Origin of the sequence: Pseudomonas sp. 20P_3.2_Bac5 (assembly GCF_025466035.1) — a bacterium.
Lineage (GTDB): Bacteria > Pseudomonadota > Gammaproteobacteria > Pseudomonadales > Pseudomonadaceae > Aquipseudomonas.
The window spans coordinates 1-57,671 of the sequence record NZ_JANLOA010000061.1 but is presented as its reverse complement, the minus strand read 5'-3'; the positions used below and the strand labels follow the sequence as shown (position 1 = coordinate 57,671).

General features: G+C 63.7%; 41 protein-coding genes (1 of these 41 running past the window's edge). 33 read left to right on the top strand and 8 right to left on the bottom strand.

The features are described from left to right. On the bottom strand, positions 1 to 108 hold the start of the coding sequence (locus NTD88_RS10065; protein WP_262154902.1) for a GNAT family N-acetyltransferase. It extends 372 nt beyond the left edge of the window; the window shows 108 of its 480 coding nt (coding positions 1–108); it begins with the start codon at positions 106 to 108; its stop codon lies off the left edge, out of view. A gap of 197 nt (positions 109 to 305) precedes the next feature. Between NTD88_RS10065 and NTD88_RS10060 the strand changes: the two genes are divergently transcribed. The 4 genes from NTD88_RS10060 to NTD88_RS10045 all read left to right on the top strand — a co-directional run bounded on the left by NTD88_RS10060 (position 306) and on the right by NTD88_RS10045 (position 3,304). Then, complete coding sequence (locus tag NTD88_RS10060; protein ID WP_262154901.1) at positions 306 to 929, top strand: LysE family translocator; 624 nt, start codon at positions 306 to 308, stop codon at positions 927 to 929. Between the two features lie 18 nt (positions 930 to 947). Beyond that, positions 948 to 1,850, top strand: a complete 903-nt coding sequence (locus tag NTD88_RS10055) for an alpha/beta fold hydrolase (protein ID WP_095155016.1) — start codon at positions 948 to 950, stop codon at positions 1,848 to 1,850. 96 nt (positions 1,851 to 1,946) lie between these two features. Continuing rightward, on the top strand, positions 1,947 to 2,819 hold the full coding sequence (locus NTD88_RS10050; RefSeq protein ID WP_262154900.1) for a pirin family protein: 873 nt from the start codon (positions 1,947 to 1,949) through the stop codon (positions 2,817 to 2,819). Between the two features lie 206 nt (positions 2,820 to 3,025). Then, positions 3,026 to 3,304, top strand: a complete 279-nt coding sequence (locus NTD88_RS10045) for a DUF1652 domain-containing protein (protein ID WP_315975149.1) — start codon at positions 3,026 to 3,028, stop codon at positions 3,302 to 3,304. A 126-nt stretch (positions 3,305 to 3,430) separates the two neighbouring features. Here the strand turns inward: NTD88_RS10045 and alkB are convergent, their stop codons facing one another. Both alkB and NTD88_RS10035 read right to left on the bottom strand, forming a co-directional pair. Continuing rightward, positions 3,431 to 4,084, bottom strand: coding sequence for a DNA oxidative demethylase AlkB (alkB, locus tag NTD88_RS10040; RefSeq protein WP_262154899.1), 654 nt, complete (start codon positions 4,082 to 4,084; stop codon positions 3,431 to 3,433). Between the two features lie 64 nt (positions 4,085 to 4,148). Further along, positions 4,149 to 5,075 (bottom strand): LysR substrate-binding domain-containing protein, encoded by a 927-nt coding sequence (locus NTD88_RS10035; RefSeq protein WP_262154898.1) that lies wholly within the window; start codon positions 5,073 to 5,075, stop codon positions 4,149 to 4,151. A 109-nt stretch (positions 5,076 to 5,184) separates the two neighbouring features. On the opposite strand from NTD88_RS10035, the gene NTD88_RS10030 reads away from it, so the two are divergent. Further along, positions 5,185 to 5,793, top strand: a complete 609-nt coding sequence (locus NTD88_RS10030) for a LysE family translocator (RefSeq protein WP_262154897.1) — start codon at positions 5,185 to 5,187, stop codon at positions 5,791 to 5,793. Between the two features lie 40 nt (positions 5,794 to 5,833). Here the strand turns inward: NTD88_RS10030 and NTD88_RS10025 are convergent, their stop codons facing one another. After that, positions 5,834 to 5,998 carry a DUF6026 family protein gene (locus NTD88_RS10025; RefSeq protein ID WP_175650522.1) on the bottom strand — a complete coding sequence of 55 codons (165 nt, stop codon included), beginning with the start codon at positions 5,996 to 5,998 and terminating at the stop codon, positions 5,834 to 5,836. 199 nt (positions 5,999 to 6,197) lie between these two features. Here NTD88_RS10025 and gnd point away from each other — a divergent pair, with 199 nt between their 5' ends. The 4 genes from gnd to NTD88_RS10005 all read left to right on the top strand — a co-directional run bounded on the left by gnd (position 6,198) and on the right by NTD88_RS10005 (position 11,401). After that, positions 6,198 to 7,178 carry a phosphogluconate dehydrogenase (NAD(+)-dependent, decarboxylating) gene (gene gnd / locus NTD88_RS10020; protein ID WP_262154896.1) on the top strand — a complete coding sequence of 327 codons (981 nt, stop codon included), beginning with the start codon at positions 6,198 to 6,200 and terminating at the stop codon, positions 7,176 to 7,178. Beyond that, complete coding sequence (zwf, locus tag NTD88_RS10015) at positions 7,175 to 8,677, top strand: glucose-6-phosphate dehydrogenase (RefSeq protein WP_262154895.1); 1,503 nt, start codon at positions 7,175 to 7,177, stop codon at positions 8,675 to 8,677. Before gnd ends, zwf begins: the two co-directional genes overlap by 4 nt. 700 nt (positions 8,678 to 9,377) lie before the next feature. Then, on the top strand, positions 9,378 to 10,955 hold the full coding sequence (locus NTD88_RS10010) for a class I adenylate-forming enzyme family protein (protein WP_262154894.1): 1,578 nt from the start codon (positions 9,378 to 9,380) through the stop codon (positions 10,953 to 10,955). Further along, the gene (locus NTD88_RS10005) at positions 10,952 to 11,401 is read left to right on the top strand and encodes a MarR family winged helix-turn-helix transcriptional regulator (RefSeq protein WP_095155008.1); all 450 of its coding nucleotides are present in this window, start codon (positions 10,952 to 10,954) and stop codon (positions 11,399 to 11,401) included. The genes NTD88_RS10010 and NTD88_RS10005 overlap by 4 nt, the downstream gene beginning before the upstream one ends. On the opposite strand, the gene mobA is transcribed toward NTD88_RS10005, so the two are convergent. The 3 genes from mobA to NTD88_RS09990 all read right to left on the bottom strand — a co-directional run bounded on the left by mobA (position 11,387) and on the right by NTD88_RS09990 (position 16,363). Continuing rightward, positions 11,387 to 11,983: a molybdenum cofactor guanylyltransferase MobA gene (gene mobA / locus NTD88_RS10000; protein WP_262154893.1), complete on the bottom strand. Its 597-nt coding sequence runs from the start codon at positions 11,981 to 11,983 to the stop codon at positions 11,387 to 11,389. The genes NTD88_RS10005 and mobA overlap by 15 nt on opposite strands. Positions 11,984 to 12,044: 61 nt before the next feature. Next, positions 12,045 to 15,173: an efflux RND transporter permease subunit gene (locus NTD88_RS09995; protein ID WP_262154892.1), complete on the bottom strand. Its 3,129-nt coding sequence runs from the start codon at positions 15,171 to 15,173 to the stop codon at positions 12,045 to 12,047. Between the two features lie 11 nt (positions 15,174 to 15,184). After that, complete coding sequence (locus NTD88_RS09990; RefSeq protein WP_262154891.1) at positions 15,185 to 16,363, bottom strand: efflux RND transporter periplasmic adaptor subunit; 1,179 nt, start codon at positions 16,361 to 16,363, stop codon at positions 15,185 to 15,187. A 157-nt stretch (positions 16,364 to 16,520) separates the two neighbouring features. Between NTD88_RS09990 and NTD88_RS09985 the strand changes: the two genes are divergently transcribed. The 13 genes from NTD88_RS09985 (at position 16,521) to NTD88_RS09925 (ending at position 32,441) form a co-directional block, all read left to right on the top strand. Then, positions 16,521 to 17,222 carry a response regulator transcription factor gene (locus tag NTD88_RS09985; protein ID WP_262129382.1) on the top strand — a complete coding sequence of 234 codons (702 nt, stop codon included), beginning with the start codon at positions 16,521 to 16,523 and terminating at the stop codon, positions 17,220 to 17,222. Between the two features lie 9 nt (positions 17,223 to 17,231). After that, complete coding sequence (locus NTD88_RS09980) at positions 17,232 to 18,530, top strand: ATP-binding protein (protein WP_262129383.1); 1,299 nt, start codon at positions 17,232 to 17,234, stop codon at positions 18,528 to 18,530. 282 nt (positions 18,531 to 18,812) lie between these two features. Continuing rightward, on the top strand, positions 18,813 to 19,295 hold the full coding sequence (locus NTD88_RS09975) for a fimbrial protein (protein WP_262154890.1): 483 nt from the start codon (positions 18,813 to 18,815) through the stop codon (positions 19,293 to 19,295). Positions 19,296 to 19,345: 50 nt separating this feature from the next. Beyond that, a complete protein-coding gene (locus NTD88_RS09970) occupies positions 19,346 to 19,828 on the top strand; it encodes a CS1 type fimbrial major subunit (protein WP_095155001.1) in 483 nt (160 codons plus the stop codon). 327 nt (positions 19,829 to 20,155) lie between these two features. After that, the gene (locus tag NTD88_RS09965) at positions 20,156 to 20,638 is read left to right on the top strand and encodes a fimbrial protein (protein ID WP_262154889.1); all 483 of its coding nucleotides are present in this window, start codon (positions 20,156 to 20,158) and stop codon (positions 20,636 to 20,638) included. A 107-nt stretch (positions 20,639 to 20,745) separates the two neighbouring features. Then, positions 20,746 to 23,247 carry a TcfC E-set like domain-containing protein gene (locus NTD88_RS09960; protein ID WP_262154888.1) on the top strand — a complete coding sequence of 834 codons (2,502 nt, stop codon included), beginning with the start codon at positions 20,746 to 20,748 and terminating at the stop codon, positions 23,245 to 23,247. Next, positions 23,244 to 24,416 carry a hypothetical protein gene (locus tag NTD88_RS09955; protein WP_262154887.1) on the top strand — a complete coding sequence of 391 codons (1,173 nt, stop codon included), beginning with the start codon at positions 23,244 to 23,246 and terminating at the stop codon, positions 24,414 to 24,416. Before NTD88_RS09960 ends, NTD88_RS09955 begins: the two co-directional genes overlap by 4 nt. Positions 24,417 to 24,455: 39 nt before the next feature. After that, positions 24,456 to 25,184, top strand: a complete 729-nt coding sequence (locus NTD88_RS09950) for a molecular chaperone (RefSeq protein ID WP_095154999.1) — start codon at positions 24,456 to 24,458, stop codon at positions 25,182 to 25,184. Positions 25,185 to 25,365: 181 nt separating this feature from the next. Next, the gene (locus NTD88_RS09945; protein ID WP_095154998.1) at positions 25,366 to 25,992 is read left to right on the top strand and encodes a response regulator transcription factor; all 627 of its coding nucleotides are present in this window, start codon (positions 25,366 to 25,368) and stop codon (positions 25,990 to 25,992) included. Between the two features lie 25 nt (positions 25,993 to 26,017). Next, entirely contained in the window at positions 26,018 to 29,638 is a 3,621-nt protein-coding gene (locus tag NTD88_RS09940) for a transporter substrate-binding domain-containing protein (RefSeq protein WP_262154886.1), read from the top strand. Between the two features lie 97 nt (positions 29,639 to 29,735). Further along, the gene (locus tag NTD88_RS09935; protein ID WP_095154996.1) at positions 29,736 to 30,932 is read left to right on the top strand and encodes an EAL domain-containing protein; all 1,197 of its coding nucleotides are present in this window, start codon (positions 29,736 to 29,738) and stop codon (positions 30,930 to 30,932) included. 112 nt (positions 30,933 to 31,044) lie between these two features. Continuing rightward, positions 31,045 to 31,503 carry a YbjN domain-containing protein gene (locus NTD88_RS09930; protein WP_095154995.1) on the top strand — a complete coding sequence of 153 codons (459 nt, stop codon included), beginning with the start codon at positions 31,045 to 31,047 and terminating at the stop codon, positions 31,501 to 31,503. Continuing rightward, a complete protein-coding gene (locus NTD88_RS09925) occupies positions 31,500 to 32,441 on the top strand; it encodes a peptidylprolyl isomerase (protein ID WP_095154994.1) in 942 nt (313 codons plus the stop codon). The genes NTD88_RS09930 and NTD88_RS09925 overlap by 4 nt, the downstream gene beginning before the upstream one ends. Positions 32,442 to 32,807: 366 nt before the next feature. On the opposite strand, the gene NTD88_RS09920 is transcribed toward NTD88_RS09925, so the two are convergent. Then, a complete protein-coding gene (locus tag NTD88_RS09920) occupies positions 32,808 to 34,130 on the bottom strand; it encodes a spinster family MFS transporter (protein ID WP_262154885.1) in 1,323 nt (440 codons plus the stop codon). A 250-nt stretch (positions 34,131 to 34,380) separates the two neighbouring features. Here NTD88_RS09920 and NTD88_RS09915 point away from each other — a divergent pair, with 250 nt between their 5' ends. The 11 genes from NTD88_RS09915 to NTD88_RS09865 all read left to right on the top strand — a co-directional run bounded on the left by NTD88_RS09915 (position 34,381) and on the right by NTD88_RS09865 (position 57,544). Next, complete coding sequence (locus NTD88_RS09915) at positions 34,381 to 35,463, top strand: alkene reductase (RefSeq protein WP_262154884.1); 1,083 nt, start codon at positions 34,381 to 34,383, stop codon at positions 35,461 to 35,463. Further along, on the top strand, positions 35,460 to 37,310 hold the full coding sequence (locus tag NTD88_RS09910; RefSeq protein WP_262154883.1) for a long-chain-acyl-CoA synthetase: 1,851 nt from the start codon (positions 35,460 to 35,462) through the stop codon (positions 37,308 to 37,310). The genes NTD88_RS09915 and NTD88_RS09910 overlap by 4 nt, the downstream gene beginning before the upstream one ends. Continuing rightward, positions 37,303 to 38,388 carry an MBL fold metallo-hydrolase gene (locus NTD88_RS09905; protein WP_262154882.1) on the top strand — a complete coding sequence of 362 codons (1,086 nt, stop codon included), beginning with the start codon at positions 37,303 to 37,305 and terminating at the stop codon, positions 38,386 to 38,388. The genes NTD88_RS09910 and NTD88_RS09905 overlap by 8 nt, the downstream gene beginning before the upstream one ends. Before the next feature lie 67 nt (positions 38,389 to 38,455). Then, entirely contained in the window at positions 38,456 to 40,123 is a 1,668-nt protein-coding gene (locus tag NTD88_RS09900; protein ID WP_095154989.1) for a DUF1302 domain-containing protein, read from the top strand. Positions 40,124 to 40,213: 90 nt separating this feature from the next. Beyond that, positions 40,214 to 41,425, top strand: a complete 1,212-nt coding sequence (locus NTD88_RS09895) for a thiolase family protein (protein WP_095154988.1) — start codon at positions 40,214 to 40,216, stop codon at positions 41,423 to 41,425. A gap of 4 nt (positions 41,426 to 41,429) precedes the next feature. Then, on the top strand, positions 41,430 to 42,377 hold the full coding sequence (locus tag NTD88_RS09890) for an OB-fold domain-containing protein (protein ID WP_095154987.1): 948 nt from the start codon (positions 41,430 to 41,432) through the stop codon (positions 42,375 to 42,377). 257 nt (positions 42,378 to 42,634) lie between these two features. Next, positions 42,635 to 47,770: an RHS repeat domain-containing protein gene (locus NTD88_RS09885; protein WP_262154880.1), complete on the top strand. Its 5,136-nt coding sequence runs from the start codon at positions 42,635 to 42,637 to the stop codon at positions 47,768 to 47,770. Between the two features lie 114 nt (positions 47,771 to 47,884). Further along, entirely contained in the window at positions 47,885 to 53,125 is a 5,241-nt protein-coding gene (locus tag NTD88_RS09880; protein ID WP_262154879.1) for an RHS repeat-associated core domain-containing protein, read from the top strand. Positions 53,126 to 53,326: 201 nt separating this feature from the next. Then, the gene (locus NTD88_RS09875; RefSeq protein WP_095154984.1) at positions 53,327 to 55,750 is read left to right on the top strand and encodes an efflux RND transporter permease subunit; all 2,424 of its coding nucleotides are present in this window, start codon (positions 53,327 to 53,329) and stop codon (positions 55,748 to 55,750) included. Between the two features lie 198 nt (positions 55,751 to 55,948). Beyond that, positions 55,949 to 57,184 carry a helix-turn-helix transcriptional regulator gene (locus NTD88_RS09870; RefSeq protein ID WP_095154983.1) on the top strand — a complete coding sequence of 412 codons (1,236 nt, stop codon included), beginning with the start codon at positions 55,949 to 55,951 and terminating at the stop codon, positions 57,182 to 57,184. A 144-nt stretch (positions 57,185 to 57,328) separates the two neighbouring features. After that, positions 57,329 to 57,544 (top strand): hypothetical protein, encoded by a 216-nt coding sequence (locus tag NTD88_RS09865; protein WP_262129400.1) that lies wholly within the window; start codon positions 57,329 to 57,331, stop codon positions 57,542 to 57,544. Positions 57,545 to 57,671: the final 127 nt, after the last annotated feature.

Here is a 57,671-nt window from a genome sequence, read left to right as displayed (position 1 = left end):
GCTGGCGATCACTTCATGGCGGGCGCGCTCGTATTCGGCGAGTTCAGTGATGAAGGTGAGGATTTGTGCGGCGTCTTCGGGCCGGGCGGGACGGATGTGCAACGACATGAAAGGCATTCCGATGAAAAAGGTGCCGACATCGTAGTCCACTTTACTGGCGCTCGTCAGAGGGTAAGTGAGAGCGGAACAGTAAAGTGTATGTGCGCAATAGTGCGGAACTGTATCGCTGTGCGGAGAAGGTTTCCCGGTAGGGTTTTACCTACAACGCCAAAGGGCGCGACGCCCCGATAATCAGGAACACCGCCATGCTGCTGACCTCCCTCAATCTGCTTTCAGCCTTCGTGCTGTTTGCATTCGTTTCTTCGATCACCCCGGGGCCAAACAACACCATGTTGATGGCCTCGGGGGTGAACTTCGGCGTGCGTCGAAGCATTCCGCATGCGCTGGGGGTGAGTATCGGCTTCATGCTGATGGTGCTCGGGGTGGGGCTCGGCCTGGGCGAGCTGTTCAAGCTCTACCCGATGGCCTACACCGTGCTGCGCTATGCCGGTGCCGCGTACCTGTTGTACCTGGCGTGGAAGATCGCCACGTCCGGGCCGATGTCCGTCAGCGATGGGCAAAACCGCAAGCCGCTGGGCTTCTGGGGCGCGGCGGCGTTCCAGTGGGTCAACCCCAAGGCCTGGGTGATGGCGGTCGGCGCAATCACCACCTACACGCCGGCCCAGGGCTACCTGTTCAACGTCGTGGTCATCGCCGCGGTGTTCTGTCTGGTCAACCTGCCGGCGGTGTGTGTCTGGGTCATGTTTGGCAGCGCATTGCGGCGCTTCTTGCAGGATCCGCGTTGGCTTCGGCTGTTTAACCTGCTAATGGCAGCGCTGTTGGTGCTATCTCTGTATCCGTTGCTGTTTGTAGAATCGGGCTTTTCCTGATTCCTGCTGCGAGTCCCGATGGAACTGATCCCCTGGTCGCATGATTGCGCCGAACACTTCACCCTGCGCGGCTGGCGTTCACCCGCCAGCGGCAGGCCGCTGCTGCACTTCATTCATGGCAACGGCTTCTGCACCCTGGCGTACCAGCCGCTGCTGGAACGCCTCGCGGTGCACTTCGACCTCTGGCTCAGCGATGTTCAGGGCCACGGCGACAGCGATCACGGTGGCACCTTCGTCGGCTGGAACCGCAGCGCCGAACTGGCGCTGGAAGCCTTTCACGCCGGGCGCGGTGTCTACGGCGATGTGCCGATGTTCGCGGTGGGCCACAGTTTCGGCGGCGTGCTTACCGGGTTGATGCTGGCCCGCGAGCCGCAGCTGTTCCGCCGCGCGGTGCTGCTCGACCCGGTGGTGTTCAGCCGCTCGATGATCGGCGTGATGGGCGTGGCCAGCCTGTTCGGCATGCACCGCCGTCACGGCCTGGCCCGCAAGGCTGCGACCCGCCGCAATTTCTGGCCGGACCGCCAGACCGCCCACGACTCGCTGCAAGGCCGCGGCATCTTCAAGGGCTGGAACGAAGCGGCCCTGCAGGCCTATGTCGATCACGCCATTGGCGACTGCGGCGAAGGCGTGGTGCTCAAGTGCCGGCCCAGCCGCGAGGTGGAAATCTTCAGCTCCTTCCCGCAACGGATGTGGGCCTCGCTGACCAGCATCGAGGTTCCGACCCTGGTGCTCTACGGCGAGCAGACCTATCCCTTCGTGCCCTTGTCATTGGCGCGCTGGGCACGCCTGAACCGCAAGGTCGAACCGCGCAAGGTGGCGGGCGGGCATTGCTTCATGCAGGAAGATCCGCAAGAAAGCGCCGCGCAGATCGAGGCCTGGGTGCTGGAAGCGCTGACCACCGCGCAAGTGAAATCTGCCTGATTGTTCCACTAATGGAACAGTGCGGGCGTTTTTAGCCCTCTACCGCCTTTTTCGTTGCATGGGTATTGTTGGTCCCATGCAACGAGGAGGTTCTCAATGAAAAAGATTCAAGGCGTTTACCAAAGCCCGGCGGCCCATTGGGTCGGTGACGGTTTTCCGGTGCGCAGTCTGTTTAGCTACGACAACCTGGCCCGCCATATCAGCCCGTTCCTGCTGCTGGATTACGCGGGGCCCCATCATTTCAGCCCGACCAACGCGCGCCGTGGCGTCGGCCAGCACCCGCACCGCGGCTTCGAAACCGTGACCATCGTCTACCAAGGCGAACTGGAGCACCGTGACTCCACCGGTGCCGGTGGCCTGATCGGGCCGGGTGACGTGCAGTGGATGACCGCCGCGGGCGGGATCATCCATGAGGAATTCCACGCGCCGTCGTTCGCCCGCACTGGCGGCATGATGGAAATGGTGCAGTTGTGGGTGAACCTGCCGGCACGGGACAAATCCGCGCCCGCCGGCTACCAGACCCTGCTCGCCGCCGACATTCCGCGGGTCCCGTTGCCTTCCGAGGCCGGCAGCCTGCGCGTGATCGCCGGTGATTACCTCGGCCACAAAGGGCCGGCGCGGACCTTCACGCCCATGGACGTCTGGGACCTGCAACTGCAGGCGGGCAAGTCCGTCAGTTTGTCCACCCAGGACGGGCACAACGCGGCGCTGGTGGTCCTGGCCGGCAGTGTCAGGGTCAATGGCCAGAAGGACGTGGGCAAGGCGCAACTGGTGTTGTTCGAGCGCGACGGTGCAGCGGTGCAGTTGGACGCCAGTAGCGACAGCAAATTGCTCTGGCTCAGCGGCGAACCGCTGGACGAGCCCATCGTCGGCTACGGGCCGTTCGTGATGAACAGCCAGGCAGAAATCGCCGAGGCGTTCGATGATTTTCACGCCGGCCGTTTTGGCCAGATGGGCGCGGAGGGGTGATCCGACAACCTTTCGTCCGATGGGCCATCACTTTGCCTGAACCCGCTAGCGGGCGCGCCGCTCCCTAAATCAGGGCCTACGGGGTTGGCTGGTGACGGCCATGCGCGGGTTCAATGAGGGAAGCGCTGACCAATGGCTTTTTGCAATTTGAACCTGCTGCCGGGCAGGCCTAACGTGGGCGACAGCCTTGATGACCAGAGGGTTGAATGATGCCAATGCATGGAGTGTGCGATCTCGAGTTGCGGCAATTGATAGAGGGTGCGTTCCTTCCGGACCGCTGCGAGGTGCGTTGTGGTGACGGGATGTCGCTGACCCTGTATTTCCCTGCCGATGCTACACGCCAGGCGATGGTGGTCGGCGATATCCAGCTCAACAGCCTGCCCGATTGCCGGGCACTGGCTGACCTGGTGATGAAAGTGCGTCAGCAGCGTGAACTGCACAGCCATGGGCGGGTGGACGTGCCGCATCTGATGACGGGGCGCTGAGTTTTTAGCGCGTTCGCAATCGAGCGCCGCTAACGCGGCGCATCGCTGGCAAGCCAGCGCCCACAGGGCCCCCGGTGCACACAGACCTTGTGGGCGCTGGCTTGCCAGCGATGAGCCGCCCCCAATTCACCCCGCCTTGCGCAACGTAAAATTGATCCGCCGCGCCCCCAGCAGCGGATGCACGCCGTCCTTGAGCGGCAGAATCCCGTGAAAGCGCAATCGATCCTCGCCACCCCAGACCATCACATCCCCATGCTGCAGCCCGATCTTTTGGGTGCGGTCGGCGCGCGCGTGCCCGCCGAACAGAAAGGTCGCCGGCAAGCCCAGTGACACCGACACGATCGGCTGGCTGAAGTCGCGTTCGTTGCGGTCCTGGTGCAGGGTCAGGCGATTGCCGAGCAGGTAGCTGTTGACCAGGCAGGCATCCGGGGTGAAGTCGGCGAAGCCGGCCTGGCTCGCGGCCTCCCGCGCCAGTTCGAGAAAGACCGGCGGTAACGCCGGCCACGGTTCTCCGCTCAGCGGATCAAGCGGGCTGTAGCGATAGCCGCGCTGGTCGCTGATCCAGCCCAGTTCGCCGCAGTTGGTCACCCGCACCGCGATGGTTCGCCCGCCGGGCGTGGTCATGTTGCGAAACGGCGCGGCATGCACCACCCGGCGCAAGGCTGGCAGCACCTGTTCCACCCGCTCGAGGGCGAAGCCGGGCAGCAGCACCGTCTGTTGGCCGACCCACTGCGGTTCGCGGCGCTGCGGTGAATCGAACAGCGCAAGTTCTGTCTGCATGCTCAAAGAAGTTCCCGGATAAATCAGGTCGCCAGTATGAACCGGCGCGTGCAGGGTTGCCGGCTCACGCGACCGAACGGCGCTCAACGCCAGGCGGATCAGTATCGGGACACTGCTGGAGCAGGAAGTCGCGCAGCGTGGCTAGGCTGTCCTGCCAGGCGCTGCCTGTCGGCCAAACCAGGTAATAGGCATCGCCGGTCGCCACCGCCTGAGGAAACGGCAACGCGAGCCGGCCATCACGCAAATGGGCGCCGATCAGCGCCAGGTCGCCGACGGATAGCCCATGTCCGGCCATGGCTGCGGCCATGCCCTGGTCGAGGGTGTCGAAGCAGATGCCGCGCGTCAGGTCGATGTCCGTCGCCAGCCCGCTGCCGCGCAGCCAGCGCTGCCAGTCGCGGCGGTCGCTGGACGGATGCACCAGCGCGGCACTGCTCAGGCGCTGGGCATCCCACGGCGAATCGCCCAGCAGCGCCGGCGCGCAGATCGGGATCAGCCACTCCTCGAACAGCTTGCAACTCTGCACCTGCTCGCCGAAATGGCCATTGCCGAGCAGCACTGCGCAATCGTAGGGCTCACTGGAAAAATCCACGGCGTCCTGGTCCATCCACACGCTGGCCAGTTGCACGGCGACGTTTCGCGGGTCGTGCCTGAAACGCTCCAGGCAGCCGAGCAGCCAGTGCATGGTCAGGGTCGACGGGGCTTTCAGGCGCAGTTGCCGGCCGGCGCCGCGAAATGGCTGGCACGCTTGCTCGATCAGGCTGAAGCCGGCGTTGAGCTGGCGGGCGAGGCGTTGCCCGGCGTCGGTCAGGCGCAGGCGCGGGCCATGACGTTCGAACAGGCGGCAGCCCAGGTGGCTTTCCAGGCTGCGGATGTGCCGGCTGATGGCGCTTTGGGTCAGGGCCAGTTCGTCGGCGGCGCGGGTGAAGGAGCAGGAGCGGGCGGCGACCTCGAAGGCGCGCAGGGCATACAGCGGGGGCAGGCGGTCAGCCATGGCGAAGGCTCATGATGAGTTTGAGTCATAGTAGGCCAGCGCTTTTTGCGTTTTTCAAGGCAGCACTCTCTGCCCAGAATGCGCGGATTCACCGCTACGAGAGCCAGACATGAACACACCGCTGCTGATTGCCTACCTGGGCACTGTCATCCTGTTGATCGCGACGCCGGGCCCGGTGGTCCTGCTGGTGGTGGAGGCCAGTAGCCGCGCCGGCACCGCCACGGCGGTGAAAACCGCGCTGGGCGCCAACGCCGCATCGTTGATTCTGGTCGCGGCTGCTGCGGCGGTGCTGGCGGGCAGCCTGGCGATCAGCCCGCACTTGCTGCAATGGGGCGGTCTGCTGGGTTGCCTGTTTATCGGCTGGCTGGGTTTCAGCGGCTTGCGCGATTGCGCCAGCACCGAGACGGGCGTGGCCCCGCGCGCCAGCGGCTGGTGGCAAGGCTTCGTGATCGGTATCTCCAACCCCAAGGACATTCTGTTTTTCGTGGCCCTGTTCCCGCAGTTCATCCCGGTGACCGAATCGTTCGGCACCAGCATCGGGTTGTTGGCACTGCTGTGGCTGATCGTGGACCTGAGCATTCTGGCGCTGTACATCGGCCTGATGCGGCACAGCCTGGCGCAGCGTTACCGGGCGTCGGTATCACGGGTATCGGCGGGATTGCTGTTGCTGGTGGCGACGGCGGGCGCGGGGTACTGGCTGACGGTGTTGCTGGGCTAACGGGGCGCAATGCAGGGTGATTGCGCCCGGAGGGAGGAAATCAGGCGCTGGCCCGGCTGGGCGACTGGGCCTGTTGTAGCATCAGGTTCAGGCGGGCTACCTGCTCCTTGAGCTGGTCACGTTCCTGCTTCAGACGTTGCAGTTCGTCACGGCGAACCTGGACGTAGAGCGTCTGGGGTGGGCTTGCCGGCATCAGGGTTTGCATTGCGCACCTCGCAAATGGGTTGTCACAGAACTGAAGCGTAGACGCTTGACGGGGCGCGATTCTGAATTCTTTTTCCGCCGGGTGGAACTTTTTTGTTTGTCGCTGTCGTGCCGTTCGTCGTGAAACCATCCTCCGGTCGTCTGGACTAACCTTGTGCACCTGATGAGGCATTTCTTCCTTTCGAACGGAGCGTCGGCACATGCAACTGGGAATCGTGGGGCTGGGCCGCATGGGCGGTAATATCGCAAGGCGCCTGATGCGCAATGGCCATCAACTGGTGGTGAACGACCGCAATCAGGCGGCAATCGACACCTTGGTGGCGGAGGGCGCACTAGGCGCGCCGGACCTGCCGGCGCTGGTGGCGCAACTGGGCAAGCCGCGGGCGGTGTGGGTGATGTTGCCGGCAGGCGCCCCGACCGAAGAGACCATCGCGCAACTGGCCGACCTGCTGGAGGCGGGCGACGCGATCATCGATGGCGGCAACACCTTCTACAAGGACGATATCCGCCGCGCCGGCGAGCTGAGCGCGCGTGGCCTGCACTATGTGGATGTCGGCACCTCGGGCGGCGTCTGGGGGCTGGAGCGCGGCTACTGCATGATGATCGGCGGTGAACAGGCGGTCATCGATCACCTCGACCCGCTGTTCGCCAGCCTTGCTCCGGGCGTTGGCGACATCCCGCGTACTCGCGGACGCAGCGGCCCGACCGGCCGTGCCGAACAGGGCTACATCCATGCGGGGCCGGCCGGCTCCGGGCATTTCGTCAAGATGGTCCACAACGGCATCGAGTACGGCCTGATGCAGGCTTACGCCGAAGGCTTCGACATCCTGCGCGGCAAGGCCGGCGAGGAGTTGCCGCCCGAACAGCGCTATCAACTGGACCTGGCCGAGATCGCCGAGGTCTGGCGGCGCGGCAGCGTGGTCACCTCCTGGCTGCTCGACCTGACCGCTGATGCGCTGGCGGCCGATCCGCAGTTGAGCCATTACAGCGGCGCGGTGGACGACAGCGGCGAAGGCCGCTGGACCATCGATGCGGCGGTGGAGCAGGCGGTGCCGGTGCCGGTGTTGTCCAGCGCGCTGTTCGCCCGCTTCCGTTCGCGACAGCAGCAGGGCACCTATGGCGATCGCCTGCTATCGGCGATGCGCTTCGGGTTTGGCGGGCATGTCGAGCGTTCCGAATGAATGAATACAACGTCGAAACCGCTCCACCTTGCACCCTGTTCCTGTTTGGCGCCAATGGCGATCTGGTCAAGCGCCTGTTGATGCCGGCCCTGTACAACCTGAGCCGCGACGGCCTGCTGGACCGCAATCTGCGAATCGTCGGCGTCGATCACAACACCGCCAGCGGCCCTGAATTCGCCGCCCGCCTGGAAGCCTTCATGCACGAACGCGACAAGGCGGCGGGCGAGGGCGCGCAGTGCCTGGACCCGAAGCGCTGGGCCAAACTGGCAAAGCGTATCGATTACCTGACCGGGGACTTTCTCGACGACGCCACCTACCAGGGCATCGGCAAGCACATCGACAAATCCCGCAACGGCAACGCGATCTTTTACCTGGCGACCTCGCCGCGCTTCTTCGCCGATGTGGTGCAGCGCCTCGGCGCCGCCGGGCTGCTGGACGAGCGCGACGGCTTTCGCCGGGTGGTGATCGAAAAACCGTTCGGCTCGGACCTCGCCAGCGCGGAACTGCTCAATGCCCGCCTGCTCAGCGTCATGAGCGAAAAGCAGATCTACCGAATCGACCATTACCTGGGCAAGGAGACGGTGCAGAACATCCTCGTCAGCCGTTTTTCCAACGGCCTGTTCGAAGCGTTCTGGAACAACCACTACATCGACCATGTGCAGATCACCGCGGCGGAAACCGTCGGCGTGGAAGAGCGCGGCGGTTTCTATGACGGCACCGGCGCCTTGCGCGACATGGTGCCGAATCACCTGTTCCAGTTGCTGGCGATGGTCGCGATGGAGCCGCCGGCCGCGTTTGGCGCGGATGCGGTGCGCAGCGAAAAGGCCAAGGTCATCGGCGCGATCCGGCCCTGGTCGAAAGCCATGGCCCTGAAGAACTCGGTGCGCGGGCAATACAGCGCGGGCAAGCTCGGGCGCAAGAAGCTCAAGGGCTATCGCCAGGAACCGCGGGTCGACGCGGACAGCCAGACCGAAACCTATGTCGCCCTGAAAGTGATGATCGACAACTGGCGCTGGGTCGGCGTGCCGTTCTACTTGCGCACCGGCAAGCGCATGAGCGTGCGCGACACCGAGATCGCCATCTGCTTCAAGCCGGCGCCCTACGCGCAGTTCCGCGACAGCGATGCCGAACGGCCCAAGCCCAACTACCTGAAGATCCAGATCCAGCCCAACGAAGGCATGTGGTTCGATTTGCAGGCCAAGCGTCCCGGGCCTGCGCTGGCGATGGAGAACGTCGAGCTGGGCTTCGCCTACAAGGATTTCTTCAAGATGCGCCCGGCGACCGGCTACGAGACCTTGATCTATGACTGCCTGATCGGCGACCAGACCCTGTTCCAGCGCGCCGACAACATCGAGAACGGCTGGCGGGCGGTGCAGCCGTTTCTGGATGCCTGGAAGGACGGCGGCGAGGTTCATGAATACCCGGCGGGTGAGGATGGCCCTGCGGCGGGGGATGAGTTGCTTGGGCGGGAGCGCAGGAGCTGGCATCGGTTGGGTTGAGTTTCGGCTTCATTGTTGGAAGGGTATCTACACTTCTCAGGGTTGTGTAAAGGTCACGAGCCGCCTCTCAGCGGAACCGGTGATGGCCGCTGTGTGCTAGCCGACAGGTCTTTAGTGCCCTTGAGATCGAGCGCCGCCCGCGCGGCGCATCGCGGATGAATCCGCTCCTACATTTGTTGCAACGCGCCATGGCCTGTGGGATTGGCGTTGCCAGCCTTGGTGCATGGCGGGAGAGTGCGGGGCGGCTGAGGCGCCAGCCTTGAAATTGAGCCGAACCACCAAGGCGGTCAACCATGGCCTGACAGGCATAGGTACGTTTCAAAAAATGTAGGAGCGGATTCATCCGCGATGCGCCGCGCGGGCGGCGCTCGATCGTGAGAGCGCTAAAAGACTCTCGACAAGCACTTTCCGGCCATCACCCTGACCTTCATTCAAAACCATCCAAACGGATGCCTGTCCAAGCCGTCAGTATTTTCCCGCATAGCCCGTAACACGCGGGCTACAGCCATTCCTTGACGCCATTTATTCGCCGCCAATGGCAACTGGCTATATTGTTTCGGATGCGGCATCTTAGAAAAAAAGCGAGCGCGATCGGGCTTTTTGCAACCCTCCACGAGAGGCGATCGCGTTTCATTTTTCACGTATCTGTTGAAGGGTTTCGCATGGACGCCGTCTTGGCAAAGTCAGGGAATTGCACGCCATGAGCCGGCCGGGCGGACTGCAACAGGTCCTGGACGACAGCAACGGGCGGTATCCGGGCAAGGCGGCGATCATCTACGCCGGCGAGACCTACACCTACGCGCAAGTGGAAGACGCCAGCCAGCGACTGGCCGGCGGGCTGCTGGGGGTCGGTCTGCGCACGCAGGACCGGGTGCTGTTGTGCCTGGGCAACCGCATCGAAACGGTCTGCGCCTTTTGGGGCGTGCTCAAGGCCGGCGGGGTGGTGGTCAATGTCGAGCCGCAGGTCAGCGCCAGTCACCTCGACTACATCCTGCGCGACTGCGAAGCCACGGTGCTGATCACCACTTGCGCCACCCTGGCCGGCCTGCCGGTCAGCATCGCCGGGCTGCCGCACCTGCGCAGCATCGTCCTGCTCGACGGCGAGCCGGATGCCAAGGCCACCCGCACCTTTGAAAGCCTGCTCGGCCAGGAGGCGTGGTGCGCATCGGCGATGCCGCCGCAGGAACAGGACCTGGCGACCATTTTCTATCCCGACGACGTTCCGGGGCCGCCACGCGGGATCATGGTCACCCACCGCAACATGCTTGCGGCACTCGGGTCATTGCGGCGCAACCTGGCCTATCAGGTCAGCGACAACGTGCTGTGCTGCTTGCCGCTGTCCTCGGACTACGGCCTGTACCAGATGCTGATGGCGCTGGACGCAGGCGCCACTCTGGTACTGGAGAAAGCGTTTGCCTGGCCGATATACCTGGTTGAGAGCATCGAGCGGCATGAAGTCAGCGTGGTGCCCTTCGTCGCCAACACGCTGATGCTGTTGCACGAGCACGCGGCCCGGCGCGGTATCTGCTTTCCCGCGGTGCGGTTGGTCACCAACGGCGGCACCGGGTTGCGTCGGCGTCAGGTCGCACGGATCGGCACGCTGTTTCCCACGGCGCAGATCTGCACGCTGTACGGCCTGCCGGAGTGCAAATGTTGCGCCTACCTGCCCGCCGAAGATGTCCACGGCAAGCCGGGCAGCCTGGGGATTCCGGTGCCCGACACCGAGGTCTGGCTGATCGACGAGGAGGGCCGCGACATTCTCCAGCCGGACCGCATGGGCCAACTGGTGATCCGCAGCCCGTCGATGATGCCGGGCTACTGGCGCAACCCGGTGGTTACGGCGCAGCGGCTCAAGCCGGGCGTCGAGCCGGGCGAGACCGTGCTGCACACCGGTGACCTGTGCAGTCGCGACGAGGACGGTTATCTGTATTTCCATGGCGCGATCCAGCGCCTGGTGACCTGCGACGGCGTGCGGGTCAATCCAGTGGAGGTGGAGAGTTTTCTGCAAGCCCTCGAGGGCGTGCAGGACGCCGCGGTGGTGGGCATTGCCGACCCCGTGGCCGGCGAGCGGCTGTGGGCTTTCGTGGTGCCGGACAGCAACGGGCCGCCAAGCCCCGGTGAAGTGCTGGAGCGATGCCGGGCCGGATTGACCGCCTGGCAGGTGCCGCAAGGGGTCACGTTCAGAGGCGTGTTGCCCAGCACCGGTAGTGGTCGGGTGGACTTCACCCTGTTGCAACAATGGGCACGTAACGAGCAGATGCAGGGAGATGGACAATGACAGCCGCCGAAACAACCCTTGAGGAACCGCACTTTGATTTCGACAGCATGCTCTGTTTCGCCCTGTATTCCACGGCCAACGCCATGGTCCGTGACTATGGCGAACCGCTGCGCCGGCATGGCGTGACCTACCCGCAATTGTTGGTGCTGATCGGCCTGTGGGGCGAGGACGACCTGTCCATCAGCGCCTTGAGCGCGGTGACCCTGTTCGACCTCGGCACCCTGACGCCGATCATTCGCCGCCTGGGCGAGGCCGGGTTCATCACGGTCTACCTCGACCCGGGCGACCGCCGCCGGCGCAAGGTGCTGCTCACCGACAAGGGCCGCGACCTGAAGGTCGAGGCGGCGCGGCTGTTCGACAGGATGCAGGACAAATTGGCGCTGGCGCCGCAGAACAAGCAGCAAGTGCTCGACACCTGCCTGCAGATCCGCTCACGGCTGCGCTGAAGCGGAGCCGTCGAGGTGCTGCGGCGTGTTGAAGTTGGCCAGCCGCGGATCGTCCTCGGCACAGTCCAGGGCCACTAGCGGCCCGCTGCGCAAAACTCGCAACAGGCTGCGTTCACCGGCATCCCAGGCGTCCGCCAGGGATTCGCGCAGGGCCCGCGGGATCACGCTGAACATCGGCTGCCATTGACCGGCCTGGCGCACCATCACCGAGGTGTTGTGCGTTGCGGCGAGGGCCCGCATCGACGTCAGCAACGCGTCGTCCACTTGCGGCGCATCGCAGGCCAGCACCAACAACCACTCATGCCGCGCCACTTCGAGCCCGGCCAGGACGCCGGCCAGCGGGCCGGGAAAATCCGGCTCGTGGTCGTGGACCAGGGTGTCGGCGTATAGCCGGTAGGTGTCGGCGTTGCGGTTGCAGGAAATGATCAGGTCATCACTGAGGGGGCGCACCACCGCGTGCAGGTGGGCGACCAGCGGCGTGCCGCGCCAGGTCAGCAGGCCCTTGTCCTGGCCGCCCATGCGCTGGCCGCGACCGCCGGCCAGGATCAGGATCGAACAGGGCGGAAGAGGGGCGGCGCTCATTGCGAAGTGTTTCCGTCGGACAGGGTCCGCCACCTTCCCATGCGCGCCGCCGGGCTGTCCATCAGCTTTCGCTGATGGCGGCCGATGCGGCCTCGGCCTGTTTGCGGCGGTAGCCGGTCAGGCGCATCACCACCACGAAGAACACCGGTACGAACACAATCGCGAGCGTGGCGCTGAGCATGCCGCCGACCACCCCGGTGCCGATCGCCTGCTGGCTGGCCGAGCTGGCGCCGGTGGCGATGGCCAGCGGCACCACGCCAAGGATGAACGCCAGCGAGGTCATGACGATCGGCCGCAGGCGCAGGCGCGCGGCTTGCACCGTAGCGTCCACCAGGTCGTGGCCCTGATCCACCAGGCTCTTGGCGAACTCGATGATCAGGATGGCGTTCTTCGCCGACAGGCCGATCAGGGTAATCAGGCCGACCTTGAAGAACACATCGTTGGGCAGCCCGCGCAGGGTCACCGCGAGCACCGCGCCGAGAATCCCCAGCGGCACCACCAGCAGCACCGAGGTCGGGATCGACCAGCTTTCATACAGCGCCGCCAGGCAGAGAAACACCACCAGCAACGACAGGCCCATCAACAACGGCGCCTGGCTGCCGGACAAACGCTCCTGCAACGACAGCCCGGTCCATTCCAGGCCGAAGCCCAGCGGCAGTTCGCCCACCAGCCGTTCGACCTCCGCCATGGCATCGCCGGAGCTGTAGCCCGGGGCCGGTTCGCCGCTGACGGCGATGGCCGGATAGCCGTTGTAGCGGGTCAGTTGCACCGGCCCGGACACCCATTGGGCGCGGGCGAAGGCGGCCAGCGGAACCATCTTGCCGCTGCTGTTGCGCACGTGAATCTTCAGCAGGTCCTCGACCTGGCTGCGGCGGTCGCCTTCGGCCTGCACCACCACCCGCTGCATGCGACCCTGGTTGGGGAAGTCGTTGACGTAGCTGGAGCCCACTGCGGTGTTCAGCACCGTGCCGATATCGGCGAAGGACACGCCCAGGGCGTTGGCCTGCTTGCGGTCGATCTCCAGTTGCACCTGCGGGCTTTCGGCCAGGGCGCTTTCGCGCACGTTGACCAGCACCGGGCTCTTTTCCGCGGCGGCGAGCAACTGGTCGCGGGCGGCCATCAAGCGGGTGTAACCGAGGCCACCACGGTCCTGCAGGCGGAACTCGAAGCCGGTGGAGGTGCCCAGTCCGTCCACTGGCGGTGGCAGCACCGAATAGGCGATGGCGTTCTTGAACTGGCTGAAGGCGATGGTCGCGCGCTCGGCGATGGCCGCGGCGGCGTCGTTGGCGCTGCGCTCGGACCAGTCCTTGAGCGTGGTGAACACCAGCGCGGCGTTCTGGCCGTTGCCGGAGAAGCTGAAGCCGAGGATCACCGTGGTGTCGCCCACGCCCGGTTCGGCGGCGTTGTGCGCCTCGATCTGCGCCGCCACCTGCTCGGTGCGTTCGCGGCTGGCACCGGGCGGCAACTGCACGTCGGTGATGGTGTAGCCCTGGTCCTCGGTGGGCAGGAACGACGACGGCAACTGGCTGAAACTCATCACCAGCACGCCCAGCAGTACGGCATACAGCAGCAGGTAGCGACCGCTGCGGGCGATGGCGTGGACCACCCAGCGCTGGTAGCCGTTGCTCATCGACTCGAAACGGCGGTTGAACCAGCCATAGAGGCCGCGACGTTCGTGGTGCTCGCCCTTGGCCACCGGTTTGAGCAGGGTGGCGCACAGCGCCGGGGTCAGGCTCAGGGCGAGGAAGGCCGAGAACAGAATCGACACCGCCATGGACATGGAGAATTGCTGGTAGATCACCCCCACCGATCCGCTCATGAAGGCCATCGGCAGGAACACCGCCACCAGCACCAGGGTGATACCGATGATCGCGCCGCTGATCTGGCCCATCGCCTTGCGGGTCGCCTCACGCGGCGGCAGGCCTTCTTCCATCATGATCCGCTCGACGTTCTCCACCACGACGATGGCGTCGTCCACCAGGATGCCGATGGCCAGCACCATGCCGAACAGGGTCAGCACGTTGATCGAGAAACCCAGCGCCAGCATGCTGGCGAAGGTGCCCATCAGCGCCACCGGCACCACCAGCGTCGGGATCAGCGTGTAGCGGATGTTCTGCAGGAACAGCAGCATCACCAGGAACACCAGCACCATGGCCTCGCCCAGGGTGTTGATCACCTGGGTGATGGAGACCTTGACGAACGGCGAGGTGTCGTAAGGGATCGACCAGGTCGCGCCCGGCGGGAAGTAGCGCGACAGCTCCTCCATCTTCGCCCGCACCAGGTCGGCGGTCTGCATGGCGTTGGCGCCGGGCGCCAGTTGCACGCTGAAGGCGGTGGCCGGCTTGCCGTTGAGGCGAGTGCCGAACTGGTATTCCTGGCTGCCGATCTCGACCCGCGCGACATCGCCGATGGTCACGCTGGAGCCGTCCTGGTTGGCGCGCAGGACGATGGCGGCGAACTCTTCCGGGCTCGACAACTGGCCCTTGACCAGCACGTTGGCGGTGATTTCCTGACCGGAGCGGCCCGGCAGGTCGCCGATGCTGCCCGGCGCGACCTGGGCGTTCTGCGCGGCGATGGCGTTGTTGACGTCCTCGGGTGTCAGGTTGAAGCCGATCAGTTTCTGCGGATCGATCCAGATCCGCATGGCCCGCTCGGAGCCATACAACTGCGCCTTGCCGACGCCTTCGAGGCGGCGGATCTCGTTCATCACGTTGCGCGCGAGGAAGTCGCTCAGGGCGGTTTCGTCGAGGCGATCGTCGTCAGCGGTGAGGGTCACCAGCAACAGGAAACCGGTGGAGACTTTTTCCACCTGCAGGCCCTGTTGAGTGACGGCGCGCGGCAGGCGCGACTCGACGATCTTCAGGCGGTTCTGCACATCGACCTGGGCCAGTTCCGGGTTGGTGCCGGGTTCGAAGGTGGCGGTAATGGTGGCGCTGCCGAGACTGCTCTGCGACTGGAAGTACAGCAGGTGATCGGCGCCATTGAGTTCCTGCTCGATCAGGCTGACCACGCTTTCATCCATGGTCTGGGCCGAGGCGCCCGGATAGACGGCGTAGATTTCCACCTGCGGCGGCGCCACGTTGGGGTACTGCGCCACCGGCAGCTTGGGCAGCGCCAGCGCGCCGGCAAGCAGGATAAACAGCGCGACCACCCAGGCGAACACCGGGCGATCAATGAAAAACTGCGGCATGAATCAGGCCCTCACTGGCCGGTGGTCTGGACGATGGGTTGGTCACCCGCGGCGCCCGGCGTGATCTGAACCGGGTCGCCGGCCTTGACGTGCTGCAGGCCCTCGGTCACCACACGGTCGCCGGGGCTCAGGCCGTCGCTGACGATCCAGCGGTTGTTCTGCGCGCTGCCCAGGGTCACCGCGCGTTCGGTGATGCGTTGCTCGGCGTCCACCAGCAGCACCCGCGGCTGGCCGGCGCTGTCACGCAGGATGGCCTGTTGCGGCACGCTGATGCCCTGGGGCTGGACCGCCTGTTCCAGGCGCACGCGGATAAAACTGCCGGGCAGCAGGTCGAGGTCTGGGTTGGGGAATTCGCTGCGCAGGGTGATCTGCCCCGTGCCCGGGTCGACGCTGATGTCCGAGAACAGCAGCTTGCCGGCCAGCGGGTAGGGCGTGCCGTCGTCCTGGATCAGGGTGACTTTCGCCTGGTCCTGGCCGACCTGCTGCAACTCGCCGGCCCGCAGTGCGCGGCGCAGGGCATTGATCTCGCGGGTGGACTGGGTGAGGTCGGCGTGGATCGGGTCCAGTTGCTGGATGATCGCCAGCGGCGTCGATTCGTTCTGGCCGACCAGCGCGCCCTCGGTGACCAGCGCGCGGCCGACCCGGCCGGAAATCGGCGCGGTCACCGTGGCATAGCCCAGGTTCAGCCGCGCCCGTTCGACGGCAGCCTTGGCCGCGGCGACCTCGGCGTCGGCCTGCATGATTGCGGCGCGGGCGTTGTCGCGGTCCTGGCGGCTGACCGCGTTGATCTCGATCAGCTCGGCATAGCGCTGGTCTTGCAGGCGCGCCTGGTAGCGTGTCGCCTCGGCCTTGGCCTGGGCGGCGCGGGCGCTGTCGAAGTCGGCCTGGAACGGCGCCGGGTCGATGCGGAACAGCACGTCGCCCTGTTTCACGTCGCTGCCTTCGCGGTATTCGCGCTTGAGCACCACGCCGGCCACGCGGGCGCGGACTTCGGCGATGCGCGGCGCCTGGATGCGCCCGGACAGTTCGCTGCTGATGGCCAGCGGCTGCACCCGCACGGTTTCCACCGTGACGTTCGGCGCGGGGGCTTTTTGTTCCTCGGGCGGCTTGCTGTCACAGGCGCCCAGCAGCAGGGCGAGGGCGGTGAGGGGGAGCAGACGTCGCAGACGGGCGGGGCTTGAAGGCAACATACGGATCTTCCATAAATGACCGCCGAATGGTAAGGCAGGCGCGCGACCAGCGGCTGTGAAGCTCTGTAGAGCGTCTGTTAAAAAGTGTGAACAAATAACTCGTTACCTTTTCCGGTTCTATATTCTGCGTTCCTTTCCCTGTTCTCCAAGTCAACTCATGCCCAACATTCTCCTGGTCGAAGACGACTGCGCCCTGTCCGAATTGATTGCCAGCTACCTCCAGCGCAACGGCTTTACCGTGAGCGTCATCGCCCGTGGCGATCTAGTGCTGGAGCAGGTGCGCCGCGACAAACCTGATCTGGTGATCCTCGATTTGATGCTGCCCGGCCTCGACGGCCTGCAGGTCTGCCGCCACCTGCGGGGCGAGTCGCAGAGCCTGCCGATCCTCATGCTCACCGCCCGCGACGACAGTCACGATCAGGTGCTGGGCCTGGAAATGGGCGCCGACGACTACGTTGCCAAGCCCTGCGAACCGCGGGTGTTGCTGGCGCGGGTGCGGACCCTGCTGCGCCGCAGCAGCATTACCGAGCCGCACCTTGAGAGCGACCGGGTGCTGATCGGCGCCCTGTGCATCGACCTCGCCGAGCGCACGGTGTCCTGGCGCGGGCAGCCGGTGGAACTGTCCAGCGGCGAGTTCAACCTGCTGGTGGTGCTGGCGCGCAATGCCGGCACGGTGCTCAGCCGCGACCATATCCTCCAGCACCTGCGCGGCATCGAGTTCAACGGCACCGACCGCTCGGTGGACGTGGCGATTTCCAAGTTGCGCCGCAAGTTCGACGACAACGCCGGCGAAGCACGGAAGATCAAGACCGTGTGGGGCAAGGGCTACCTGTTCAGCCGCGTGGAATGGGAGGTCTGAGGCCGGACCATGCTGAAAATCCTCGTTCGCCTCTACCTGCTCACCATCGTCACCTACGCCGGGGCGATCTTCCTGGTGCCGGAAGTCATCCTCAAGGCGTTCAACGAACGTTACCTGGCGTACAACCTGGAGCAGGCGCGGGGCGTGCAGGCGCTGATCGTCCGCCAGTTCCGCCAGGCGCCGGAGAGCGAATGGCCGGCGGTGGCGAAGGCGCTGGCGGTCGATTTCGCGCCGCTGGCGGTCGAGCTGATGCCGAGCACCTCGGCCGATCTGACCGAGCAGGAACGTGTGCGCCTGGACGCCGGGCAGAACGTGGTGCGCCTGGGTGACTGGGGCTATTACGAGACCGCCATCGCGCCGCTCAACGGCCAGTGGCTGGTGGCCCTGCGCAACCCGCCGGACCCGTTCGACATCAACCTGTTGTCGTGGGGCATCACCGTACTGATCGGCGCCGCGCTGCTCGGCTGCCTGCTGCTCTGGCTGTGGCCGCACTGGCGCGACCTGCAACGGCTCAAGGCCACCGCGCAGTTGCTCGGGCAGGGGCAGTTGTCGGAGCGCACGATGATTTCCTCGCGCTCCAACATCGGCGAACTGGCCCAGGTGTTCGACACCATGGCCCACGACCTGGAGCAACTGCTGACCCAACAGCGCGAACTGCTCAACGCGGTGTCCCATGAGTTGCGCACACCGCTGACCCGTCTCGACTTCGGCCTGGTGCTGCTTTATGACGAACTGCCGGCCACCAGCCGCAAGCGCCTGATGCAACTGGTCGGGCATGTTCGCGAGCTGGATGAGCTGGTGCTCGAACTGCTGTCCTACAGCCGCTTGCAAACCCCTGGGCAAAACGTCGAACGGGTCGAGGTGTCGTTGCTGGAGTTCGTCGACAGCATTCTCGGCAGCTTCGCCGAGGAACTCGACAGCCGTGACATCTGCTGGGAGGTCTGCGCAGCCAACGACTTGCCGCGGTTCGCCCTGGACCCACGGCTTACCGCCCGCGCCGTGCAGAACCTGATCCGCAACGCCATGCGCTACTGCGACCGGCGACTGCTGCTGGAACTCGGCCAGGACGCGGCGGGCAACTGTCTGCTCAGCGTCGAGGACGACGGCATCGGCATCCCCGAACACGAGCGTGAGCAGATCTTCCAGCCGTTCTATCGCCTGGACCGCAGCCGCGACCGGGCTACCGGCGGGTTCGGCCTGGGCCTGGCCATCAGCCGTCGGGTCATCGAGAGCCAGGGCGGGCAACTGACGGTCGGCCCGTCGGCGTTGGGCGGTGCCCGGTTCAGCATTCGACTGCCCCGGCGATAGGCACCCCGGCGCTTTTCCCACGGCGCCGGGTGTACTCACATTCAATCCTTCCTTCCGCAATAACGGCCCAGCGCCACGCGCCATTCGCACATTTCCCCGAGCTGTTTCATGGGCTGTAAGTAGGCTCGGTGGGAAATTTCCCGGTGTCACTGGGATACGTCTGATGTAAGCCTTTTTCCCAGTCACGAATAATCCGTCCTGCCCATCTGGCGCCAGCAACCCTTCCCCGGCGGCGTCTTTGGTGGGCTTCGGAATTTTCGTTCCTCAGATAGGGAAAAGATCATGAAATACAGTGCGTTCGCGCTTCCGTTGGCCTTGATGCTGGCGGCGGGCACAGTTTCGGCGGCCGAGCCGATCAACAAGCAGGTCAAGCTCGTCGGCACCATTCCGACCGAGTTCTTCAACGTGATCGATAGCGGCAATTGGTGGGGCAAGAATCACGAGTTGAGCTGGGTGGAAGGTGAAGGTTTCGCCTTGTTCAAACAGCGGCTCATCTTCGTGAGCACAGTCGGTGCCGTCACTGCGCACCTGACGCTGCCGGCGCAACTCACCAATGACAAGGACGATGTGATCGCCATGCGCCTCAGGGTCGCCGGAAAGACCCTGAGCACCCTGCCGCAGGAAGTGGCCAGCGCGGAAGAGATGCTGACGGGCAAACCGTTCATGGTGGATTTCGATCTGTCCGCCGACTCTACGGCGATGCCCGCGCCCGGCGACTATTCGGGGGTCTTCGGCATGATGTTCGAGACTAAGGCGCCTTTGTAAGCGGCGGCAGGTCGTCGAAATCAATCCGTACTCCCACAAGGAACTGAATTATGAAATACCGTTTTTTCGCGCTTCCTCTGGCGCTGATGCTGGCCTCGGGAGGCGCATCAGCCGTCCAGCCGATCGAAGGTAACTTCACGGTCTCCGGCACGGTGCCCACGGAAAGCTTCAGCGTTATCGACCCCGCTAACTGGATGAGCCAGACCCAGACCCTGAACTGGAACGTCATCGGTACCGGGTTTACCCCGCTCCAGCAAAAACTCCTGCTGAAAAGCACGGTCGGCGCCATCACGGCATACATGCTCGAACCGGCGCAAATCAGCAGTGGCGATAACGTGATTCCGATGCAGGTGGCCGTCAACATGGTGGCTCTTACCGAGTCTCCCAGAATCGTGCTCAGGGCCGACCTGGCTCCGCCGGGCCTTCTGGTGCAATTCAATGCCAGCGTGCTCAACCCGAGCACCATCGAACGTACTCCGGGCGATTACGCCGGCACCTTGAGCATGATGTTCGAGACCGCGCCCCCCCTGTAGCCATTCATTCACCGGGCCCTCTTTGCCTATTACCGGGTCGCTCCGGGTTCTTGCCTGCACAGGCGCGGGGCGACTGCTGGGCTTTTTCCATTCGCTGACGAGCAGCGACACGTCTTTGGCGATACCTGTTCGACCGGCCTGAGCGCCGGGATGATCGCCAATGACCTGTTGCACCCCCTGGTAGTCGCCGGCCTTTCGGCGCAGCGGGTTGATGAGTGCATGCAATACGGTTCTTCGCTTCCTGGGCCAGATGTTCGAGACCGCCGCGCCGCTGTAGCCAGCGGCCGGTCGCCGAAATCAATTGGTACTCCGACAAGGAACTGAATCATGAAATACAGCATTTTCGCGCTCCCTCTGACACTGATGCTGGCCTCGGAATGCGCATCAGCCATCGAACCGCTCGAAGGGCACTTCAGCCTCACGGGCACGGTGCCCACGGAAAGTTTCAGCGTCGTAGGTCCCGGCAACTGGATGGACCAGACCCAGACATTGACGTGGGGCGGCGCCGGCACATCCTTCGGCATATTCAGGCAGAAGATCCTGATGAAAAGCACGGTGGGCGCCATTTCGGCCTATCTGGTCGAGCCCGCGCACATCAGCAATGGCGATAACGTCCTCAGCCTGATGGTGCAGGTCAACAACGTCACCCTTTCGGAGGTTCCCAGAGAGGTCGTCAGACCCGAGGTGGCCGCGCCCGGTGTGCTGGTGAACTTTCAGACCTGGGTGCCCCCCAGCAGCAACCCTCAGTACCTCCCGGGGGATTACGCCGGCGCGTTGAACATGATGTTCGAGACCGCTCCCCCCTTGTAGCCATTCACCGGCTGCTTCCTTGCCCATTTTCGGGGCGCACTGACTTTTGCCGGATTGCAGGAGTGGGGCGACCGCGGGCCTCTTTTCATTCGCTGATGAGCAGTGACATGTCTTTGGCAATATCCATTCGACTGACCTTGGGCTGCTGTGCCGCAACGGTCTGGCTGGCATCTGCCTGGGCAAACGGGTCGACGGAGCAGAGCAGTCGACCAGGGATTCTCCGGCAGGCGGAAGGCTTGCCCAAAGGGTTTGATGAGCATTTTTTCGAGGTGCCGCTGGCGGTGCGGGTCGAGCTGGACGGTCGTTTGCTGGGTGAGGCACTGGTGGTGCTGAGCCGCGACGACCGCGTCCAGTTGCTGAACTTCACCGACAGCCGCGACAGCCAGGAGCCGGAAATCCTCCGCCAGGCCTGGGCGGTCGCGCTGGGCAACGGGCTGGCGCTGGGCAACTGCGAGCGTAGCTGCCCGCGTGATTTGCTGGCGCTTCACTACGACCTTCTGGAGTCGCGGCTGTCGATCCTCACCCGCGGCGCGGAAAGCAGCGGCCAGGAGACGTACCACCGTTTGCCGGAGCAGGGCAGCCGCGGGCTGATCCTGCGCAACCAGCTCAACCTCAGCCGCGACGGCGAACAGACCGTCGGGCGCTACGCGCTGCAGGGGCAGGGCAGCATCGGCAACTGGACCGCGTTGGCCGAAGCCCGTTTTGACCGCAGCGGCGGTCGCTATGAAGAAACCCGGCAGAACATCGACCAGCTCTACGCCGAGCGAATCCATGAGGACCGTTTCTTCCGCCTGGGCTATTTCACACCCGATGTTCAGGGCCTGAGCCGCCAGCCGCTGTTGCTCGGCAACACACCGGAAACCACCTTGGGGGTGATGTTCGGCAGCAGCGACAGCCTGGCGGTGAACAATGGCAGCGCCAGCGTCACGCCGATCTATGTCACCCCCAATCGCCAAGGCCAGGTGGAGATTTACCGCAACGGCCAGTTGATCCAGACGCAGCCGGTCGCGCCGGGTTTGCAGGTGCTGGACACCCGCGGCCTGCCCGGCGGCATCTACGAGGTGGAAGTGCGCCTGATCGAGGACGGCCAGATCACCTCGCAGAGCAACGAGTTCGTCTACAAACCCAATAACTGGAGCAACACCGATTCGCCCTGGCGCTACAACCTGTATGCCGGTCAGCGCCAGGAACTGCTGGGCAGCGACGATGAATCAAGCGCCGGCGGCCTGAGTGCCGGGGTCATCGCCAATTACCTGCTGCACCCGCGGGTGGTCACCGGCCTGTCGGCGCAGCGGGTCGATGACTACATGCAATACGGCTCCTCCCTCGATTGGCATGTGCTGGATCGCTTGCAACTGCTGGGCAGCGTGTTTCGTACCGACGGCCTGGGCAATGGCTACGACCTGCGGGGTATTTTCCAGTACGGCAGCGGCAGCGTGATTCTCAGCCACAGCAGTACGGCATTCGAGCCGCGTCGGACCGGGCGCGATGAGGTGATGGCGCCGGGGCGAACGGGGCAGTCTTCGCTGTCGTTGAATCACCGCCTCAACCGTGAATACACGGCCAGCCTGCGGGTGAGCCGCGACACGGGCGGCAGCGCCGGCACGGCGATGGACCTGGGCCTGTCCTATTTCGGCAAGCTCTGGGACAGCAACGCGAACTGGCGGGTTTCGCTGTTCGACCGGCCCGGCACCGAGAGCAGCGGCGATCGCCGCAGCCGTGGCATCAATTTCAGCGTCAGCACCAGCCTGGGCGGTTCGGACCGCCGCCTGTCCGCCAGCCTGGGAACGCGAACCTCGCGCGACGGCGGGCAGGACCGCAACGCCGCGCTGACCTACCAACACCTGCCCGAACAGGGCAGCGTGCGCAGCATCGCCGGCACGGTCAGTTTCGACCGCTACGGCACCGGCCTGACGGCAGACACCCAATTTGAAAACAGCGCCTTGAACGGCGATGCCTTCATCCAGCGCTCGTCCTTCAACCAGGACTTCAGCGCCGGCCTGAACCTCGACAGCACCCTGGCCGTGGGCGGCGACCACCTGGGCTTCAGCGGCCAGTACCTGCCGTATGCGGCCGGGCTGATCGTCGATGTGGAAACCGATGTGCCCAACCTGCAATTGCGCGCCAACGACTCCGAAGGCAGCAGCAGCGTGTTGCGCCCCGGGCGCAACGTGGTGCCGGTCAATGCCTACAAGTCCGGCCATGTGCTGCTGGATTTCCTGTCCGGCTATGACGCCAGCGCCGTCATCCAGCCACCGACGCTGACCTATCACCTCAACCGCGGCGGCGTCGAGTACCACCGGTTGCGGGTCATGCGCACGGTCACCGTGATCGGTCGCTTGCTGGATGAGCAGAGCAAGCCGCTGCGCGGTGCGATGTTGATCAACCACGCCAGCCGCGGCGTGAGTGAAGCCGACGGATTCTTCGTGGTGGAAATCAGCGAGGCGGTGCCGACGCTGGAGGTCCAGCACCGGGGCCGGCAGTTGTGTGTGCTGCGGGTCGACCCGCAAGGGCCGCGTGAAGACGGTGTGTTGCTGGCCGGTGATCAGCGGTGTGAGGCGAGGACTCTGGTTCGCGGTGAACCAGGCCCGTCAGGAGAGGGTGTATGACGCAGTTCCACGCTTGGAAAACGCTTGCATGCCTGCTGCTGATGCTGCAGGCGGGCGCGGGGTCTACCCCGGCCAACGCGACGGAGGTGACGGTCAGTGCCGAGTACCGTGGTGGCCTCGACTTTGTCCACACGTCCCGCGCGCCGGACTTCTGCGGACGCTGGCCGGGGCAATGCAACGCCGGGCCGGCACTCGACCTGCCCATCAGCTATGAGCTGGCGACGCAGGACAAGGAGGGCGGCGGTGCGGGTTACTCGATCCGGGTGCCGGGCCGGCGCCAGGTCACGGTGACCAACGAACGAAGCGGCGAATCCTACTCGCTGGAATTCGAAATCCTCGCGCTGGGCCTGCAGGTCGACACGGCGGCCGGCGCGGCGGCGTCCCGCCCAGTGCAGGGCGGATGCGCCGTCGCCGGCGCGCAGAATGCCGGGGCACGGAGCCACTACCTGTGGCGGATCAACACGCCGGCGCAACCGGCCACGTGTTTCTCGGCCAGGCCGGATGACGCTGTCGATGATGCCGCCCGCTTGCGCATCGGTGAGCTTGGCCTGGCCTACCGGCTGAGCACGCCGTCACCTTTGAAAATGAAGCCGGGCAAGTACCGCGGACGCCTGGTGCTCAGCGTCGGCCCTGGCGCGGACTTCGACCTCGGCCACGGCGTGGCGGGGCTCACCACCGACAGCCTCGGGATCAGCGTCGAACTCGACGTGGTGCATGCCTTCCGCCTCGAATTCGCCCAGGGCAGCGAGCAGGTCGTGCTGGAACCTTCCGGCGGCTGGAGCCAGTGGTCCAACCGCCTTCCGCACCGGCTGTACCGCGATGTCGCCCTGCGCGTCTGGTCGTCCGGTCCTTTCAGTGTCCACCTGCGCTGCCAATACAACGAGGCGCAACGCTGTGGCATGCGCAATCGAGCCAATGAGCATCAGGTGCCGCTGCACGTCGCCCTGACGTTGCCGGGAGGTTTCCTGCACTCCGGGCAAGCCGTGAGCCGGCTGACGCTGCCGGTGGGCGAGGCGATGGCGCTGAAACTGGAAAGCCTCCAGCCAATGCTCAATCAGGGCGGGGTTTTGCACTTCGACGTGGGCAAAACCCAGGTCAGCGAAATGGCCCGCTACCCCGGAATGGAGTACGCGGGCGATGTAACCGTGATTTTCGATGCGGGCATGTAGCGCCCGGGCACAAACGTATTTTTGACGAGGTGATGAACGATGAGAAAAACCCTTTGCGGCGTGTTGCTGCTGATAACCGGCGCCACGGCGCACGCCGCTCCACAGATCAACGTGGGCAACCTGTACGACTACATGGACGGCGAGCGCAGCACGATGCTCAAGCGGATACGCAACAGCGGCGACACCACGGCATTCGTCAAGGTCAGCGTGTTCGAGCTGGTCTATGACGCCCAGGGCAACATCACCGAGGTGGCGCAAGACGACCTGCCCCTGGAGCAGCGGCCACTGATCGCCAGCCCCGCCAGGCTGATCGTGCCGGCCTCGGGGATGCAGACGATGCGCGTGCTGTATCGCGGTGACCGGGCCAAGGAGCGCTATTTCCGCTTGCGCTTCATTCCGGTCGTCCCGGAACGCGGCGATGGCTTCGCCATCAGCGAAGCGGACGCCGAGCAATATGAAGCGCTCAAGGCCAAGGTCGAAATCCTCACCGGCTTCGGGTCGCTACTGTTCGTCCATCCCAACGGGGTGCAGTACCAGACCGACGTCTCGCGCGAAGGCCAGCGCTTCATCGTGCACAACCGTGGCAGCAGCACCGTGGTGCTGGACCATTTCAACGATTGCGACGCCACCGGCAAGCAGTGCTCGGTGGCGACCAAGCACCATATTCGCCCCGGCATCGACCGCGAATTCAGCCGCGACCCAGGGCGGGTGTATCGCTTTGAACTGATCGAAGGGCAAGAGCGGCGGCGGGTGGAAATCAAGGGTTGATCTAGTCGCTGGGAAATTTCCCTCGTTGATTAGGGAATTGTCCGATGCACATGTGCCTACCTGGCGGTCGATACTCTGCACCCTAAGTGCTGGCCTTTTGATGCTATTGAATCGCTTCCTCCCCAGGTAGGCACGGCATTCGAAACGGACCCTGCACGTTATCCAAAAACAGGGAGGATTCATGTACAAAGCCATGATCGTGGACGACCATCCGTTCATCCGCGCCAGTGTCAGAATGCTGCTCCGTCAGGAGCAATTCGAGGTCGTCGCCGAGGCCGACAACGGTATCGACGCCATGCGCCTGATCCGCGAACACGAGCCTGACATCGCCATCCTCGATATCGCCATCCCGCGTATCGACGGGCTCGAGATCATCACCCGGGTCAAAGCGGCGCAACTGAACATCAAGATGCTGGTGTTGACGTCCCAAGCGGTCGGGTATTTCTCGCTACGCTGCATGCGCCTGGGGGCTTCGGGCTTCGTCTCGAAGAACGATGACTTGAGCGAGCTGCGAAAGGCGGCGCTGGCAATCATGTCCGGCTACACCTACTTCCCGGAAATTTCCCTGAGCTCGGTAAACCGTTTCGACTGCCACGCCACCGAAACCCAGCGCATCGAAAAACTCACCGACCGCGAACTGCTGATCCTCCAGCAACTGGCCCGTGGCCTGAGCAACAAGGCCATCGGCGAGGCGATGCTGCTCAGCAACAAAACCATCAGCACCTACAAGACCCGCCTGCTGGAAAAGCTGCGGGTCAGCTCCCAGGTGGACCTGGCCGACCTGGCCAGGCGCCACACACTGATCTGACGCCCACTTGCGGTCTTTCCCTCCTATGCGGCGCGCCTTGCTGCTGTCGCTGGCGGTACTGTGCGTGTGCCTGTTCAGCGGCCTGACCAAGGCGGAAACGCCGAATCTGCTGGCCCGCTCGAGCCTCGACGACAACCTGCGCCTGGACCTGAACGACAACGACCGCCACTGGTTGTGGGCGCGGCGGACGTTGTGGCTCGGGGTTAGCCGGCCCGACCGCGTGCCGTTCGACATCACCGCCACCGGGCGCGATTACGAAGGCCTCACCGCCGATTACGCCGGTCTGCTGGGGGAATTGCTCGACGTGCAGATCCGCGTGCGCCGCTATGGCTCACGGGCCGAGGCGATCAGTGCGTTACAGCGCGGCGATATCGACCTGCTGGGCACCGTGTCAGCCGATGAGGCGGCGCGCAGCCGCCTGCTGCTGTCGCGGGCCTACGTAGAAAACCAGCCGGTGCTGGCCACGCGCAGCGACGATGGCGGCTCGCCGGACTCCGGCCGGCCCGGCGTGCGCCTGGCGATGCGCGAGGGCTACCTGTCCGAGGACCGCGCCCACGAACTGTTTCCCAATGCGCGCCTGGCGTTCTATCCGTCGCTGCTCAACGCCCTCGGCGCCGTGGCGTTCGGCCAGGCCGACCTGTTTCTCGGCGATGCCCTGGGTGCCCAATACCTGTTGCACAAGAATTACCTGGCCCACTTGCAGTTGTTCCCCACCGAGCTGCTTGAGGGCGGGCACTACGGCTTTGCCGTCAACAGCGACAACCTGCGCCTGAAACGGCTGGTCAACCAGGCCCTGGAGCGGATTTCCGAACAGGCGCGGCGGGCCATTCTGCGGCGCTGGAGCGGCGGTGCGACGAGCTTCGCCGCGCGGGGACAGCTTGACTTCACCGATGCCGAGCGCGAGTGGCTGCGTCAGCACCCGCGACTGACGGTGGCCATCGACGAGCAGTTCCTGCCGGTCAGCTACCTCGACGACCAGAACGTGTTTCGCGGCATCAGCGCCGATCTGCTGGAGCGCATCGCCCAGCGCACCGGGCTGGCCTTCGACATCGTCGCCGGCGGCGGCTTCGATGACATGGCGCAGCGCCTGGAGGTGCAGCAGGTGGATCTGGTGGCGGCGCTGCCGTTCAGCCGCGGCCGCCAGGAACAGGTGGGTTTCAGCCGTTCCTACCTGAGCAACAGCCTGGTGCTGGTCACCCGGGACAACGACCGTTACCTCGACAGCCTCGACGACCTGGCTGGCAAGCGCCTGGCCCTGGTTCAGGGCAGCGTGCTCGAAGACTACATGCGCGAACGTCACCCGCAGGTTCAGGTGCTCTGGAGCAGCGGCCCGCAGCAGGCGCTGGAACGGGTCGCCAGCGGTGAGGCGCAGGCGGCGGTGACCAGCCTGATCGGCGCGCGCTACAGCATCGCCCGGCAATTCCGTGGGCAACTGAGCATCCGCGCCGCGCTGCCGGTGCCGGCGGTGCATTTCGCCTTCGGTACGCGGCGCGGCGCGCGGGAGTTGCTGTCGATCATGAACAAGGCGCTGCTGAGCATCGCGCCGCAGGAGATGGACGAACTGACCAATCGCTGGCGCAACGAAGTGATCGTTGTCGACAGTTACTGGCAGAAGTATCGCGGGATGATCCTGCAAGGCTTCCTTATGGCCCTGATCCTTTTGCTGCTGGCGATGTACTGGATTCGCAGCCTGCGCCGCCAGGTGCACAAGCGCTTGCAGGCGGAACAGGCCCTCAACGACCAGCTCGAATTCATGCATGTGATGATCGACGGCACGCCGCATCCGATTTACGTGCGCGATCACGAAGGCTGCCTGCTGACCTGTAACGCCAGCTATCTGCGGGCCCTCAACGTCGAGCGCGACGCGGTGATCGGCCAGCCGGTGCCGGAATGGCTGATCGGCGCGGACCAGGCGCGGCGTTACCGCGAGTCCTATCGCCGGGTCATCGCCCAGGGCGCGTCGGTAGTGGAAGACCGCGAACTGCTGCTGGCCGGCGAGCGCCTGATCATCTACCACTGGATGCTGCCGTACCGCGCGAGCGACGGCCGGGTGGCCGGGGTGATTGGCGGCTGGGTCGATATCTCCGAACGCCAGCAACTCTACGACGCCCTGCAACTGGCCAAGGACGAAGCCGAGGCGGCCAACCAGGCCAAGACCACGTTCCTGGCGACCATGAGCCATGAGATCCGCACGCCGACCAACGCCTTGCTGGGCATGCTCGAACTGGCCTTGCGCAAAGCCGAGGAGGGCGTGCTCGACCGTCTCGCCATCGAAGTGGCGTCTGGCGCCGCCCGGGGCCTGCTGGATCTGGTGGGCGACATCCTTGATATCACCCGTATCGAATCCGGGCACCTGGAGCTGGTGCCGCAGCAGGTCGACCTGTGCCGCGAGGTGGAAAGCACGGTGCGCATGTTCGAGGCCCAGGCCCGACAGAAACGCCTGCACCTGGCGCTGGACATGGACAGCCACTGTTCGGTGCAGGTGCTGGTCGATCCGGTGCGCTTCAAACAGGTGCTGTCCAACCTCATCAGCAATGCGATCAAGTTCACCCACGAAGGCGAGGTCTGCGTGACCCTGGCGCTGGACGTGGACCGTGAACGGGTCGGACTGTGCCTGTCGGTGGAAGACACCGGCGTGGGTATTCCGCCAGACGAAATGGCCCTGCTGGGCAGCCCGTTTCGCCAGGCCAGCAACAACCAGCAGAGCGCCCGCTGCAGCTCGGGGCTGGGCTTGAGCATCAGCCACACGCTCTGCGCCATGATGGGCGGCGACATGTTGCTGGACAGCACCCTCGGCGTGGGCACCCGGGCGCGGATCAATCTTGACCTGCCGCGCCTGACACCGTCCGAGGCGGTACTGGCCAGCCTGCCGCAACTGCCCGCCCGCAGCGATGCGCCGCTGGATATCCTGGTGGTGGACGATTACCCGGCCAACCGCCTGCTGTTGCAGCAGCAACTGAGTTTTCTCGGCCACCGCGTAGTGACCGCGACCAACGGCGACGAAGGGCTGCGCACCTGGTTGCGGCAGCGTTTCGATGTGCTGATCACTGATTGCAATATGCCGGGCCTCAACGGCTATGCCCTGGCGCGGGCGGTGCGCGAGGACGAGCGGCGCAAGGGCAAGGTCTCGATCTTGTTGCTCGGCTGCACCGCCAATGCCCAGCCCACGGAGCGCAAGCGGTGTATCGAGGCCGGGATGGACGATTGCCTGTTCAAACCGCTGAACCTGAAGGACCTCGCTGGCAAGCTGGCCTCGGGCGAACCCGGCCTGGTGCCCGACGCCGGCGAAGGTGAGCTGAAACCGGGCAACGGGCTGGACCTGTCCAGCCTGCACAAGATCACCGGCGGCGATCCGACGGCGATCAAGGCCCTGTTGCAAGACCTGCTGACCAGCAACCGCGAAGACCTGGAAAAACTCGCCTACCTGCACGGCGAAGGTGACCTGGGCGGCCTCGCGGACCTGGTGCACCGGATCAAGGGCGGCGGCCGGATCATCAAGGCGCGCCGTTTGCTGCACGCCTGCGAAAACCTGGAAAAGGCCTGCCAGGACAGCGCGCCGGCGGAACGCATCGATCCGCTGGTGGACGACCTGCGCCAGGCCGTGACCGCGCTGACCCAGCGCCTGGAACTGTTTTGTCAGTCTTGAAGCGTCGGAGATTTCTGTCGAATGCTGGGAAGCCGCCTGATTCTTCCTGGCTGAACGGATAGGAATATGGGGCCTGGCCTATACGAGGGAAGCGGTTGTGCCTGCGAAGTCTTTGCGTGTCCTGATCCTTGAAAATCACTCTTTTCAGCGCGCCATCGCCGTGAAGATCCTTTGTCAACTCGGTTGCCGGGACGTCTTGGAAGCGTCCGCCGGCAGCGAAGCGATCACCTTGCTCGAGCGCATCGGCCGGGTCGATGTGGTGGTCTGCGATGTGCGCATGGAAGGTATGGACGGCCTCGAGTTTCTCCACCGCGCGGCGCAGGCGTCGCTGATCGGCGGGGTGATCGTCAGCAGCGGGCTGCATTCCGAGGTGCGCCGGGCCATTACCCTGCTGGTCGCTCGCCTGGGCGTGGTGTTTCTCGGCGATGTCGGCAAGCCGCTGCACCTGGAGAGCATGCGTGACGCACTGGCGCGGGTGCGCACCTTGCCCGCGCGCTCACTGGCCGCACCGGCCCAGGGGGTGGTGGTGACCGAAGCGGATATCCGCCGAGGGCTGTCGTACAAGGAGTTCGGCGCGCATTTCCTGCCGCGCTGTGATCTCGGCAACGGCGAAATCAAGGGCGTGGACGTGCGGGCGAGCTGGAAGCACCCGGTCCATGGCCTGCTGGCCGACAACCTGTTCATGCCCCTGGTGGAACGCGCTGGCCTGCTGGACGACATGCTGGTGGTGTTGCTGGAACAGGGCCTGGCCTTGCAGCGCGAACTGATGGCGCAGGGGCGGGTGCTGCGCCTGTGCTTTGCCCTGCGCTTGTCGCAGTTGTGTGGCCGCAGCCTGACCCGGCGGATCAAGTCGCTGATGCAGTTTCATCGTTCGGTGGGCCAGGGCATCGCCTTTGAATTGGCGTTCTGCAGCCCGCTGGAGACTTCGGCGATGCACCTGGAAAGCCTGACGCGCCTGCGCATGCTCGGTTGTGGCTTGTGCCTCGGTGAGTTCGGTAGCAATGGCGGGGCTTTCCAGCGCTTGTGCCAGCTGCCGTTCAATGAAATCAGGCTGGCCAGCCAGTTCATGCACGAACTGGAACACCAGCCCCGCCACCGCGCGGTGATCAGGAACAGTCTGGCCCTGGCCGGGTCGCTCGGCCTGGGCGTCACCGTCACCGGGGTGGAAAGCGCCGGCCAGCACCTGATCCTGATGGACATGGGCTGCGCGGTCGGCCAGGGCAGCTACTTCGCACCGGTGCTGGACCGTGAAGAACTGGTCCGGCGCCTCGGTCGGGGCACGCGCGGTTGCTGATGGACATGTTTATGACGGAAGGAGGTGTGGTGCGTCTGTACCGGATGCTAGCAATGTGCTACAAACTTTCGCTTTAACTTCAGGCTTTTAACCGCGCAAGGAAGGTGACCCCGTGACTGCCAATACCCTGATCGAAACCGTAAGTGCCGATTCCCTGACCACCCTGCTGCAAGACGCCGGTTGCCGGGTCAACCGCACCGAGCAAAACGCTGTGATTCAACTGCTCAGCGCCAGCCAGGGCGTCGGTTACGCCGTCCGTTTCGGTAACAGTGCCCCGGAAGAAGGACAATTCCTGGACTTCACCTACAGCTGTGCACTGCGCATCCAGGGTGAGCTGCCTGAAGGCCTGACCAACCTGTGGAACGCTTCGCGTCGTTTCTCCCGTCTGGCTCAACAGGGCGAGTTCCTGGTGCTGGAAAAAGACGTGATCGTTGCTGACGGCGTCAGCCTCAAGCACCTGCAAGGCTCCCTGGTGCTGTGGGACCGACTGCTGCAAGAGTTCGTTGTCTACCTGCGTGACTACAGCCGCAACGTCGCTGCTGCCCAGGCTCCTGTGGAAAGCGCTTCGTGAGTCGCGGTCGCCTGTGGGCCGGCGCTGGTGCGCTGGCCGTGCTGACCGTTGCGGTCACCCTGGCCCTGCGTCCTGGCGACGATCTGGAGGCGGCCAGCCGCACTGTTCCAGAAACCGAAAGCGGTACCGCGCTGGCTCGCCTGGGTGACCAGCAGGTCAACGCCGAAGAGCTAAAGGCGCTGTTCGCCCAATTGCCGGAGCAGGCTCGCCTGCAACTGCGCAATGATCGTCCTGCGCTGGAAACCTGGATCCGTGCACGCCTGGCGGAAAAGGCCCTGTACCAGCAGGCCGAAGCCAAGGGCTGGTCGAAGCGTCCCGATGTGGAAGCCCAGACCCGCGCCGCGATCGAGCAGATCGTCCTGCGCAGCTACCTGAGCAGCGTGACCAAGGTGCCGGATGACTATCCGCCCGAGCAGGACCTGAAGCAGGCCTATGAGAACGGCAAGGCTTCGTTGCAGGTGCCGGCGCTGTACCGGGTCAGCCAGATCTACCTGGCCGTACCGGACGAGCAGGCCCTGGAGTCGGTGCGCAAGCAGGCTGAAAGCATCGCCAAGCGTGCCCAGGCTTCCGGCGCCGACTTTGCCAAACTGGCAGAGACCTACTCGCAGGACACCGGCAGTGCGAAGCAGGGCGGCGATATCGGTTTGCAACCGCTGACGCAGTTGCTGCCGGAAGTCCGTACCGCAGTGTCGAAGCTGAAGGTCGGCGCGGTCAGCGAACCGTTGCAAAGCCCGCTGGGCCTGCACATCGTCAAGCTGGTCGAACTGCAACCGGCGCGCGTCGCCACCTACGACGAAGTTCGCGGACAACTGCGTGACGCCCTGCGTGCGCAGCGTCAGGAACAGTTGGCCAAGACCTACGTCGAAGGCATGTTCAACAGCGCCACCCTGAGCATTGACGGGGCTGTACTGAACAAGGTTATCGAAGCCGAGAAGTAATTGCCCTTCGCTAGCACGGCTATCACAGGCGGCTGGGATGTAGTGGCCGCCATGTGCTAGCCGGAGTGTCTTCAGCGCTGTTCAGATCGAGCGCCGCCCGCGCGGCGCATCGCGAGCAAGCTCGCTCCTACATCGGTTGCAACGTACCTATGCCTGCAAGGCCATGGTTGACCGCCTTGGTGGTTCGGCTTGATTTCAAGGCTGACGCCAATCCCACAGGCCATGGCGCGTTACAACCGATGTAGGAGCGAGCTTGCTCGCGATGCGCCGCGCGGGCGGCGCTCGATCTCAAGGGCGCTGAAAACATACCGGCAGGCACATGACCGAAAGATCTGCAGACACCCATCCAGCAATCGGGCCTTCAACTCAAACGCCGACCACTGCTCCCGCCACCACATCCTCTGCCCGCAACTGCCGCCGATACTGCGGCAACGCCATCGCCAGAAACCCCGCCGCCAACACCAGCAACGACACCGATGCCGCCAGCGCATAGCGCAGCGATTCGCCGCCCAGCGAAGCGACGAAGAAGTCACTCAGCACGCCAATCACCAACGGCCCCAGGCCAACTCCCAACAGGGTCATGGACATGACGAAGATCGCCGTGGCCTGAGCCAGGCGCGTGGCCGGGAACAAATGGGTGATCGCGCCCAGGCACGGCGTCGCCCACCACACGCCGAAGAAACCGAACGCGCTGTAGAACAGGAACGCCTCGGGCACCGGGATGCTGCCGATATGAAAAGCGATGCCCTGCGGCCAGAGGAAATAGGCGAGGGCGAAGGGGATGCTCAGCAAGGTGCCGAGCAGCGGCACGCCGATCTGCCAGCCGACATCACGCCGAGCCAGGCGGTCAGTCAGTAGGCCGCAGGCGAGGGTGCCGATGGTTGAGCCGGTGCCGCCGACCACCCCCACCAGGAAGCCGGCTTCCTGCATGTTCAAACCATGGGAACGGATCAGGAAGCTCGGGCTCCAGGTGCCGATGGCATAACCGGCGATCGCCGCCGTGCCACCGGTCAGCACCAGCCAGAAGAATGACGGCATGCGGAACAATTCCACCAGGGTCTTGGCCCAGCCATCCTCCGGCACCGCCGTGGCCTGGCGGATCACCGCGGGCTTGGGCGCACGCACGGTCAGCAGCAGGACCAGGCCGAGCAGGATGCCCGGTGCGCCGATCAGCAAAAACGCATAGCGCCAGCCGTGGTGCTGGGCAATCCAGCCGCCGAGGCCGAGGCCGACGATCGCGCCCAGGCTCGAACCCAGCATCAGCACCGACAGCGCGGTGGAGCGGCGGTTGGCCGGGTACAGGTCGGAGACCATCGCTACCGACGGCGCGGTGCCGCCGGCTTCGCCCACCGCCACGCCGACGCGGGCCAGCACCAGGGTGAGGAAGTTGCCGGCCATGCCGCAGAGCATGGTCATCAGGCTCCAGGCCATGCAACTGAAGGCGATCACCGGTTTGCGCCCGATGCGGTCCGAGAGCCGTCCCAGCGGGAAGCCGAAGACGGTGTAGAACACCGCGAACGTGACCCCTGAAAGCAGGCCGATGCCGGTGTCGGAAATGCCGAATTCGAGCTTCACCGGCTCGATCAGGATCGCCATCAACTGGCGGTCGATGTAGTTGAAGACGTAGATGCTGGCGAGCACCAGAAGCGCGTAGTGCGTGCGCCAGGTGACGGGATTGGGTGGGTTCACTGCGCTGCTCCGGTTCTTGTTATATCGAGCTGGATCGTCGGCGCATCCCGCACCTCTTTCATCGTCCGTTCAGACCATTTTTCCTGCGCTTTTCAAGGCGCTGCCGACCTTACCTGAAGCCGCGAAACTAGTCTTGTCGGACGATGTTTCAGCCTCGCCGCGGATCAATCATGCAGCCCATCTCCGGGGTTGCGGCAATGCGCCAAGCGGCCCGTCAGCCCCGGACACAACAAGAAGTTAAGGAGCTGACATGAGCATCTTGTTCGAGCCGGTGCGCCTGGGCGAACTGCAACTGGCCAACCGTATCGTCATGGCCCCGATGACCCGCAGCCGCGCCGACGCGCAGGCCGTTGCCACCGCCGACATGGTCGAGTACTACCGCCAGCGGGCCAGCGCCGGGCTGATCGTCGCCGAAGGCACCGCGCCGTCGGCCAGTGGCCTGGGCTATTGCCGTACCCCGGCGATCTACACCGCCGAACAGATCGCCGCCTGGCGCCAGGTGACCCGCGCCGTGCACGAAGAGGGCGGGCGCATCGTCCTGCAACTGATGCACGTCGGCCGCGCCGCCAGCCGTTACAACAAGCCGGCCGGGGCGGCCACCGTGGCGCCCTCGGCACTGCGCGCCAACACCCAGGTGTTCACCGACGCGGTGGGCATGGCCGACACCGAGCAGCCCGAAGCCCTGAGCATCGAAGGCATCGCCGCGGTGGTCGCCGAGTACCGCCAGGCCGCGCTGAATGCCCGCGAGGCCGGCTTCGACGGCGTCGAGCTGCATTGCACCAGCGGCTACCTGCCGATGCAGTTCCTCGCCTCGGGCAGCAACCAGCGCACCGACGCCTACGGCGGCAGCGCGGAAAATCGCGTGCGGTTCGTCGCCGAAACCGTGCAGGCGATGGCCGATGCCATTGGTGTCGGGCGGGTCGCCGTGCGGTTCTGCCCGGGCAATCCCTACAACGACATCCAGGACGACGACCCCGCCGCCACCGCGATCGCCCTGTGCACCGCGCTGGCGCCGCTGGAGCTGGCCTACCTGCATGTGATGCGTTCGCCGCTCGGCAATCTCGATGCCTTCGCCCTGGCCCGCGCCCACGGCAATCAGCGGCTGATCCTCAATGACGGTTTCGACGGCGCCTCGGCCCGCGCCGCGGTGGACGCGGGCGAGGGTGTGGCGGTGTCGTTCGGTCGGCATTTCATCGCCAACCCGGACCTGGTCGAGCGCCTGCGCCACGGCCAGCCACTGGCCGCCTTTGACCGCAAGACCCTCTACACCGCCGGCCCACGGGGCTACACCGATTACCCCGCGCTCAGCCTGGCGGCGGAGGTGACCCCATGACCCTGCCATCGTCCGGCCTGCCGTCCAGCGTCGTGGTGCCCCGCGAGCAGACCCAGGCCATCCTCGACCGGCGCGGCGCGGCGGCCGCGCAGATCAAGCCGGCGGACCACTACACCCTGGCCGATCGCCTGGAGCAACAAGCCGCGCGCTTCGCCGAGCGGCCCTTTCTGATCTACGGCGAGCAGACCCTGAGCTACGCCGAAGTGGACGCCCGCGCCAACCAGATGGCCCACACCCTCTACGCCAAGGGCCTGCGCGCCGGCGACGTCTGCGCCATGGTCATGGAGAACCGCCCGGCGTTCTTCTGCACCTGGTTCGGCCTGGTCAAGCTGGGTGTGGTGGTGGCTTTCATCAATACCCAGGTCAACGGCCGGCCGCTGTTGCACGCACTGGAAACCACCGCGGCCAAAGCCCTGGTGATCGGCGAAGAATGCCTCGGCAACGTGCTCGCCACCGAGGACCTGCCGACGCTGGCCTACTGGCTGGTGGGCGACGAGGAAAACCGCTGGGCGGGCGATCTGCCCGGCTTTATCGACCGCCAGTTCGCCACGCGTCTGGACAGCGCGCCGCGCAGCGCCTTCCCGCGGGACATCCGCGCGGCGGTCGAGGCGCAGGCGCCGACCTTGCTGATCTTCACCTCCGGCACCACCGGCCTGCCCAAGGCGGCGCGCTACAGCCATATGCGCTGGATGTCCTCGGGGGATGTGATGGAAGTCACCCTGGCGGCGACCGGCGACGACGTTTTCTACTGCTGCCTGCCGCTGTACCACGGCGCCGCCGCCACCTCGGTGACCTCCACCGCGCTGCGCGCCGGCGCCAGTATCGTGGTGCGGCGCAAGTTCAGCGTCAGCGAGTTCTGGCGCGATGTGGTGCGCCACAACATCAGCGTGTTCCAGTACATCGGCGAAATCTGCCGCTACCTGCTCAACCGCCCGGAACAACCCGGCGAGCGGGATCACAACCTGCGCTGCATGCTCGGCGCCGGCCTGACCCCGGAGTCCTGGCAGCGCTGGATCGAGCGCTTCGGCCCGGTCCAGGTGTTCGAAGGCTGGGGCGCCACCGAGGCCAACACTGCGCTGATCAACGTCGACAACTATGTCGGCGCCTGCGGCCGGGTTCCCGATTGGACACGCACCAACCTGCGGCTGATCCGCTTCGACGTGGAAAACGACTGCCATCCGCGGGATGAAAACGGCTTCTATCAGGTCTGCGAAGTGGGCGAGGTGGGCGAGGCCATGGGCTTTATCGTCAACCACCCGGAGATCGGCGGAGGGCGCTTCGAGGGCTACACCTCGGCCGACGCCACCGAAAGCAAGATCCGCCGCAATGTGCTGCGCGAAGGCGATGCCTGGTGGAGCTCGGGCGACCTGCTGCGCCAGGACGCCGATGGCTACTGCTACTTCGTCGACCGCATCGGCGACACCTTCCGCTGGAAGAGCGAGAACGTCTCGACCCAGGAAGTGGCCGACGCCCTTGGCGATCTGCCGGGACTGGAACTGATCAATATCTACGGCGTGCAGGTGCCGGGCCACGAAGGCCGCGCCGGCATGGCGGCGGTGCTGATGCAGGCGGGCGAGGTGTTCGATCCACAGGCGCTGTATGCCCTGAGCGAAGAGCGTCTGCCGCGCTACGCCGCGCCGCTGTTCGTGCGGGTCAGCGCGGCGGCGGACCTGACCAGCACTTTCAAACTGCGCAAGGTCGATCTGCAGCGCCAGGGTTATTGCCCGGACGCCTGCCGCGATCCGCTGTACATCCGTGACGAGCAATCCGGCACTTACCAGCCGTATTCGCGGGCCTTGTTGCAGCGCCTGGAACTGGCACCGTTCGTGGTCGCCGACCATGGCTGACCTCGACCACAACGGCCACGAACTGCGCGATGGCCTGCGCTACCCCTGGCCCGAAGCGCCGGCTGGCGGCGAGGTGCGCCAGGTGGCGGACGGCGTGTTCTGGCTGCGCATGCCGCTGCCGTTTCGCCTCGACCACATCAACCTCTACCTGCTGCGCGAGGGCGATGGCTGGGTGGCGGTGGACACCGGGATGAACACCGAGCAGACCCGCGAAGTCTGGGAGCAGGTGTTCACCGGGCTGTGCACCGGCCAGCCGCTGCGGGCGGTGGTGTGCACCCATTTCCATTCCGACCACGCCGGTGTCGCCGGCTGGCTGGCCGAGCGTTTTCGTTGCCCGGTGTACATGACCGAAGCCGAGTACCAGTCGCTGTACGTGAAGGTGCCGAGCGGCGCCGAGCCGGGCTGGGACTTCCTCGCGCACTACGCCCGGGCCGGCTTCAACGCCGAACAGGCCGGCGACATGTACCGGACCATCCAGAACGGGCATTTCCGCCCGCTGCACTTCAACAGTTACCGCCGCCTGCGCGAGGGCGATCGCCTGCGCATCGGCGGCCGCGCGTGGCGGGTAGTAGTGGGGCGCGGCCATTCGCCGGAGCACGCCTGCCTGTACGCCGAAGACGACGGGTTGCTGATTTCCGGCGACCAGGTGCTGCCGCGCATCACCTCGACGGTGGGCGTGCATGCCACCGAGCCGGACGCCGATCCGCTGCGGGACTGGCTGGCCTCCATCGATCACCTGCGCGGCGTCCCCGACAGCGTGCTGGTGTTGCCGGCCCACGAACGTCCGTTCTTCAACCTGCATGCACGCCTGGACCAGTTGGCGGCCCATCACCGGGCCCACCTGGCGCTGCTGTTGGCCACCTGCGACGAGCCGCGCAGCGCGCTCGAGCTGATGGCCGTGCTGTTCCCGAAGCTGTCCGGTCGTTTCGACGAACTGATGGCGCTGGGCGAAACGTTGGCCCATGCCAACTACCTCATGGCCGAAGGGTCGCTGTCGCGGGCGGAACACGGCGGGCTCTACCGCTACCGACGGCGCGATCCCGACGCACCCGCCACCGATCCGCGCGACGTGTTGTGAGCGTCCGGCACGGCGGCAATGTTGCTCAAACCCGGCAACCTGACGGTTGCCACACAGGAGAGTCAGTGTGATCGATAAAAACAACAATAATGCGCCTGGCCTTGGCTCACGCGGGGGCCAGGTCACCTGCCTGGCGGCGGCCATTGCCCTGGCATCGACGCAGGCCTTGGCCGGCGAGACCATCGAGTTCGACAACGGCGCCACCATCGACTGGTCGGTGACCACCAGCTACGGCGTCGGGGTGCGCCTGGGCGAGCAGAGCAGGCGGCTGATGGGCGTCAACGCCGACGACGCCAACCGCAACTTCGACCGTGGCGCCCTGACCACCAACCGCATCGGCGCCCTCGGCGAGATGATCCTGCGCAAGGACAACTACGGCGCGGTGGTGCGCGCCAGTACCTTCTACGACGACGTCTATCACAAGAGCAACGACAACGACTCGCCGGCCACCGTGAACAAGAGCGGCGACCACGACGAATTCACCAGCGACACCCGCTACTACAGCGGCGGCCGCACCCGCCTGCTGGATGCCTACGTGTTCGGCGGCTGGCGCTTCGACAACGACACCATGCTCGACGTCAAGGCCGGGCGGCATATCGAGTCCTGGGGCGAAAGCCTGTACTACCCCGGCGTCAACGGCGTGCAGAACCCGTCCGACGCGGTCAAGGCCGCGCAGCCCGGGGTCGAGGTCAAGGAAGTGCTGCTGCCGGTGGGGCAGGTCTCGGCGTCGTTCCGCCTCAACCCGCAAATCACCTTCGGCGCTTATGTGCAGTACGAATGGAAGGGCACCGAACTGCCGCCGGTGGGCAGCTACCTGTCGAGCAGCGACGTGATTGGCCCGGGCCGCGAATTCCTTTACAGCGGCACCAGCAAGATCGCTTATCGCGGCACCGACGAACCGCGCGACAGCGGCCAGTGGGGCGTGCAGGTGCGCTTCCGGCCGGTGCCGGCGATCGAGATGTCGCTGTTCCACGTCAACTACCACGACAAGAACCCGGCCACCGCCCTGGTGGGCTATGACCCGGTGCCGGTGGGTGGCGGCCTCTATGCCTTTGCCGCCAACGGCTACAAGGTCAAGTACTTCGAGGACATCAAGCTCACCGGTATCAGCGCCTCGACCAAGCTCGGCGAGTACCAGATCGGTGGCGAATGGTCGTACCGCGACGGCGCGCCGGTGATGGTCAACACCGGTCTTGGGCCGGTGCCGACCCGCGGCAAGGGCCAGCAGATGCAACTGTCGGCGATGCGCGTGCTGGGCGACCGACCCTGGGCCAGCCAGACCACGCTGACCGCCGAAGTCGTTCATGTACGGGTGGACAGCGTCGATGACGCCTCCGCCGCGCCCAACCTGCAAGGCGTCAACCTGTTGCCGTCGCTCGGCGGCATGGTGGGGAATTCCGATGACTACACCTACAAGACTTCATCCGCCTGGCGCAGCCGCGACTCCAGCGCCTACACCCTGGGCGCATCGTTCAGTTATCCGGGGGTTTTCCAGGGCTGGGATCTGGAAGTGCCAGTGCGCTTCTCCAACGTGTTCAGCGGCTCGACACCCATGGCCGGCAGCATCTCCGGCGTGCAGGGCGACCGACGCCTGAGCGTAGGCACCACGTTCAAGTACCTGGGCAACCTCGAAGTCGGCCTGAACTACACCGGCTACCTGGGCTCGGCGGACCCGGTCAAGCGTCCGTTCGCCGACCGCGACTACGCCACGTTCTCGATGAAATACAGCTTCTGAGTCGCACGCGGCCCGGGCGGCCTGCGCTGGCCCGGGCTTTCACCATCATCGACACAACAACCGGGCCACAGGCCCGGACGGGGAGGGACTATGGGCCTCAAAGGGCACGCGGCCATCGTTGGCACCGCGCAATACAAGCCGGAGAAGTACGCCACCGCGCCGAAGATGTTTCACCTGGAGCAGGTCGCCGACCTGGCTGCCCGCGCCTTGCGCGACGCCGGGCTCAAGGCCGAGGACCTGGACGGGCTGGTGATCAATGGCCCGCAGTTTCATGAAGCGTCGGTGTTCGTCCCGGCCATGGCCGCCGAGTACTTGGGTCTGCGCCTGAACTTCGCCGAAGTGGTCGACCTGGGCGGCTGCACCTCGGTGGGCATGGTCTGGCGCGCCGCCGCCGCCATCGAACTGGGCCTGTGCCAGGCCGTGCTGTGCGTGCTGCCGGCGCGCATGGCGCCGTTCGGCCCGGACGAAGACCCGAGCTGGATGGCCCGGGCCATGCGCTTCGGCGGTCACAGCACGGCGTTTGGCGCGCCGGAAGCCGAGTTCGACCTGCCTTACGGGCACATGGGCCAGAACACCGGCTACGCGATGATCGCCCAGCGCTACGCGGCGCAGTACGGCTACGACCCGGTGGCCCTGGCGAAAATCGCCGTGGACCAGCGCACCAACGCCCAGGCCAACCCGGAGGCGATGTTCTACGGCCAGCCGCTGACCATCGAGCAAGTGTTGGCCAGCCGCATGGTCGCCGACCCGCTGCACGTCCTCGAAATCGTCATGCCGGTGGCGGGTGGCGCGGCGATGATCATCGCCTCGAAGGAAGTCGCGGCCCGTTCGCGCAAGCGCCCGGCATTCGTCACCGGTTTCGGCGAGCACCTGGCGTTCAAGTCGCCGTCCTATGCCGCGGACATGATCCACACGCCGATCGGCCCGGCGTCCCAGCGCGCCTTCGCCATGGCCGGGCTCAAGCCGGCGGACGTCGACGCCGCGCAAATCTATGACTGCTACACCATCACCGCCTTGCTGACCCTGGAAGACGCCGGTTTCTGCGGCAAGGGCGAGGGCATGGCCTTTGTCCGCGAGCACGACCTGACCTGGCGCGGCGATTTCCCGATGAACACCCATGGCGGCCAGCTCAGCTTCGGCCAGGCCGGGTCCGCGGGCGGTATGTCGCAGGTGATCGAGGCGGTGACGCAGATTGCCGGCACGGCGGGCGAGCGTCAGCTCAAAGGCTGCGACACCGTCTATGTCTCCGGCACCGGCGGCGTGATGAGCGAGCAGGGCGCATTGATACTTCAGGGAGCATAAGAGCATGTCCAACAACAAACCGATGCCCGTTGCCACGGAGATTTCCGCGCCGTTCTGGGAAGGGATCAAGGCCCGCCGCCTGCTGATCCAACAGTGCAACGCCTGTTCGCACTGGGTGTTTTACCCGCGCCGGCATTGCCCGTCGTGCCTGGCCCACGACCTGGCCTGGCGTGAAGTGCCGGGCCGGGCAACGTTGTACAGCTACACCCTGACGCGCATCCCGACCCTGCCGGACTTCGCCGATGAAATGCCGCAGAAACTGGCGGTGGTCGAACTGGCCGAAGGCGTGCGAATCAACAGCAACCTGGTGGGCCTGGACGAAGACGAAATCCACATCGGCATGGCCTTGCAGCCGGTGTTCGCTGAAGTGGATGGCAAGGGCAACCGCCTGTTGCGCTTTACCGGCCTGGACAAGGACGCCGCCGCGCTGGAGCCGCTGCCGGGCCTGGAGCCCGAGCCGCAACCGGCCGAGGACACGGCGCCGGTGCGCAAGATCGACTTCAACGATGCCGCCGCCTTGCAGTCACTGGTCAGCGACAGCTTCAGCGACTGGAGCAACGTGATCGTCGTCGACCAGGCGCTGATCGACGCCTTTGCCCAACTGTCCGGCGATGACTACTGGATTCACACCGACCCCGAGCGGGCGCGCCTGCAAAGCCCGTTCGGCGGCACCATCGCCCACGGTGCGCTGGTGCAGGTGCTGCAATCGCGGATGAAACTGGCCCTGGGCTTCGAGATCACCGGCTTCGGCACCCAGATCAACTACGGCTCCGACCGCCTGCGCTTCCCCGCGCCGGTGCCGGCGGGTGCGCGGATCCATGCACGGGCGCGGGTCAAGAGCGTGGAACTGCTCGGGCGCGGCACGCAACTGACGCTGGAGATCAATATCCATGTGCTGGGGCAGGAGCGGCCTTCGGTGATCAATGATCTGGTGATTTTGTACCGGGCCTGAACGGGGTTGGATGCTCTGATGACGCCGCACGCCGCGGCGTCTGGACTTGCGCGCTCGTGTAGGAGCGAGCTTGCTCGCGATAAGGTTGGGTGTTGGCGTCGTGGGCTTATCCATTCAATGGGGAACGCTGAGGACGCTATCGCCGGCACGCCGGCTCCCACAGGGTTCGCGTGGCGCACCTGATATTTCTGTCAGTTGCGCCAATAACGGCGCGGTGCTGGGATGGCGCATGATTCGCCTCCGCAGGAGCACCGCCCATGGCCTCGGTTAATCCGGAACTGTTCCACAAGCATGTTTCCATTAACCCGCAGACCGGCCAGGGCATGTTCTCTTTGCCGATCGCCGATCTGTATGCGGATGAAGGGCTGAGTACGCCTTACAAATTAAGCGTGTTCTGCAGCCTGGACAGGCCTTTTTTGCAACTGGTGCCATCGGGGAAGATGCGTGGCGCGTTACTGGAGGGATTGCCGCTCAGTGATGGCCGTTTGATCAGTCAGGAACTGACCTGGGGCGAGAATGACTTCGGTGATATCGGCATTACCTACACGCGCTTCAATCATCTGATCCGCGTGTCTCACAAGGGCGGCGGGGGGGAGGTGTTTTCCAGGTTCGGGGAAAACATCGCCGAGGTGGTGTTGACCCGGTTCAGCGCTCCTGGCGGCAAGTCCTTGAACTTTGAGTGGACCTACGATGACAAGGTCTATGAACGAAAAGATAGCTGTGCGCGACTGCATTCCATTGAGGCGGGTGATCGATGCTTGCTCAAGGTCAAGGGCGAGCACTGCCGTCGGGTAGAAGTAAGGGTGTTAAAAGCGGGCAAGTACCAACGTACTTCAAAGGACGCTCAAATCTTCGAAGCGTTTGTAGTGTTCCCCGGTACGCCTGAGCAAGTTACCTATACCTTCAAGGAAACCGAGCGCAAGGGGCACGACCCGATTGTCACCATCGAGGTCGAGGGCTGCGGCATCCTGGGCAAGACGGTCTATCGGCTTGAAACCACCGACGGCAAGCTCAGCAAGATCGACGTCTGCCGGCAGCACAGCATTGCCGGTGCGAAAGAAGGCGATGCGCCTGTGGTGGAGAGCTCCACCCACACGGAAACCTTGCTCTTCGACGGGGATAAAGTCAGCAGCTACAGCCTTTCACCCGGGGCCGGGGTCGATACCTTTGTTGAAACCTATGAGTACAGTGACGACAAAACCACGATGACTTGCCGTCAGGTCAGCGCGGGCGATGACGTGGCCGAGGGCACGGTGCTCGGTATCCGCGAGTGCCTCTTCGAGGAAGGGCGCCAGGTTGCCGAATCAGTGGTCGCCAACGGCATCAAGGTCACTCGGGAACAACACGTCACGCTGGACCAGAAAAATGCGCTGGCCATCGTCAAATCCACCCGGGCCGTCGATGGAGTAACGGTCGATGAGGAAACCCTGGAATACGGTCCGAGCGGCAATCTGGTGTCCAGAACCCGGGGTGACACGGTCACCGAATGGACGTACTACAACAATTACAAGAAGTACCGGGTAGAAGAAAAAGCTACAAAATTCGAGGACACGAGCTTCTTCGGTCTGTTCTTCAAGGCCTTCGACTATCTGAATCCGATTGGTTGGGGAATGCATGCTTTCGCCTCGCAGGGGTTTACCTGGGGCACGGTCATCGACAGTGAAGTGAGCATGAGTTACGCGGCCAATGATTACGCCAAGGAAGCGTTCCAGTTGCCGGTGGCACTCAACTACCCAGGCGATATGAGTGGCGGTTGCACGCATGTCGAATCAATGTTCGTTTACCGCAAGGATGGCAAAAAGAAACGGGCCCTGAGCCTGACTTACTATGGTTACAAAACCCTTGGCGCGGGGCTTGTTCCCGCACAGAAACTCACGGTGTTGCAGCCGTCGTGCGAAGAAGTCGATGTGTCCGCTCAGCAACTTGAGGTGGCCAATGCCGCCGCCAGGGAGTTGCTGGAGAGTTTCAAAAAGCAGAAAGCAGACGATGACCTTGCCGCCCTGAAAAAGAGCCTGGTCGCGCAAAGCAAGGAAAATGCCCGAGGGTTCAAGCTGCTAAAGCCCTGGACCAACGGCGGCATGCTGTTGGAAACACTGGAGTACCAGAGCGATAACAAGAAACCGGGCTATGGACTGATTACCCAGAAAACCCGGCGTCAGCTCGACGCCGAGGGCGCGCCGAAAGGCCGCGACGGCGTTGTCTCCACCTTCGACTACCGGGTGGAGCCTTCGCAGGACGGCAGCGGCGATGCGCTGTGCATCGACACCACGGTTTCAGGCCGACGCACTTCGGCGTCAACCAGCCCCGAGGTCCATTCGTCCCAGCGCCGCTCCATCTACAGCGGGCGCCGGCAGTGGGCCAAGGACTGTGACGGAATCGAGACCGCCTACCGATACGACGAGCAGGGCAGGTTGGTCGCCCAGGAGGTGACGCTGCCGGACGGCACGCGCACTGACCGGCTGTTCCAGTGGACCGCGCTCAAGGGCGGGCTTTACCAGTGTGAAACCCACAGCACCGACGCAACCCGGCGAACCCGGGTCATCAAGGATGTGCTCGGCCGCGAGCGCGAGCGCTGGGTCAGTCCGGATGGCGTTGCCTGGCTGCAAACCAGCAGCACCAAATATCACCCCAGTGGCCGGCGGGCCAGCCGTTGTGATGACGATTACGACAGCAGCCACAACAAGTGCATGACCCGGGAAACACACTGGAGCGACGCCGACACCCAGAGCAGCCACACGATCACCCATGTCCTCAAGGATGCCGACGGCAAGGAGCTGGACCGCAAGAGCCAGACGCTGACCATCGGCGCCGACAGTGAAACCCTGACCCAAGGCAGTTTTCAGGTACAGCGCCAGTACGGCGAGCACGGTGCGCTGAAGGAAACCTTTGGCACGCCCGGAAAAGACCGGCTGCTGGTTCACCGCGCCTGCAACGCGGCCGGGCAACCGGAGTCGGTCAAATACCTGAAGCTGGATAAGGACGACAGGCAAACCGAGCTGGACAGCCTTTTGTTCAGCTACGACGCCTATGGCCAACTCGAAAAACTGACGCCCACCTTCGCGGGTGCGTCTGCCTACAGCTATGACTCGATGGGGCGCGTGCTCACGGCCACCACCGAGGGCATTGAAATCAGCCGGACGTACACCAACGTCACCGCCAATGACGTGGACATCCATGTTCAGGATATCGGCGCCGGAACGGAGCGCCGGCTTGTCGGCCGTCAGAGTGCGGATGGCCTGGGCAGCGTTTATTCGCAGCGCGTCTGGGGCCAGGTGAAGACGCTCGACGCGGCTCAGGACGATGCGCCTGTGCCGCCAACCCTGGCGGGCTACGAAAGCAGCAACAGCGGCTTCACCTGCAGCGAGCGGATAGTCGCTCCACAGGGCACCTGCGAATCCATTTCCCGCTACAGCCTGCGCGGCAACCTTATCGGGTTCGAGGGCCTGGAAGGCGGGGCAACGCGCTATCAATACGACGCCTTGGGCCGCATCACCCGGTCCAGCAACGCGCGCTGCGAATCGACGTTCACCTACACCGACAGCGGCCTGCTGGCAAAAGAAACCATCAAGGCGCTGAACCCCGACGTCAGCATGACCGTGACCTACCAGTACAACGAAAGCGGCCATGAGATCAGCCGCACCTTCGCCTGTGACGGCGTTGATACCCATGTGATCGAGCGCACGGTGCTGGGCGACGGTCGCCTGCAAAAGAGCAGCTTGAACGTCAAAGGCAAGGCCAGGCGTAGCGACAGCTACGAATACGACGGGCTCAAACGGCTGAAAAGCTGGTCATGCTCCGGCCCCGGCGCAAGCAACGGCGAGGGCGAGCGTTGCGTCCGGCAGGTCTTCACCTATTGCCCGTTGGGCAATGTGCTGTCCCGGGCAGATGACTGCTATAGCGGCAACACCCGCCCTGACGCCTGCACGACCCGCACCCTCGAATACTGCTACGGAAAACTCGAGGAACTCACCGCGTCGAACAACGGCCCGACAGAACACGACCCGTTCGGCAGGGTGACCCGGCAGGCTGACCGGCGCTTCACCTATCACGGCAATGGCCAGGTCGACGCCTGTTCTGTCGAGGGCGAGGCGGATTATGTGTTTGCCTACGACGATCTCGGCCGGACCCGCGGCGCACGCCAGGGTGAATGGAGCGAGCACTACCATTACCGCAACGAGCGGATTTACGCGCTGGTCCAGCGCGACGGCAAAAGCAGCCAGGGTTTCAGTGAGCGCCGGTTCGTGCTGCTGAACGACAGCCCGAGTTGCTATCTGCAGGACCGGGTTGTGTTCAGCGCTGCGGGTGACCCTTCCCGAACCCGTTCTTTCGAGCTGCGCGACGCCGCCGGCAGTGTTTTCGCGAGCATCGACCTGAGCGACAAGCACGTCACGTACTTCACCTACACGCCTTACGGTTATCGCGAAGCCGACTCGCGCGCGGTGACCTGGCTCGGCTTCAAAGGCGAGCCGCTCAATGCCCTGGGGCTCTATCACCTGGGCAACGGCTACCGCCTGTACGACCCGCAACTGCAGCGTTTCCAGGCCGCCGATAGCTGGAGCCCGTTTGGCGCGGGAGGACTCTCACGGTTCAGTTACTGCGACGCGGACCCGGTCAACAACCATGACTACAACGGGCACACGGTGGTTGCGCAATACAGTCGCCATGGCGGGATGCCCTTGATCCATGCCCGTGAGTTCAGTCTGGTACTGACTGGCCTGGGCGCGATGCTGGCACCCTTGTCGGCCGGAGGATCACTGGCCTTTTCCATCGCGGTGACGGGCGCTTCCGCGGCGTCATTCTATTTCGACCTGGCGTCGATCCTGTTGCAGGACAGCGATCCGAAATTATCCAAGGCCCTGGGAACTGCGGGGCTCGCATTCGGGCTCGCGGGCATCACGGCCGGTATCGTCAAACCCGTTGTGGGGCTCGCTGCGCATGCGGTGTCCCACGGCACGAACTCGATTGCGCGTGCCGCGCAGGCCCTGAGCAACAAATCGCTGGCGCTCTCCGGGCGCTATATGCGCCTGCAAACCTCCGCACTTGGCAAATCCGCGCTGGGTGCAGCGCAGCGTTGGCAAGACGTTGCCAAGGCGTCGGACTACCTCTACCGGGGCATGGGCCCGATTTCTCATCGGGCGCATGCCACCTTTATGAAGCGAGTGCTTGAAAGGGGCTCTACCATGCCGTTGGCCCTATCACGCGCCGATGACGCGCTTCGCTACTGGACCCAGATCCAGGATTTCCAGATTATTGCCGCGACTGACAGTTTCAGTCATTCGTTGAGCGGGGACATGGATATCGATGGGGACGTGGAACTGGATGACTTCGACGACGAGGATCCCTTTGAACACCCGGAGTTAGAACCGGCAGCGCTTTATCGAAACTTCCAATAAAGCCGCTAGCAGGTTTTTTTACGGCCACAACTGATAATTCTGTCAGTTGTGGCCTTTTTGCGGCGGTGGTGGAATGGGTGGGGCGTAGTGCCATTCCTTTCAGGAGCACCGTTCATGTCTTCCAACCCGAATCTTTTCGAGAAACATATCTCGATCAATCCACAGACTGGTCAGGGTAGATTTTCAATCCCCATTGCTGGTCTTTATGCGGATGAAGGGCTGAGCGTACCGTTAAACTTGAGTTTGTTTTGTAGCTTGGAATCTCCCAGTATTACGCTCCTGCCTGTTGGTGTTATAAGCGAGATATCCGGTGTCAGGTATGATGAAGTCCTGCATATACTGGGCTTGCCCATTCGTGACGGGCGCTTGATTACCACGAGTATTAGTGAGAAGAGCGAGAAGGATTTTGGTGATTTTACACTGTCGGCCGGGCCCATTCACTACGCTGAGAATGGTGATTTTTGTGATATCCACGTGCGTCATGAAGACGGTGGCAAGGAGCATCACATTTATTCGAACAGTGGCGGGCTGTTGTTGGCGTACTCTGCCCCTACAGGAAAAACATTAAAACTAGACTGGGAAACCGATATTTACGAGGATTCTTTTTCTGATTTGGGTTCCAGGTTACGTTCAATTTGTGCGGGTGATCGATGCCTGTTAAAGACTGAAGCGGCACCGCGAAATGACCGGCATATCAATAAATTTGGGGAGAATTTGATTTTCAAACGACTCATCGTGTTTCCGGATACCCATGAACAAGTGACGTATGAGTTGGAGGCGGATGATGACTTCAGGGCGGAGGGCGTTGAGTTCAAGGTCACGGTTACGGGGTGCGGAATCCTGGGCAAGAAAATATACCGGAGCACTCTCGTCGACGATAAATTGAGCCGCATCGATATCATCACGGAACACATGATTGCCGGGGCCAAGGAAGGTGACGCTCCGCGGTTAGACACGTCCACCCATACCGAGTCCGTGACCTACGCAGGCGATAAAGTCAGTGAATATAAAGTTTCACCTGGCGCGGGCGTCGATCCTCTTGTTGAAGCGTATGAGTACACGGCCGACAAGACGACCATCACCTGCCGCCAGATGAAAAAGGGTGATGAAGACGCTGTTGTGCTCTGCACTCGTGAATACCAGTACAAGGACGGCCGGCAGGTGTCGGAGACGGTCATTGCCAATGGCGTGGCTGTCACTCAGGAGCAAGAGGTCAAGGTGGACGATAAGCGTGCCGTGGCCACGGTGAAATCCACCAAGAAAATTGATGGGGTCACGGTCGATGAGGTAACGCTGGAATATGACCCCAGCGGTAACCTGGTGTCGAGAGCACAAGGTGACACGGTTACTGAATGGACCTATTTCAATAACTACAAAAAATACACCGTAACGGAGAAAAAAGTCGGCTACAGCAACACCAGTTTCTTCGGCATCCTGTTGGCGCCCCTCGACTATTTGAACCCGGTCGGCTGGGGCGCTCTCGCATTCGGTTCATCCGGGTTTACCTGGGGTACTCGCATAGAAACAACCGTCAGCATGAGTCATGCGGCCAATGACTATGCCCGGAATGCATTCAATCTGCCTGTGGATATCAAATACCCAGGTGATGAAAGTGGCGGATGCACGCACGTTGAGTCTGAACTGGTCTATCGCAAAGAGGGTGAAAACAAGTATGCGTTGAGCCTGGCTTTTTATGGCTATAAAACCCTGAATAAAGGCCCCTTGGGCGTGATGGTCGTGCCGGAGATAAAATTGACGGTACTACGGCCGGACTACACCGAAGTCGATGTTTCCGCTTTGCAGTTGGCGGTAGCCAAAGAGGCGGCCAAGGCACTGCTGGACAGCCTGAAAAAACAAGACGGGGAAAAAGCCAAGAAAACGCTGGCTGATCTGGAGAAAAGCCTGGACTTTCAGAGCAAGCAAAATGCGCGAGGGTTCAAGTTGGACGCTGTCGAGTCGCCATTCGCAATATGTAGAGAAACATTGAAGTATCAAACCGACAGTAACTTGCCAGGCTTTGGCCTGGTCAGTCAAAAGGACATGGAGTGGCTCACGCCTGAAGGGGTAAAGGATGGACGTTCTGGGGTTACGACCACCTTTTCTTATAAAGTTGAGTCTGCCGCGGACGGGGGCGACGATGAATTCCTTACCGAAATTGTTGTTCAGCCCCAATGCAACTCCTCGCGGCCCGAGCCTATTAAAGAGATTCACACGTCTTGTCGTAGTTCCATTTACACCGGGCGTTTGCATGGGTCGAAAAACGGCGAGAACGTCGAGACGTCTTACGAATATGACAAACAGGGAAGGCTGACGGCGCAGAAGGTGACGTTAGCGGACGGCACAACCACGGAACGGCTGCATGAGTGGACTGTGCTCAAAGGCGGACTGTATCAATGTGAAACCCACGAGGGCGGGACTGGCGTACGAACCCGGGTGGTCAGGGATACGCTGAACCGGGAGCGTCAGAGTTGGCTGAGCCCCGATGGCAAGGCATGGCTGTCGACCAGTACCACCACCTATCACCCTGGCGGTGCGGTCGCCAGCCGGTGTGACTACGACTACGACAGCGCCCACGAACGCTGCATGACCCGCGAAACGCGCTGGAGTGAAGTCGGCACGGACGGCAGCCAGACGGTCACCCAGGTGCTCAAGGGCAGCGACGGCAAAGAACTTGACCGCAAAATCCAGACGCTCACCGTTGCCGCGGGTCGTGAAACCCTGACACAGGGCAGTTTTCAGGTTGAGCGCCAACGGGATGCGCAGGGCACTAGCAGTGAAACCTACGGCGTCCCGGGCGGTACTCGTTTCAAGGTTGTTCGCGCCATCAACGCTGCCGGGCAGCCGACGTCGATCAAGTACCTGAACGTGGACAAGGACAACAAGGAGACCGAACAAGACAGCCTCTCTTTCCGCTACGACGCCTACGGTCAGCTCACAACCCTCACCCCCTGCATAGGTGCCCCTACGACATACACCTATGATGCGACCGGGCGCTTGCGCACCACCACGACAGACGGGCTCACCTCCTCCATCTCCTGGAGAGACCGTTACTCGAAATGGCTGAGTGCGCAGATCGAAGGTGAGGAGGCCACGGCCTTGGGTGTTCAGATGAACGATGCCTTGGGCCGTGGCTTTACACGGAAAGTGTGGGAGCAAACATGCCTGATCGATGACTATGGAACCCCTGTGTCTGAAACAGGAACCCACGCTGCAGGAGAAACCGCACCGCAGGAAAACGCCGGAGTAGAAGATAGCGGCGCGCCATCTCCCCTGGCAGGTTACGAAACCGTTTGCACCGGGTTCACGCGAAGCGAGCGCATTGTCGAGCCGAAAGGCACCTGCGCTTCAACCAGCACCTTCAGCTTGCGTGGCTGCCTGCTCGGGTTCGAAGGGTTGGAGGGCGGACTCACCCGCTACGCCTATGACGCCTTTGGGCGCATTACCGCCTCGAAGAACAACCGTTGCGAAACAACCTCGGTATACGCGGATAGCGGCCGCCTGGAAAAAGAGACCATCAAGGCGCTGAACAGTAACGTCACGATGACCGTCACCTACACATACGACGCGAGTGGTCATGAGATCAGCCGCGCGTTTGCCTGTGACGGTGTTGATCCCCATGTCATTGAGCGCACCTTGTTGGGCGACGGCCGTCTTAAAAAAAGCAGTTTGAAGGTCAAAGGCAAGGAGAAATGCGCCGACAGTTATGAATACGACGGCCTCAAGCGCTTGCAAGCGTGGTCCTGCACCGGCCCAGGTGTTGTAAATGACAACGGCCAGCACTGTGTCAAACAGGCCTTCGTTTATGGCTGCGTGGGCAACGTCCGGTCACGCCTGGACGACTGCTATACCGGAGCCACTCGCCCCGCATCCGTCGCAACCACCACGATCGGCTACACCTATGGGCGAAAACCTGAGGAGATGACGGGGTCGGATAAAGGTGAAACCCGATATGACCTGTTTGGTTTTGTCCTCCAGCAGGGTAACCGCAGCTTCGCTTATCACCGCAACGGACAGGTTGATACCTGCACTATCGCTGGCGAGGAAGCCTATGTGTTCGCGTATGACGACCTCGGGCGGATTCGCGGTGCCAACAAAGGCAAATGGAGTGAGCGCTACCATTACCGCAACAACCGGATTTATGCGGTGGTCCAGCGCGACGATGAAAGTACCCATGGTTTCAACGAGCGCACACTTGTGCTGCAAAACGACAGCCCGAGTTGCTACCTGCAAGAGGCGGTGATAACGAGCGGTACAGCCGCCGCGTCGTCCAGTTGTTCTTTCGAGTTGCGCGATGCGGCAGGTACGGTATTCGCCAGTATCGATGCCGCCAGCAAGGCTGTTACCTACTTCACGTATACCCCTTACGGCTATCGCAAACCCGAGCCGAAGTCCGTGACCTGGCTCGGTTTCAAAGGTGAGCCACTCAACCGCCTGGGGTTTTACCATCTGGGTAACGGCTACCGTTTATATGACCCGCAGTTGCAGCGGTTTCAGTCACCGGATAGCTGGAGTCCGTTTGACGCAGGAGGGCTCTCCCGCTTCAGTTACTGCGATGCCGACCCGGTCAATAACCATGACTACGATGGGCACCAGGTGGTCATGCAATACAGCCGCTATGGTGAAAAACCGTGGATGGAGACGCGGGAGTTCGGTCTTGTGATCACCGGGGTGGGGGCGATGTTGGCACCACTGACATCCGGTGCCTCGCTGGCCTTTTCAATGGCGGTGACGGGTATCTCAATGGGCGCCTTCTATTTCGAGTTGGCCTCGATCATTTTGAAAGACAGCGACCCGAAGACGTCCAACGTATTGGGGAAAATCGGCCTCGGCCTCGGAGTGATGTCAGTAGGCGCGGGCCTGGCAGGGCCTGCATTGGGCATAGTGGCGCATGGCGTTTACCGGGCTGCAAAACCCGTCGCTCAATTAGCCCAGACATTGAGCAGGGGCTCACTCAATATGGCCGCACGTTATATATCGCTCTACGCAACAGCGCTCGGCAAGTCAGCGTTGGCCGGCGCTCAGCGTTGGTACAGCGCGGCAAAAGTTCCTCATTATTTGTACGAAGGCGCGCGCGCGGTTTCCTACCGCGCACAGGCAACCCATCTGAAAATGCTCGCTGAAAACGCACCCACAACCGTTTATAAAGTGGCGGAAATCACGGACAACACCCTTGATTTCTGGAGCATGATTCAAACCGTCGAACCGGTAACGGGGGATAACTTCGTCAGTACACAACTGGGCGGAGTCCAGGAAATCAATGATGTAGCACTTTCCGGCAATGCCCGTTTTGCCGATCCCTTCCAGTCGTTGCCGCACAAAGCGGGTGGTGCGTTTGAAGAAACCCCGTTTGCCTGAAGGCGGTCGTTGCCGCCGTGATGTTGCTGTTGATTCACACCGTTCGAAAACCCCGTGGCCCGTCGACGCTCAGACACGCCACGGGGTTTTCGTTTCAGCGGTTATTAAGCCATTTGGACGATGCCGCAAACCCTCTCAGCCTTGACTATCCCCTGAAACAAGAACACCGGATCAGGGAGCGGTTTGCATGAGAGACGCACAATGAATCAGGTCAAGCAATGGGTGACGCACAGCGTCGAGTTCGTCGCGGACTGGCTGATGGCCTGGCGCAAGGGGCTGCTGGCGTTATTCGTGCTGCTCAGCCTGGGGCTGGGCTACAGCGCCCTGAACACGCAACTGGACCCCGGTTTCAACAAGCAGATCCCGGTTCGCCACGCCTACATGGTGAATTTCCTCAAGTTCAGCCAGTACTTCACCGGCGCCAACCGGTTGCTGGTCAGCGTGCGCTGGAAAGGCGAGGGCGACATCTATAACCCCGAATTCCTCGAAACCCTGCGCAAGGTCACCGACGATGTGTTCTTCATCAGCGGGGTCAGCCGGCCCAGCGTGACGTCGTTGTTCACTGCCAACGTGCGTTATATCGAGATCACCGAAGAAGGCTTCTACGGCGATGTGGTGGTGCCGCCACGCTTCAGCGGCAGCCCCGACGACCTCGCCCAGGTGCGCAGCAACGCCGCGGCGTCCGGGCAGGTCGGCCGGTTGATCGCCAATGACCTGAAATCGGCGATGGTCCGCGCCGACCTGCAGGACCTCGACCCGCGCAGCGGCAAACCGGTGGACTACACCCAGGTCGCCAACAGCCTGGAAGAGATCCGCCAGAAATATGCCAGCGACACCATCGAGATCAACGTCGTCGGCTTTGCCAAGCTGGTGGGCGACGTGGTGGAGGGCCTGACCACGGTGATCGGTTTCTTCGCCATCGCCTTCGTCATCACCGGCCTGTTGCTGTGGCTGTATTCCCGCTCTCTGCGCCTGACCGTGGTGGCGCTGGTGGTGGCGCTGCTGCCGGTGGTCTGGCTGCTCGGCCTGCTGCCGCTGCTGGGCCTGGGCATCGACCCGATGTCGATCCTGGTGCCGTTCCTGATCTTCTCGATTGGCGTCTCCCACGCGGTGCAGATGACCAACGCCTGGAAACAGGACGTGGTCGCCGGCGCCACCTCATTGCAGGCGGCACGCACGGCGTTCTGCAAGATTTTCATTCCCGGCTCGCTGGCGCTGCTGATGAACGCCCTAGGCTTCGGCGTGATCATGCTGATCGACATTCCCATCGTCCACGAACTGGGGGTGACCGCCTGCATCGGCGTCATGCTGATGATCATCACCAACAAACTGATGTTGCCCATCATCATTTCCTGGCTGCCGCTGGAGCGCGGCCTGCTCAGCCGCGAGCAGGCCAGCCGGCAAGCGCGTCATCGGCTGTGGTGGCGGCTGTCGGCACTGGCCGAGCCGGGCCCGGCGCTGGCGGTGTTCGGCCTGAGCCTGTTGCTCCTCGCGGCCGGCGCCTGGAAGGCCCGCGACCTGGCGGTGGGCGATATCGGCGCCGGCGCGCCGGAGTTGCGCGCCGACTCGCGCTACAACCAGGACAACGCCCGCATCATCAGCAGCTACTCGATCGGCCTGGACGTGCTGGCGGTGTTCGTCCAGACCCACGGTGTCGAGGAAGGCTGCCTGAACCCGGAAGTGATGCGCGCGGTGGAAGGCTTCGACTTCCGCATGCGGGCGGTGCAGGGCGTGCAGTCGGTGCAGAGCGTGGCCGGCATGGGCAAGCGGGTGATCGCCGGTAACAACGAGGGCAACCCGCGCTGGGCGGCGATTCCTGGTTCGTCTCGCGGCCTGAGCCAAGGGGCCCGCGCTTACATGCCGGACGACGGGCTGGTCACCGATGGTTGCCAGCAGATGCAGATCCTGGTGTTCCTCGCCGACCACGAAGGCGCCACCGTCAGCCATGCGGTCAACGAAGCGAAGCGGATCATCGCCGAGGTGGCCACGCCACGGGTGGAGTTCCTCCTGGCCGGCGGCAATGTCGGGGTGATGGCGGCCTCCAACGAAGCGGTCAAGCGCGCCGAGGTAATCATGCTGGCGGCGCTGTTCGGTTCGGTGGCGCTGTTCTGCTGGCTGACCTTCCTGTCGGTGCGGGCGGTGCTGTGCATTCTGGTGCCGCTGGCGATCGTGGCAATCCTCTGCAACGCGCTGATGGCCATGCTCGGCATCGGCCTGAAAGTCGCGACCCTGCCGGTGATGGCCCTGGGCGTCGGGGTCGGCGTGGACTACGGCATCTACCTGTACGAGCGCATCCAGCACGAGATGTCCGCGGGCGCCGACTTGCGCGAAGCCTTCTACCAGGCCATGTGCCAGCGCGGCACGGCGGCGGTGTTCACCGCCCTCACCATGTCCATCGGCGTCTGCACCTGGGCCTTCGCGCCGCTGAAGTTCCAGGCCGACATGGGCGTGCTGCTGTCGTTCATGTTCCTGGTCAACGTGCTTGGGGCGATCTTCCTGCTGCCGGCCCTGGCCGCCTGGTTCAATCGCGGGCGGCCGCTGGTGGCCCGGGAGGCACAATCGGTGGAGGTGGTGCGGGGCGAATTCCGTCTGAAGAAACAGCCAGCGGCACCACATATCCGGTAATCAAAAATATAAGCGGGCGCCCTATTGTGGGCGCTGCGGGAGATAGGGAGACTGTGGCGCGGGCCGATTTGTCCTACAAGGCAGAAAGGCCTCGCCTTGCGAGATGTGCACTGTCAAAGGGGCAGCGATGCCCCCGAGCCGAAATTATAAAAATAACAAGGGAAGGCCAGCGCGCCTTACCCGAGCGAGGAGAAGACTGTGGAGAATCCTGTCTTGACCCAAGACGCCCTGAGCAGCCTCGGTCTGGATCTGGCCGGCTACGACCGGCTGGTCGGCGAAGTCTATGACGGCGCGATGGACCCGAAACTGATGGCCCGCGCCCTGACCAGCTTCCGCACCCTCTACGACGCCAACTACGTGACCCTGATCCTGCGCGTGCCGGACCAGCCGGACATGGGCGTGATGATCATCGTCGGCGACATCGAGGGCGCCGGCGACGTCAGCTACATGACCTACCCGCAAACCCACACGCCCTTTACCAACCAGCCACTGGACTATGTGTTCACCGTCGATGACGTGATGTCGTCCACCGAGTGGGAACACTGCGCCTATTTCAAGATGTTCTGCGGCCCGCAAGGGGTCTACCACGTGATGGGCGCGGACATCTCCACCCCCGATGGCGGCAAGCTGCGCTTCCGGATCACCCGGCCGAAACAGGCGCCGGCATTCTCGCGCAATGATCGCGCCCTGTGCGCGATGTTCCTGCCGCACCTGCGCCGGGCCTTGCAAGTGCACAACCTGCTGGACCGCAGCGAATCCCTCAGCGACCTCTACGCCCAGGCCATCAGCCGCCTGTCGGTGGCGACCCTGGTGCTGGACGAGAGCGGCAGCGTGCTGCGGGTCAACCCGGTGGCCCAGGACCTGCTGGCCCAGGCCGATGGCCTGAAACTGGTGGGCGGGCGTCTGGAAGCGACGTACCCCAGCGACAACCGCGAACTGCAACGGCTGATCCGCGCGGCGTTCTCCCCGGATGCGCCGAAGAGCGCCGAAGCCATGTCGGTGACCCGGCCTTCCGGGCAGGTCAACCTGGGCCTGGTGGTCGAATCGATCCCGTCGCTGGACTGGGCGGAAGAGAAGGGCAAGCCGGCGGCGCTGGTGTACATCCGCGATGCCGCCAGCAAGTCGCTGGCCAGCGAATTGGTGACCAAGCAACTGTTCAACCTGACCAAGGCCGAGACGGCGCTGGCCATGGAGCTGGCCAACGGTTTGTCGCTGGAAGAGGCCGCCGAGGAACTGAACATCCGCCGCAACACCGCCCGCGCCCACTTGCGCTCGATCTTCTCGAAGACGGGCGTGCGCCGGCAGACCGAGCTGGTGCGGATCCTGCTCAACAGCGTGGTGGCGCTGGGCAAACCGAAAATGCCGCTGAAGACCCCCGGCAAGCTGAAGGTGCCACCGCCGCAACTGGCGGTGCCGCTGGCCCGGCGGGCATGAGCGGCTCATGCGTGTAGTGAATGAGCGTTACGCCAAAACGGTCTGAAACACTATCAGTATTGTCAGGTGCGCAACCTGCACGGCACGCGAAGAATGGTGCAGCGGGCAGGCAACCTGTCGCCCCTTCTTGTGAGGTGAACCGATATGGCCGGCGTAGATGACATTGTTCTGCAAGTCTCCCAACTCACCGAGGTCGAGGAATTGGAAACGGTGAAGGCAGCGGTTACAAGCAGAGAAGTGGCCTTGCAAGGCGAAGAAGTGAAAAGCGGGGGGCGCAGTCTTAAAGGCCTGAAAGACCTGAAAGATCTGAAAGAAATGTTGGATAGAGACATCGATTCAGGCGAGCACAGGACTGAATAAGAAGGGCAACCGCTGTCCTTGGTGTTCCACAGTAAAAGCCCAGCGTCGTCCCGCTGGGCTTTTGTTTGCAGTGTGTTTTTAGTCTTCTCGGACGATGTTTCTGGCCGGGTTGCTGCTGATTATTGGG

Bases quoted from the DNA above. Each gene is read 5' to 3' on its own strand.
- NTD88_RS10060 (WP_262154901.1), top strand. From the start codon at position 306: ATGCTGCTGACCTCCCTCAATCTGCTTTCAGCCTTCGTGCTGTTTGCA.
- NTD88_RS10055 (WP_095155016.1), top strand. From the start codon at position 948: ATGGAACTGATCCCCTGGTCGCATGATTGCGCCGAACACTTCACCCTG.
- NTD88_RS10050 (WP_262154900.1), top strand. From the start codon at position 1,947: ATGAAAAAGATTCAAGGCGTTTACCAAAGCCCGGCGGCCCATTGGGTC.
- NTD88_RS10045 (WP_315975149.1), top strand. From the start codon at position 3,026: ATGATGCCAATGCATGGAGTGTGCGATCTCGAGTTGCGGCAATTGATA.
- alkB (WP_262154899.1), bottom strand. From the start codon at position 4,084: ATGCAGACAGAACTTGCGCTGTTCGATTCACCGCAGCGCCGCGAACCG.
- NTD88_RS10035 (WP_262154898.1), bottom strand. From the start codon at position 5,075: ATGGCTGACCGCCTGCCCCCGCTGTATGCCCTGCGCGCCTTCGAGGTC.
- NTD88_RS10030 (WP_262154897.1), top strand. From the start codon at position 5,185: ATGAACACACCGCTGCTGATTGCCTACCTGGGCACTGTCATCCTGTTG.
- NTD88_RS10025 (WP_175650522.1), bottom strand. From the start codon at position 5,998: ATGCAAACCCTGATGCCGGCAAGCCCACCCCAGACGCTCTACGTCCAG.
- gnd (WP_262154896.1), top strand. From the start codon at position 6,198: ATGCAACTGGGAATCGTGGGGCTGGGCCGCATGGGCGGTAATATCGCA.
- zwf (WP_262154895.1), top strand. From the start codon at position 7,175: ATGAATGAATACAACGTCGAAACCGCTCCACCTTGCACCCTGTTCCTG.
- NTD88_RS10010 (WP_262154894.1), top strand. From the start codon at position 9,378: ATGAGCCGGCCGGGCGGACTGCAACAGGTCCTGGACGACAGCAACGGG.
- NTD88_RS10005 (WP_095155008.1), top strand. From the start codon at position 10,952: ATGACAGCCGCCGAAACAACCCTTGAGGAACCGCACTTTGATTTCGAC.
- mobA (WP_262154893.1), bottom strand. From the start codon at position 11,983: ATGAGCGCCGCCCCTCTTCCGCCCTGTTCGATCCTGATCCTGGCCGGC.
- NTD88_RS09995 (WP_262154892.1), bottom strand. From the start codon at position 15,173: ATGCCGCAGTTTTTCATTGATCGCCCGGTGTTCGCCTGGGTGGTCGCG.
- NTD88_RS09990 (WP_262154891.1), bottom strand. From the start codon at position 16,363: ATGTTGCCTTCAAGCCCCGCCCGTCTGCGACGTCTGCTCCCCCTCACC.
- NTD88_RS09985 (WP_262129382.1), top strand. From the start codon at position 16,521: ATGCCCAACATTCTCCTGGTCGAAGACGACTGCGCCCTGTCCGAATTG.
- NTD88_RS09980 (WP_262129383.1), top strand. From the start codon at position 17,232: ATGCTGAAAATCCTCGTTCGCCTCTACCTGCTCACCATCGTCACCTAC.
- NTD88_RS09975 (WP_262154890.1), top strand. From the start codon at position 18,813: ATGAAATACAGTGCGTTCGCGCTTCCGTTGGCCTTGATGCTGGCGGCG.
- NTD88_RS09970 (WP_095155001.1), top strand. From the start codon at position 19,346: ATGAAATACCGTTTTTTCGCGCTTCCTCTGGCGCTGATGCTGGCCTCG.
- NTD88_RS09965 (WP_262154889.1), top strand. From the start codon at position 20,156: ATGAAATACAGCATTTTCGCGCTCCCTCTGACACTGATGCTGGCCTCG.
- NTD88_RS09960 (WP_262154888.1), top strand. From the start codon at position 20,746: ATGTCTTTGGCAATATCCATTCGACTGACCTTGGGCTGCTGTGCCGCA.
- NTD88_RS09955 (WP_262154887.1), top strand. From the start codon at position 23,244: ATGACGCAGTTCCACGCTTGGAAAACGCTTGCATGCCTGCTGCTGATG.
- NTD88_RS09950 (WP_095154999.1), top strand. From the start codon at position 24,456: ATGAGAAAAACCCTTTGCGGCGTGTTGCTGCTGATAACCGGCGCCACG.
- NTD88_RS09945 (WP_095154998.1), top strand. From the start codon at position 25,366: ATGTACAAAGCCATGATCGTGGACGACCATCCGTTCATCCGCGCCAGT.
- NTD88_RS09940 (WP_262154886.1), top strand. From the start codon at position 26,018: ATGCGGCGCGCCTTGCTGCTGTCGCTGGCGGTACTGTGCGTGTGCCTG.
- NTD88_RS09915 (WP_262154884.1), top strand. From the start codon at position 34,381: ATGAGCATCTTGTTCGAGCCGGTGCGCCTGGGCGAACTGCAACTGGCC.
- NTD88_RS09910 (WP_262154883.1), top strand. From the start codon at position 35,460: ATGACCCTGCCATCGTCCGGCCTGCCGTCCAGCGTCGTGGTGCCCCGC.
- NTD88_RS09905 (WP_262154882.1), top strand. From the start codon at position 37,303: ATGGCTGACCTCGACCACAACGGCCACGAACTGCGCGATGGCCTGCGC.
- NTD88_RS09895 (WP_095154988.1), top strand. From the start codon at position 40,214: ATGGGCCTCAAAGGGCACGCGGCCATCGTTGGCACCGCGCAATACAAG.
- NTD88_RS09890 (WP_095154987.1), top strand. From the start codon at position 41,430: ATGTCCAACAACAAACCGATGCCCGTTGCCACGGAGATTTCCGCGCCG.
- NTD88_RS09885 (WP_262154880.1), top strand. From the start codon at position 42,635: ATGGCCTCGGTTAATCCGGAACTGTTCCACAAGCATGTTTCCATTAAC.
- NTD88_RS09880 (WP_262154879.1), top strand. From the start codon at position 47,885: ATGTCTTCCAACCCGAATCTTTTCGAGAAACATATCTCGATCAATCCA.
- NTD88_RS09875 (WP_095154984.1), top strand. From the start codon at position 53,327: ATGAATCAGGTCAAGCAATGGGTGACGCACAGCGTCGAGTTCGTCGCG.
- NTD88_RS09865 (WP_262129400.1), top strand. From the start codon at position 57,329: ATGGCCGGCGTAGATGACATTGTTCTGCAAGTCTCCCAACTCACCGAG.